This is a genomic window from Bradyrhizobium sp. MI1.7 (genome assembly GCF_055811795.1).
Genome location: NZ_JBVVPO010000070.1, coordinates 1 through 44,153 on the forward strand (window position 1 = coordinate 1; position 44,153 = coordinate 44,153).

The 44,153-nt window shown below is 64.5% G+C and carries 44 protein-coding genes; 27 read left to right on the forward strand and 17 right to left on the reverse strand.

Going from position 1 to position 44,153, the window contains the following annotated elements; all coding sequences use genetic code 11:
- Together AC0L3X_RS38290 and AC0L3X_RS38295 are read left to right on the forward strand one after the other, a co-directional pair.
- The coding region (locus AC0L3X_RS38290) for a UDP-glucose dehydrogenase family protein (protein ID WP_473317265.1) at nt 1-780 on the forward strand (780 nt) is incomplete at its 5' end.
- Between the two features lie 124 nt (nt 781-904).
- A complete protein-coding gene (locus AC0L3X_RS38295; protein ID WP_354131858.1) occupies nt 905-1,789 on the forward strand; it encodes an aldose 1-epimerase family protein in 885 nt (294 codons plus the stop codon).
- A 26-nt stretch (nt 1,790-1,815) separates the two neighbouring features.
- Here the strand turns inward: AC0L3X_RS38295 and AC0L3X_RS38300 are convergent, their stop codons facing one another.
- Nucleotides 1,816-2,664 (reverse strand): MBL fold metallo-hydrolase, encoded by an 849-nt coding sequence (locus tag AC0L3X_RS38300; RefSeq protein ID WP_354131857.1) that lies wholly within the window; start codon nt 2,662-2,664, stop codon nt 1,816-1,818.
- 111 nt (nt 2,665-2,775) lie between these two features.
- Nucleotides 2,776-3,933, reverse strand: coding sequence for an acyltransferase family protein (locus AC0L3X_RS38305; RefSeq protein WP_354131856.1), 1,158 nt, complete (start codon nt 3,931-3,933; stop codon nt 2,776-2,778).
- Nucleotides 3,934-4,231: 298 nt separating this feature from the next.
- Here AC0L3X_RS38305 and AC0L3X_RS38310 point away from each other — a divergent pair, with 298 nt between their 5' ends.
- Nucleotides 4,232-5,047: a response regulator transcription factor gene (locus tag AC0L3X_RS38310; RefSeq protein WP_063979731.1), complete on the forward strand. Its 816-nt coding sequence runs from the start codon at nt 4,232-4,234 to the stop codon at nt 5,045-5,047.
- A 34-nt stretch (nt 5,048-5,081) separates the two neighbouring features.
- Here AC0L3X_RS38310 and AC0L3X_RS38315 read toward each other — a convergent pair whose 3' ends face one another.
- Nucleotides 5,082-6,224, reverse strand: coding sequence for an alpha/beta hydrolase family protein (locus AC0L3X_RS38315; RefSeq protein WP_354131855.1), 1,143 nt, complete (start codon nt 6,222-6,224; stop codon nt 5,082-5,084).
- Nucleotides 6,225-6,370: 146 nt separating this feature from the next.
- Here AC0L3X_RS38315 and pgm point away from each other — a divergent pair, with 146 nt between their 5' ends.
- The 5 genes from pgm (at nt 6,371) to AC0L3X_RS38340 (ending at nt 11,798) form a co-directional block, all read left to right on the forward strand.
- Nucleotides 6,371-8,017 (forward strand): phosphoglucomutase (alpha-D-glucose-1,6-bisphosphate-dependent), encoded by a 1,647-nt coding sequence (gene pgm, locus AC0L3X_RS38320; RefSeq protein ID WP_354131854.1) that lies wholly within the window; start codon nt 6,371-6,373, stop codon nt 8,015-8,017.
- Between the two features lie 288 nt (nt 8,018-8,305).
- Nucleotides 8,306-9,355, forward strand: a complete 1,050-nt coding sequence (locus AC0L3X_RS38325) for an aromatic ring-hydroxylating dioxygenase subunit alpha (RefSeq protein ID WP_354131853.1) — start codon at nt 8,306-8,308, stop codon at nt 9,353-9,355.
- 5 nt (nt 9,356-9,360) lie between these two features.
- Nucleotides 9,361-10,122, forward strand: a complete 762-nt coding sequence (locus AC0L3X_RS38330) for a GntR family transcriptional regulator (RefSeq protein WP_028148569.1) — start codon at nt 9,361-9,363, stop codon at nt 10,120-10,122.
- Nucleotides 10,123-10,132: 10 nt separating this feature from the next.
- Nucleotides 10,133-11,113 (forward strand): PDR/VanB family oxidoreductase, encoded by a 981-nt coding sequence (locus AC0L3X_RS38335; RefSeq protein WP_354131852.1) that lies wholly within the window; start codon nt 10,133-10,135, stop codon nt 11,111-11,113.
- Nucleotides 11,114-11,354: 241 nt separating this feature from the next.
- On the forward strand, nt 11,355-11,798 hold the full coding sequence (locus AC0L3X_RS38340) for a DoxX family protein (protein WP_071917677.1): 444 nt from the start codon (nt 11,355-11,357) through the stop codon (nt 11,796-11,798).
- 6 nt (nt 11,799-11,804) lie between these two features.
- Here AC0L3X_RS38340 and AC0L3X_RS38345 read toward each other — a convergent pair whose 3' ends face one another.
- From AC0L3X_RS38345 to AC0L3X_RS38355, 3 genes are all read right to left on the reverse strand, one after another.
- Entirely contained in the window at nt 11,805-11,954 is a 150-nt protein-coding gene (locus AC0L3X_RS38345; protein ID WP_166084486.1) for a hypothetical protein, read from the reverse strand.
- Nucleotides 11,955-12,247: 293 nt separating this feature from the next.
- The gene (locus AC0L3X_RS38350; protein WP_354131851.1) at nt 12,248-14,209 is read right to left on the reverse strand and encodes a putative bifunctional diguanylate cyclase/phosphodiesterase; all 1,962 of its coding nucleotides are present in this window, start codon (nt 14,207-14,209) and stop codon (nt 12,248-12,250) included.
- Between the two features lie 370 nt (nt 14,210-14,579).
- Nucleotides 14,580-14,945, reverse strand: a complete 366-nt coding sequence (locus AC0L3X_RS38355) for a nuclear transport factor 2 family protein (RefSeq protein WP_085399120.1) — start codon at nt 14,943-14,945, stop codon at nt 14,580-14,582.
- Nucleotides 14,946-15,045: 100 nt separating this feature from the next.
- Here AC0L3X_RS38355 and AC0L3X_RS38360 point away from each other — a divergent pair, with 100 nt between their 5' ends.
- From AC0L3X_RS38360 to hemC, 3 genes are read left to right on the forward strand one after another with little or no spacing between them, the layout of a single operon-like run.
- Nucleotides 15,046-15,636, forward strand: coding sequence for a TetR/AcrR family transcriptional regulator (locus AC0L3X_RS38360; protein WP_085399119.1), 591 nt, complete (start codon nt 15,046-15,048; stop codon nt 15,634-15,636).
- A 51-nt stretch (nt 15,637-15,687) separates the two neighbouring features.
- A complete protein-coding gene (locus AC0L3X_RS38365; RefSeq protein ID WP_354131849.1) occupies nt 15,688-17,313 on the forward strand; it encodes a GMC family oxidoreductase in 1,626 nt (541 codons plus the stop codon).
- A 25-nt stretch (nt 17,314-17,338) separates the two neighbouring features.
- Nucleotides 17,339-18,319, forward strand: coding sequence for a hydroxymethylbilane synthase (gene hemC / locus AC0L3X_RS38370; RefSeq protein WP_166350112.1), 981 nt, complete (start codon nt 17,339-17,341; stop codon nt 18,317-18,319).
- A gap of 202 nt (nt 18,320-18,521) precedes the next feature.
- On the opposite strand, the gene hemE is transcribed toward hemC, so the two are convergent.
- Nucleotides 18,522-19,556, reverse strand: a complete 1,035-nt coding sequence (gene hemE, locus AC0L3X_RS38375; RefSeq protein ID WP_354131848.1) for a uroporphyrinogen decarboxylase — start codon at nt 19,554-19,556, stop codon at nt 18,522-18,524.
- 108 nt (nt 19,557-19,664) lie between these two features.
- Between hemE and AC0L3X_RS38380 the strand changes: the two genes are divergently transcribed.
- Nucleotides 19,665-19,880: a hypothetical protein gene (locus AC0L3X_RS38380; RefSeq protein ID WP_014497480.1), complete on the forward strand. Its 216-nt coding sequence runs from the start codon at nt 19,665-19,667 to the stop codon at nt 19,878-19,880.
- Nucleotides 19,881-20,068: 188 nt separating this feature from the next.
- Complete coding sequence (locus AC0L3X_RS38385) at nt 20,069-21,973, forward strand: diguanylate cyclase domain-containing protein (protein WP_354131847.1); 1,905 nt, start codon at nt 20,069-20,071, stop codon at nt 21,971-21,973.
- 10 nt (nt 21,974-21,983) lie between these two features.
- On the opposite strand, the gene AC0L3X_RS38390 is transcribed toward AC0L3X_RS38385, so the two are convergent.
- Together AC0L3X_RS38390 and trhO are read right to left on the reverse strand one after the other, a co-directional pair.
- Nucleotides 21,984-22,202 (reverse strand): SlyX family protein, encoded by a 219-nt coding sequence (locus AC0L3X_RS38390; protein ID WP_063985210.1) that lies wholly within the window; start codon nt 22,200-22,202, stop codon nt 21,984-21,986.
- Nucleotides 22,192-22,959 (reverse strand): oxygen-dependent tRNA uridine(34) hydroxylase TrhO, encoded by a 768-nt coding sequence (gene trhO / locus AC0L3X_RS38395; protein ID WP_354131846.1) that lies wholly within the window; start codon nt 22,957-22,959, stop codon nt 22,192-22,194. Before trhO ends, AC0L3X_RS38390 begins: the two co-directional genes overlap by 11 nt.
- 221 nt (nt 22,960-23,180) lie before the next feature.
- On the opposite strand from trhO, the gene ggt reads away from it, so the two are divergent.
- Nucleotides 23,181-24,767, forward strand: coding sequence for a gamma-glutamyltransferase (ggt, locus tag AC0L3X_RS38400; protein ID WP_473317272.1), 1,587 nt, complete (start codon nt 23,181-23,183; stop codon nt 24,765-24,767).
- A 33-nt stretch (nt 24,768-24,800) separates the two neighbouring features.
- Here ggt and AC0L3X_RS38405 read toward each other — a convergent pair whose 3' ends face one another.
- A complete protein-coding gene (locus tag AC0L3X_RS38405) occupies nt 24,801-24,953 on the reverse strand; it encodes a hypothetical protein (protein WP_245343969.1) in 153 nt (50 codons plus the stop codon).
- On the opposite strand from AC0L3X_RS38405, the gene AC0L3X_RS38410 reads away from it, so the two are divergent.
- A complete protein-coding gene (locus tag AC0L3X_RS38410) occupies nt 24,901-25,299 on the forward strand; it encodes an FKBP-type peptidyl-prolyl cis-trans isomerase (RefSeq protein ID WP_354113368.1) in 399 nt (132 codons plus the stop codon). The two genes, AC0L3X_RS38405 and AC0L3X_RS38410, sit on opposite strands and share 53 nt — an antisense overlap.
- Before the next feature lie 164 nt (nt 25,300-25,463).
- Here the strand turns inward: AC0L3X_RS38410 and AC0L3X_RS38415 are convergent, their stop codons facing one another.
- On the reverse strand, nt 25,464-25,682 hold the full coding sequence (locus tag AC0L3X_RS38415) for a CsbD family protein (protein ID WP_028148583.1): 219 nt from the start codon (nt 25,680-25,682) through the stop codon (nt 25,464-25,466).
- Between the two features lie 128 nt (nt 25,683-25,810).
- Here AC0L3X_RS38415 and AC0L3X_RS38420 point away from each other — a divergent pair, with 128 nt between their 5' ends.
- The 3 genes from AC0L3X_RS38420 to AC0L3X_RS38430 all read left to right on the forward strand — a co-directional run bounded on the left by AC0L3X_RS38420 (nt 25,811) and on the right by AC0L3X_RS38430 (nt 27,414).
- The gene (locus tag AC0L3X_RS38420) at nt 25,811-26,323 is read left to right on the forward strand and encodes a cupin domain-containing protein (protein WP_028148584.1); all 513 of its coding nucleotides are present in this window, start codon (nt 25,811-25,813) and stop codon (nt 26,321-26,323) included.
- Nucleotides 26,324-26,453: 130 nt separating this feature from the next.
- A complete protein-coding gene (locus AC0L3X_RS38425; RefSeq protein WP_014497472.1) occupies nt 26,454-26,882 on the forward strand; it encodes a VOC family protein in 429 nt (142 codons plus the stop codon).
- Nucleotides 26,883-26,925: 43 nt separating this feature from the next.
- Nucleotides 26,926-27,414, forward strand: a complete 489-nt coding sequence (locus tag AC0L3X_RS38430; RefSeq protein ID WP_014497471.1) for a VOC family protein — start codon at nt 26,926-26,928, stop codon at nt 27,412-27,414.
- Nucleotides 27,415-27,567: 153 nt separating this feature from the next.
- On the opposite strand, the gene AC0L3X_RS38435 is transcribed toward AC0L3X_RS38430, so the two are convergent.
- Together AC0L3X_RS38435 and AC0L3X_RS38440 are read right to left on the reverse strand one after the other, a co-directional pair.
- A complete protein-coding gene (locus AC0L3X_RS38435) occupies nt 27,568-28,719 on the reverse strand; it encodes a hypothetical protein (RefSeq protein ID WP_473317274.1) in 1,152 nt (383 codons plus the stop codon).
- A gap of 2 nt (nt 28,720-28,721) precedes the next feature.
- The gene (locus AC0L3X_RS38440) at nt 28,722-29,423 is read right to left on the reverse strand and encodes a FecR family protein (protein WP_354131843.1); all 702 of its coding nucleotides are present in this window, start codon (nt 29,421-29,423) and stop codon (nt 28,722-28,724) included.
- A 51-nt stretch (nt 29,424-29,474) separates the two neighbouring features.
- Between AC0L3X_RS38440 and AC0L3X_RS38445 the strand changes: the two genes are divergently transcribed.
- Nucleotides 29,475-30,905 (forward strand): phospholipid carrier-dependent glycosyltransferase, encoded by a 1,431-nt coding sequence (locus AC0L3X_RS38445; RefSeq protein ID WP_354131842.1) that lies wholly within the window; start codon nt 29,475-29,477, stop codon nt 30,903-30,905.
- Between the two features lie 83 nt (nt 30,906-30,988).
- Here the strand turns inward: AC0L3X_RS38445 and AC0L3X_RS38450 are convergent, their stop codons facing one another.
- Nucleotides 30,989-31,630 carry an OmpA family protein gene (locus AC0L3X_RS38450; RefSeq protein WP_063985205.1) on the reverse strand — a complete coding sequence of 214 codons (642 nt, stop codon included), beginning with the start codon at nt 31,628-31,630 and terminating at the stop codon, nt 30,989-30,991.
- 468 nt (nt 31,631-32,098) lie between these two features.
- Here AC0L3X_RS38450 and AC0L3X_RS38455 point away from each other — a divergent pair, with 468 nt between their 5' ends.
- From AC0L3X_RS38455 to AC0L3X_RS38465, 3 genes are all read left to right on the forward strand, one after another.
- Nucleotides 32,099-33,511 carry a caspase family protein gene (locus AC0L3X_RS38455; protein ID WP_354131841.1) on the forward strand — a complete coding sequence of 471 codons (1,413 nt, stop codon included), beginning with the start codon at nt 32,099-32,101 and terminating at the stop codon, nt 33,509-33,511.
- A gap of 252 nt (nt 33,512-33,763) precedes the next feature.
- Nucleotides 33,764-34,009: a hypothetical protein gene (locus tag AC0L3X_RS38460; protein WP_063985204.1), complete on the forward strand. Its 246-nt coding sequence runs from the start codon at nt 33,764-33,766 to the stop codon at nt 34,007-34,009.
- A gap of 232 nt (nt 34,010-34,241) precedes the next feature.
- Nucleotides 34,242-35,405, forward strand: coding sequence for a winged helix-turn-helix domain-containing protein (locus AC0L3X_RS38465; RefSeq protein WP_354131840.1), 1,164 nt, complete (start codon nt 34,242-34,244; stop codon nt 35,403-35,405).
- A 101-nt stretch (nt 35,406-35,506) separates the two neighbouring features.
- Here the strand turns inward: AC0L3X_RS38465 and AC0L3X_RS38470 are convergent, their stop codons facing one another.
- The gene (locus AC0L3X_RS38470) at nt 35,507-35,935 is read right to left on the reverse strand and encodes a ribosomal maturation YjgA family protein (protein ID WP_354131839.1); all 429 of its coding nucleotides are present in this window, start codon (nt 35,933-35,935) and stop codon (nt 35,507-35,509) included.
- 80 nt (nt 35,936-36,015) lie between these two features.
- On the opposite strand from AC0L3X_RS38470, the gene AC0L3X_RS38475 reads away from it, so the two are divergent.
- Nucleotides 36,016-37,347 carry an MFS transporter gene (locus tag AC0L3X_RS38475; RefSeq protein WP_071916224.1) on the forward strand — a complete coding sequence of 444 codons (1,332 nt, stop codon included), beginning with the start codon at nt 36,016-36,018 and terminating at the stop codon, nt 37,345-37,347.
- Nucleotides 37,348-37,448: 101 nt separating this feature from the next.
- Here the strand turns inward: AC0L3X_RS38475 and AC0L3X_RS38480 are convergent, their stop codons facing one another.
- Nucleotides 37,449-37,802 (reverse strand): type II toxin-antitoxin system PemK/MazF family toxin, encoded by a 354-nt coding sequence (locus tag AC0L3X_RS38480; protein WP_063985200.1) that lies wholly within the window; start codon nt 37,800-37,802, stop codon nt 37,449-37,451.
- Nucleotides 37,799-38,020, reverse strand: a complete 222-nt coding sequence (locus AC0L3X_RS38485; RefSeq protein WP_063985199.1) for an antitoxin MazE family protein — start codon at nt 38,018-38,020, stop codon at nt 37,799-37,801. Before AC0L3X_RS38485 ends, AC0L3X_RS38480 begins: the two co-directional genes overlap by 4 nt.
- Nucleotides 38,021-38,199: 179 nt before the next feature.
- Here AC0L3X_RS38485 and AC0L3X_RS38490 point away from each other — a divergent pair, with 179 nt between their 5' ends.
- The 4 genes from AC0L3X_RS38490 (at nt 38,200) to AC0L3X_RS38505 (ending at nt 44,019) form a co-directional block, all read left to right on the forward strand.
- Nucleotides 38,200-39,306, forward strand: a complete 1,107-nt coding sequence (locus AC0L3X_RS38490; RefSeq protein ID WP_028148596.1) for an efflux RND transporter periplasmic adaptor subunit — start codon at nt 38,200-38,202, stop codon at nt 39,304-39,306.
- Nucleotides 39,307-39,482: 176 nt separating this feature from the next.
- Complete coding sequence (locus AC0L3X_RS38495; protein ID WP_354131838.1) at nt 39,483-42,620, forward strand: efflux RND transporter permease subunit; 3,138 nt, start codon at nt 39,483-39,485, stop codon at nt 42,618-42,620.
- Nucleotides 42,621-42,653: 33 nt separating this feature from the next.
- Nucleotides 42,654-43,253 (forward strand): TetR/AcrR family transcriptional regulator, encoded by a 600-nt coding sequence (locus AC0L3X_RS38500; protein ID WP_063985197.1) that lies wholly within the window; start codon nt 42,654-42,656, stop codon nt 43,251-43,253.
- 142 nt (nt 43,254-43,395) lie between these two features.
- Nucleotides 43,396-44,019: a flavin reductase family protein gene (locus tag AC0L3X_RS38505; RefSeq protein WP_028148599.1), complete on the forward strand. Its 624-nt coding sequence runs from the start codon at nt 43,396-43,398 to the stop codon at nt 44,017-44,019.
- The last annotated feature ends 134 nt before the right edge of the window (nt 44,020-44,153 follow it).

The window sequence follows — 44,153 nt, forward strand, 5'->3', positions numbered from 1 at the left end:
AAGGTGATGGGCGACGTCTATCGCCCGCTGTCGCTGAACCAGGCCCCGCTGATGTTCACGGCGCGCCGCACCGCCGAAATGATCAAATACGCCGCGAACGCGTTCCTCGCGACCAAGATCACCTTCATCAACGAGATCGCGGATCTCTCGGAAAAGGTCGGCGCCAACGTGCAGGAGGTCGCGCGCGGCATTGGCCTCGACAACCGCATCGGCACCAAGTTCCTGCACGCGGGGCCCGGCTTCGGCGGCTCCTGCTTCCCGAAGGACACCAAGGCGCTGATCAAGATCGCGCAGGACTATGACGTGAGCCTGCGCATCGTCGAATCCGTGCTGGCCGTCAACGAGAACCGCAAGCGCGCGATGGCGCGCAAGGTCAGCCAAGCGCTCGGCGGTAGCTTGCGCGGCAAGACCATCGCCGTGCTCGGCCTCACCTTCAAGCCCGACACCGACGACATGCGCGATGCGCCGTCGATCCCGCTCATCACCGGCCTGATCGACATGGGCGCGACGGTCAAGGCCTTCGATCCCGTCGGCATGGAGCAGGCCAAGGGCGAGCTGCCGAACATCACCTATTGCGAGGACGCCTATTCGTGCGCGCAAGGCGCCGATGCGCTCGTCATCGTCACCGAATGGGTGCAGTTCCGCGCGCTCGATCTCCACCGGCTGAAGGCGGCCATGACCCAGCCCGTCGTCGTCGATCTCCGCAACATCTACCCGCCCGAAGAGATGCAAGCCGCCGGCTTCACCTACGAGAGCATCGGGCGATCGTCCCAGGCCTAAGCTGGTTGTTTGAAGTTCGGCTTCGCCCGCCTCATCCTGGGGCGGGCGAAATCGTTTCTGATGCGATATGATCCGGTCGCATCAGGTCGCCGCGTTTGGCCTCGTTGCCGCGATGGAGATTGTCATGACCGACGACACGCACACGATCCGCAGTGGCGGGCTCACCGCGACCATCAAGGCACACGGCGCCGAGCTGTGCTCGTTGAAGGAAGGCAGCGGTGTCGAATTTGTCTGGCAGGCGGGGCCGGCCTGGCCACGCCACGCGCCGCTGCTGTTTCCGATCGTCGGGCGTCTCGCCAATGACGAAATGCGGCACCGGGGCAAGACCTACCGGATGACCCAGCACGGTTTTGCGCGCGACAGCCGGTTCGCGTGGGTAGAGCGCGGCGAGAACCGTTGCACGCTGGCGCTCGAAGACAGCGAGACAACGCGCGCGCTCTATCCGTTCGCATTTCGCCTGACGGCCACCTATGCGATCGACGACGCTGGTCTCGATCTCTCGCTCACGGTCGTGAACACTGGCAAGGAGACATTGCCGGTGTCGCTCGGTGGCCATCCCGCCTTCAACTGGCCGCTTCAGCCTGGAATGTCGAAGGAGAGCTACGCGCTGACGTTCACGAACGAGGAGCCGTCTCCGGTTCGCCGTGTCGAGGGCGGACTCCTGCTCGCGGCAACGGATCCGAGCCCCGTCAGAGGCACCGTGCTTCCTTTGTCGGAATCCCTGTTCACCAATGACGCCGTCATCCTCGACCCCGTCAACAGTCATGCGGTCCACTATGCGGCCGGGCAGGGGGCCGGGCCCTGGCTCAAAATGTCATGGCGCGGCTTTCGCGAGCTCGGCGTCTGGTCGAAACCGACAGGCGCGCCGTTCCTCTGCATCGAGCCCTGGCGCGGCTATGCCAGTCCCGTCGGTTTCGAAGGCGAGTTTAGCGACAAGCCGGGTCTGATGCACATCGCGGCCGGCGCGAACGAAGAACTGTCGTACCGGATCGAGGTCGGATCGTCCTGAGGCAGGCCTTCGCGCGCCTGTCGCTCTCAGACCTCGATCCGCGTGAGGTCCTCGCCGAGCACGACGGGACCTGCGTAGTCTCGGCGGACGTCCGCGAGAAGCGCGTTCAGCATGGAATCGTCAGTGCGCGGCCGGTGATGGGTCAGCGCGAGCTTCTTGACGCCGGCCTTGGCTGCGATCTTGCCGACCGTATCGCCGCAGGCGAGCGTATATTTCGCGAGCCGGCGGAAGTGGTCGTTGGTGATCTCAGGCGTCGCGAGAAAGCAGCACTGGACCAGCAGGTCGGCTCCCTGTGCCAGCCGCTCGAGACCGGGGCAGGGGACCGTGTCGCCGGAGATCGCTATGACCTTGCCCTCGGCTTCGAAGCGGAAGCCGAGACACATCCAGCGCGCGAGAAACGCCGGCGACATGTCGAGACCGTCGCCATGTGAGACGAGCTCGGCGCTGATCTTCCAGCGACCGGTGTCGAGGACGGGGCCGGGAACGATGTCCGTCGCGACGACCGGCTTCCAGCCACCAAAGGTCGGCTCGCCCTGATCCCGCCAGGCGATGTCCTTGTCGTAGACCTGTGTGATCAGCGTGTTGACGAGCCGTTCGGTATCGGGCGGACCGTAGATGCACAGATCGTCCTTGCGCCCATGCATCCACGAATTCAGCATCACGTCGTAGAGGTCGCCGATGTGGTCGAAGTGGTGATGGGTGAGAAAGACCGTGTTGATGGCGCCGAGCGGCACGCCGGCTTTGTGGAGCTGCACCATGACGCCGCGGCCCGCGTCGAACAGGATATTCTCCTCGCCGAGCCTGACCAGCGTGGTCGTCGCCATGCGGCGCGGGTCCGGGCGTGGGCCGCCGGTGCCGAGCAGTATGACTTCCATGGCGCCTACTCCAGCGTGAAGCCGGTCGATCTGATCACGCCGCCCCAGCGTGTCTGAAGATCGTTCGTGGCGTACTTTAGATTCGAAGGCGTCAGCTAGACAAGTCGCGCGTCAGTGCAGACCGGCCACAGTGGCAGCAATGGTTGGCCGGATCGTTGACCGGTCCGATCCCGCGGACGTCAGGCGATGCGCAAAATCCTGCGCGCGTCGCTCGACCAGATGCCAGGTCGCGCGTGCGACGAGATAGCTCAGCGCGGCGGTGACGGCATAGACGATCAGCAGCGAGACCAGTCCGTCCGCAAGCGGCCAGATCTGGCGCAGGCCGTAGATCACCGCGAAGTGCGACAGGTACATCGAATAGGAGTTGCGGCCGAGCGCCTCGATCGGCCGGCAGCGGATCGCGAGGCGGATGCAACCTGCAACCAGCGCGCCAAGCACGAGGTTGATCATCAGGTAGTTGAATTCATGCGAGCCGGTGGCGCGATCGGCGATGAAGGACAGCGCGATGAAGGCGGCAACGATCGCGGCATCCGACTTGGCAAAGCCGTCGCGCAGCGCGAAGAACAGCGCGCATCCGGTGAGAAAGACCGGCAGCTGGTTCAGGAAGCTGATGTGCAATGCGTTCCACACGAACGCTTCGTGGCCGGGACCATAATAGGCCGAGAACAGTGCGAAGGCCCACGGCTTGAACAGGCAGACATTGACGAGATGCAGCGCGATCGCGAGCGCAAGATAGAGATGGCGGCGCGAACCGAAGGCCGTGATCACGAAGGGGAAGACGAGATAGAACGTCATTTCCGCCGCGATCGACCAGTCGCCCGGCACGACGCTGTTGACGCTGTCCGGCCAGAAGCCGTGCAGGAAGGTCGTGGTTAGGATCACCTGGAGCGGTCCGATGCCGTTGGGCGCGTTGTAGCTGGGACCCGTGCCGTTGACGGCAAGGTAAAGCGGGATCGCGAGCCAGAACAGCGGCGCGATGCGCAGGAAGCGCCGGATGTAGAATTTGCGCGTCGGGTCGGTTTCGGTGCGCTGCGTCCACATCAGGCACATCGTCATGGCGCTGACGAAGTAGAACACGTTGACGCCGGTCCAGCCGCACATGAAGGCGAAGTCGAGGGCGTGGATCTTTGAAGGAAAGGATTGTGAGACGTGGATCGCCATCACGCCGACGATGGCGAGGCCGCGCAGGACGTCGAGCGTGTGAGAACGGCCGAAAGGCGTTGCACCTTGCTCGGTTCGTTCGGCGGCCAACCGGGCCTGCCCCTGCATCACGCCTGCTCCGTGGTTTCGCATCTGCAAGCGGAGACCATAGAGGCGCGGCCGGCTGTTTCGAAGCCGAAGCCTTTCTTTACGTTAACCAGCGGTTGAGTCCGATGCCGAATGTACGGGATCGGCGGTGTCGAGGGCCCCGGTCGGCGCTCGCACGCGCCACGCCGGCATGATGATGCGCGCGATGAGAATTGTGGGGCAATTCATACTTAATACGCCAATACCATGACCAATATTGTTCGGGCAGCACAACACGCCTAGTATTCCAGCAGGCAAATTTCGGGGGCTCGAATAAGTCGTGAATGTTCGTTCACAGGACAGTGCGCTGCGCGACGACTTGAACTTTCAAGCCGCGCCACAAGCACACAGGACATCCAACAACGTGGTTGATTCCGCACGTCAGGAATTGAGGCCTGCCGGCCGCGAGCGGCTGATCGTCGTCGAAGACGATCCCGTGACGCGGACGATGCTGGTCGGCTATTTCAGCGAGAACAATTTCGACGTGGTCGGCGCCGGCTCCTGCGCGGAATGCCGCCAGGCGCTGCGCTCGCGCACCGATCTCGTCTTCCTCGACGTGCAGTTGCCTGACGGCGACGGCTTCGAGCTCGCCAAGGAGATCCAGGCGACCAGCAACGCCGGCATCATCTTCGTGACGCGCCGCGACACCGACGTCGATCGCATCCTCGGCCTCGAGATCGCCGGCGACCATTACGTCACCAAGCCGATCAATCTGCGCGACCTGCTCGCGCGCGCGCGCAGCGTGCTGCGGCGGCGCTCGATCGACCGCAAGGCGGCGCGCAATCACAATTCGATCGCCTTCGGCGACTGGATCATCGACCTGACCCGGCGCGAGCTGCTCGGCAGCGACGGCAAGCCGGTGGCGTTGACGCGCGCCGAATTCGACCTGCTCGCGGCCCTGGTCGGCGCCGACGGCCGGCCGCTCAGCCGCGACTATCTGATCGAGGTCGTCAGCAACCGCCAGGCCGAGGTCGATATCCGCACGGTCGATGCGCTGGTGGCGCGGCTGCGCCGCAAGCTCGTCGGCAGCGGCACGCCCGTGATCGCGACCGTCACCGGCGTCGGCTACAAGCTCGCGCTCAGCGAGCGGCTCTAGCCTCATCCGTCGAAAGCCCCGATCACCCTCGCGCCTATCGCGCGCGGGCGCTCTGATCCGTCGATGTCCTTTGCGTCGCCCCGGCCAGCTGGTCATCGACCGCATACAGCGTGCAGGTCGGCGACCATTTCATGCAGGCGCTAAGCGAATCGCGCCGGGCGTCGTCGGCGGTGGTGCGTCCCGAGCGCCAGCCGTAACCGCCGTTCGGCGACACCGCAAAAGCCTTGTGCGGCATGGTGCTGGCGAGATAGCGCGAGAATTCGGCGCGCGCGGCCTCGTTGAGCTGGCCCGGCGGCGGCAGCGGATCAGGAAGGCTCAGGATGTCATGGCCGAGCCCGCGCTCGCGCAGGAAGGCGTCGAGATAGGGCGTCCATTGCGGGCGGCCCACCACCGAATAGAGATAGTGACCGTCGTCGCCGTAAGGCGGCGCCGCAATGAATTTGGCGTGACCGCCATTGCCGCGAAATCCGTCATAGAGGCGGCGCGCGAGATCGGGACCGAAGAACGAATCATTGGCCGCATAGACCCACAGCATCGGCACGCGCGAGGTCTTGCCGAATGTGGCGAAGGCCCGCTCCAGCCCGTCCTCGTTGCAGACGTCGTCGTCATCGCGCGAGCCGCGGCCGCCGGCAAAGCTGATCGCGGCGATCAGACCCGGCGGTGCCTGCGCGGTCAGCGCGACGGTGGCGAGCCCGCCGGCGGAATGGCCAGCCGCGATCATGCCCGATGTCGTGACGTCGGCCCTGCGACCCATCGCGTCGATCGCCGCGCGCAAATCCGCGACCGCAACCGCCGCCGCCGGCAGATAGGCGGCATTGGCGCAGCCGCCGACGCTGTCGACGCGTCCGCCGGGCGAGGTGCCGTAGCTGCGCCGCATCACGATCAGCGCGGCAAAGCCGCGCCGGGCATATTCGAGCGCGATCCCGTAATATTTGTGCGCCGACATCGTCGCGCGGTCGTCGAAACTGCGCGGCGAGCCGTGGCTGAGCAGCGCGAGCGGATAGCGCTTCGTTCCGGCCGGCCGGACCAGAAAGGCCTCCAGCCCCTGCGGCCCGGCCTCCGTCATCGGGATGCGCAGGTCTTCCGTGTAGAACTCCGCGGCCATCGCATTGGGCACGACGCCAGCCGTCGCAAGCCAGGCCATCAGAACAACCAAGAGCCTGTGAAACAGCGTCATGCCCCGACTCGAAAAAGCCCCGATCTCAAAGACCATAGCATGATCTCAGGAACGGCCAGCCCGCCGCGCGTGTTGTGCCCTTGGCGGGGGGCCGGCCGATGCTATGGTATTCCACAAACTCTGCACGACAGGACGAGGATATTTCAGTGGCTGATGTTGACCCCGCGGCGGGCAAGCTGGTCTCGCCGGACGCGCTCACCAATGTTCCGCGGCTGGTGACGGCCTATTTCGCCGGCAAGCCCGATGTCGGCGATCCCGCGCAGCGGGTGGCGTTCGGAACCTCCGGCCATCGCGGCACGTCGTTCAAGAACAGCTTCAACGAGGGCCATATCCTCGCGACCACGCAGGCAATTTGTGATTACAGAACAGAAAAGGGCCTGACCGGCCCGCTCTTCATCGGCATCGACACCCATGCGCTGGCCGAGCCGGCGCTGGTCAGCGCCGTCGAGGTGTTCGCCGCCAACGGCGTCGACATCATGATCGACAAGGACGGCGGCTACAGCCCGACGCCTGTCATCTCGCACGCGATCCTGACCTACAACAAGGGCCGCACCTCGGGCCTCGCCGACGGCGTCGTCGTCACGCCCTCGCACAATCCCCCCGAAGACGGCGGCTACAAATACAATCCGCTGCATGGCGGGCCGGCCGACACCGACGCGACCTCTGTCATCGAGAAGCGCGCCAACGCCTATCTCGCCGACGGCCTCAAGGGCGTGAAGCGCATCGACTACGCCAAGGCGCGCAAATCCGCGAATGTGCACGCCTACGACTTCATCACGCCCTACGTTGCCGATCTCGGCAATGTCGTCGATCTCGATCTCGTCAAATCCGCCGGCATCAATATCGGCATCGATCCGCTCGGCGGCGCCGCCGTGCATTACTGGCATCCGATCATCGAGCGCTACGGCCTGAAGGCCACCGTTGTGAACGAGGCGATCGATCCGACCTTCCGTTTCATGACCGTCGACTGGGACGGCAAGATCCGCATGGACTGCTCCTCGCCCTACGCGATGGCGAGCCTGATCGCGATGCGCGACCGCTTCGACGTCGCCTTTGCCAACGACACCGATGCCGACCGCCACGGCATCGTGACGCGCACCGGCGGCCTGATGAATCCGAACCATTACCTTGCGACCGCGATCTCCTATCTGTTCGCGAACCGGCCGAACTGGGGCAAGGATGCCGCGATCGGCAAGACCGTGGTGTCGAGCTCGATCATCGACCGCGTCGCCAAGAAGCTCGGCCGCAGGCTGGTCGAAACGCCGGTCGGCTTCAAATGGTTCGTCGACGGCCTCCTCACGGGTGGCTTCGGCTTCGGCGGCGAGGAGAGTGCAGGGGCCTCGTTCCTGCGCCGCGACGGCGGGGTGTGGACCACCGACAAGGACGGCATCATCCTCGGCCTGCTCGCAGCCGAGATCATGGCGAAGACCGGCCGCGATCCCAGCCAGCTCTTCGGCGATCTCACTGCCGAACTTGGCGTGCCCCACTACGCGCGTATCGACGTCGCCGCCACCGCGCCCCAGAAGAACATCCTCAAGTCCGTCACGCCCGAGCAGCTCGGTCTCAAGGACCTCGCCGGCGATCCCGTCCGCGCCACGCTGAGCAAGGCGCCGGGCAACGGCCAGCCGTTCGGCGGCATCAAGGTCGAAACCGATTTCGGCTGGTTCGCCGCAAGGCCGTCAGGGACCGAAGACGTCTACAAGATTTACGCGGAAAGCTTCCGCAGCACCGAGCACCTGAAGCGGATTCAGGAAGAGGCCCAGGCGGGGTTGAAGAAGGTGTTCGGGGCGTAGGGCACCAAGCCCAGTACGGCTCTTCGGTTGCTGCTCCGAGGAAGTGCTTTCCGCATTCTCCGCTGCCATCACCCGCGAAAGCGGGTGATCCAGTACGCCGCGGCCGTGCCGTGATGCGGAGGAGCCGCGGCGTACTGGATTCCCCGCCTTCGCGGGGAAGACATTTCGGTATAATTGTATACATCATCAAGATAATAGGTATTTAAATACGCCAGATTTGCCCTTGAACGATTCTATCCCTCCGCTATTGTATACATAACGCATACATAAGCCTTGGGAGAGCGACCCGTGACGAAACCCTTCCCGATGAACGCCTGGTACGCCGCGGCGTGGGACGCCGACGTCAAGCCGGCGCTGTTGCCGCGGACGATCTGCGGCAAGCATGTCGTGATGTACCGCAAGGCCGATGGCTCGGTGGCCGCGCTGGAGGATGCCTGCTGGCACCGCCTGGTGCCGCTGTCCAAGGGCCGGCTGGAAGGCGACACCGTCGTCTGCGGCTATCACGGCCTGAAATACAATTCGCAGGGGCGCTGCACCTTCATGCCCTCGCAGGAGACCATCAATCCGTCGGCCTGCGTCCGCGCCTATCCCGTGGTCGAGCGTCATCGTTACATCTGGCTCTGGATGGGCGATCCCGCGCTGGCCGATCCCGCGCTGGTGCCGGACATGCACTGGAATCACGATCCGGCCTGGGCCGGCGACGGCAAGACCATCCGCGTCAATTGCGACTACCGCCTCGTGCTCGACAATCTCATGGACCTCACCCACGAGACTTTCGTGCACGGCTCCTCGATCGGCAACGATGCGGTCGCCGAGGCGCCGTTCGACGTCACCCACGGCGAGAAGACGGTGACGGTGACGCGCTGGATGCGCGGCATCGAGGCGCCGCCGTTCTGGGCCAAGCAGCTCGGCAGGCCCGGCCTCGTCGACCGCTGGCAGATCATCCGCTTCGAAGCCCCGTGCACGATCGCGATCGATGTCGGCGTGGCGCCGACGGGCACCGGCGCGCCGGAAGGCGACCGCTCGCAGGGCGTCAACGGCTTCGTGCTCAACACCATTACGCCGGAGACCGAGAAGACCTGCCACTATTTCTGGGCGTTCGTCCGCAACTATCAGATCGGCGAGCAGCGCATCACCACCGAGATCCGCGAGGGTGTCTCCGGCATCTTCCACGAGGACGAGTTGATCCTCGAGGCGCAGCAGCGCGCCATGGACGAGAACCCCGATCGCATCTTCTACAACCTCAACATCGATGCCGGTGCGATGTGGACGCGCAAGCTGATCGACAGGATGGTGGCGAAGGAAAACCCGCCGCAGCAGCTCCAGGCCGCGGAGTAGGCCAGGTGAAAGCAGCGCCCGAGCGAGAGGTCGACCGCTCCGTCTCGCAGACCGTGAAGGCGCAGCTCGCGCTGCGCGACCAGATCCTGTCGGGTCGCTTACGGCCCGGCGAGCGCATCTCCGAGCTGCAGGCGGTGGAGACGACCGGCGCCTCGCGCACGCCGGTGCGCATGGCGCTGGTGCGGCTCGAGGAGGAAGGCCTGCTGGAGGCGATTCCCTCCGGCGGCTTCATGGTGAAGGCGTTTTCCGAACGCGACATCTCCGATTCCATCGAGCTGCGTGGCACGCTCGAAGGGCTCGCCGCCCGCTTCGCCGCCGAGCGCGGCGTTTCCGCACGCGAGCTCGAGCCGCTGAAGGAGTGCCTTGCCGCAATTGACGAATTGCTGCGCCAGGTGCCGATCTCGGTCGACGCGTTCTCATCCTATGTCACGCTGAACGCGCGCTTCCACGCACTGCTCACGGAACTGTCGCGCAGCCCGCCGCTGATCCGGCAGATCGACCGCGCCTCGGCGCTGCCGTTCGCCTCGCCCAGCGGTTTCGTGATGGCGCAATCGGCGCTGCCCGAGGCGCAGCAGATTCTGATCATCGGGCAGGAGCACCATCGCGTCGTGATCGACGCCATCGAGAACCGCGAAGGCGCCCGCGCCGAAGCCGTGATGCGCGAGCACGCGCGCCTCGCAGTGCGAAACCTGCGGCTTGCGCTGCGCAACCGCACCCATCTCGACCTCTTGCCGGCGCTCGCGCTGATCAGGACCGCAACCGACTAGGGCTGTCACCATGCGCTTCATCGAAACCTGGATTCCGGCAACGCTCGTCGCGACGCGCGATCTTGCGCCGGGCATCCGCGAATTCCTGATCCTGCCGGATCAGTTCGACGGCACAGCCTATCCGGTCGGCAGCCACATCAATATCAGCATGACCATCGACGGCCTGCCGGAGACGCGATCCTATTCGCTGGTCGGCGAGGCGTCCTCGCGCGGCTTGCGGATCGCGGTGCGCCGCGTCGAGGATTCCCGCGGCGGCTCGCGCTATATGTGGCAGCTCGCGCCGGGCGCCCGGCTCGACATCACCCGGCCGGCGTCGCTGCTCGCGGTCGACTGGACGCGCGAAAACTATTGCCTGATCGCCGGCGGCATCGGCATCACGCCGATCCTTGGTGCCGCACAGGCGCTGGCGCGTCGCGGCGCTGATGTCACGCTGCATTATGCCGTCCGCTCGCGCACCGATGCCGCCTATCTCGACGATCTCGCCAAAATGCTCGGTGAGTGCCTGGTCGTTCACGCGAGCGACGAGGGCCGGCGGCTCGACCTCGATGCGCTGTTCGGATCATTGCCGCAAGGTGCGCTGGCGCTGTTCTGCGGCCCGATGAGGATGCTGGATGCCGCGCGCCACGCCTGGATCGGCGCCGGCCATCCGCTTCCCGATCTCCGCTACGAGACCTTCGGCTCCAGCGGCACGCTGCCGACCGAGACGTTTCGCGTGCGCCTGAAGGGGACCGATGTCGAGCTCGAAATCCCGCGCGAGCGCTCGATGCTTGATGTGCTCAATGCCAGCGGACACGACGTGATGTACGATTGCAAGCGCGGCGAATGCGGCCTGTGCGCCATCGACGTGGTCGAGGTCGACGGCGAGATCGATCATCGCGACGTCTTCTTCAGCGATCACCAGAAGCAAAGCAATCAGAAGATCTGCGCCTGCGTCTCCCGCGCCCGCGGTACCATCACCGTGGACACGCTGCTCCGGGAAGATGCGGTCTGACCGGAGCTGGAAGGCGTACTCGGAAACCGCGATCAGCCTGAAGGCTCGCGCATCCGCCCTACTTTCGGAGCGGGCGGGTGCAGGTCGTCCTGGCGAGGCAGCTAAGGGCGGTGACGAAGCGGGCTTTGCAGCGTCAATGGGCCGGCAAGAGCGCTTCGTGCGGTCCACCAATCATGATAGGCTTGCTCTCGGCAATAGATGCGTTCAGCCGGTCTTGGACAGCAAGGGTGGAGGTTCTGCCATGAAATCCAATTCTGTCTCGCTGGCAGTCGATGCGTTCGCCACAGGGCGAGCTGACGCGCTGATTTTAATCGGCCGCATTCTCCTCGCGTGGGTATTCGTCGGAAGCGCGTATGGAGCAATATCCAACTTCAGCGGCTCTGTGGGGTATTTCAGGTCCCTGAATCTTCCAGCACCCGAGCTGTTCACGATGACGAACATCGTACTGGAAGTATTGATATCCGTTGGTTTGATATTGGGCGTCGGTACGCGCTACTGCGCAATTCTGACGTTTGTGTTCGTATTGGCGGCAACGGCTATTGCGCACCGCTACTGGGAGTATCCCGCGGGTGCGCAGCAGATCGGTCAATACAACCACTTCCTGAAGAATGTCTCGATCATGGGAGGCGCGATGTTGATCTTCGTCACCGGGGCGGGCCGGTTCAGTTTCGATCGGGCATCGTAGCCGAGATCACTTCAAGTCGGGCTTGAAAGCTTCCTCTATCGCGCGGCGGATGCTCTTTGAGAGCTGTTTCAGGGTCTTGCTCACGAGGGCGAAGAGAAGCATCAACCATGTCGCAAGCGCGGCACACCACAGCACGACTTCAAATATCTCAGGCATGATGATGCCCCTCAAAAATAATTACTTTGAAATGAGGCAAGTGTTGCTTAATGGGGCCGACACGGCAAGCCGTCTTGAGAGTGGTAGCGCGCCGAAACACTCGGAAACGGTCTCAAAACAGCGGACAGCCTTAGGTCAGGGATGCAGACCAACCCTATGACCGCGAAGACTGGCGCGGGATGCAGAACTGCCTGGCAGTGATTCATTTGCAAAGGGTGGCTTGAAGAAATTCTGCCCTGCGCGAGTCTGCTTCACCCCTGGAAGCGGACCGCCTCACATTTGCGAGTATTTCCCTACGCCGCGTAAGTCGCTCGCAGCTTTTTCGTGTTCAACAGCGCCAGAACGCCATCGGCCGACACCGGCCGGCTGATCAGATAGCCCTGCGCTTCGTCGCAACCGAACTGGCGCAGAAACTCGAGCTGGTCGGCGGTCTCGACGCCTTCCGCAACCACGCCGATGCGCAGGTCGCGCGCCAGCGAGATCACAGACTTCACGATCGCGGCGCAGTCGGGCTGCACCAGCATGTCGCGGATGAAGGACTGGTCGATCTTGATACGGCTGAACGGCAGCTTGCGCAGATAGGTGAGCGAGGAGAAGCCGGTGCCGAAATCGTCTAGCGCCACCGTGATGCCAAGCTCGAGCAGCGCGTTCAGGATTGACGCCGCGGAGCCGTATTTCGACAGCAGCATCGATTCCGTGATCTCGACCTCGAGCCGGTGCGGGGCGACCTTCGCGTCCGCGAGCGCCTGCACGATGGTCTGGAGGATGCCGGTGCTGTGAAACTGCGCGGCGGAGAAGTTCACGGCGACCCTGATGTCCTCCGGCCAGTCCGAAAGCGTCGCGCAGGCACGCCGGATCACCCATTCGCCGATCTCGTGGATCAGCCCGGTCTCCTCGGCGATCGGGATGAATTCGCTCGGCGGCACCAGTCCGCGCCGGGGATGCTGCCAGCGCAGCAGCGCCTCGAAGCCGGTGATGCGGTTCTCGCCGAGATCGAGGAACGGCTGGAACACCAGGAACAGCTCGTCTCTGGCGATGGCGCCTTCGAGGTCCGCTTGCAGCGCCTTGCGATCGCGTGACACCCTGTCATCGGCTTCCTCGAAGAAGCAGACCGTGCCGGGACCTGCTTTCTTGGCGCGATACAGCGCCGCGTCGGCATTCTTCATGATGTCGAGCTGCGTGGTGCCGTCGCGCGGCGCCAGCACGATGCCGACGCTGGTCGCGCCGGCGATCTGGCGGCCCTCGATCTGGAACGGTTCGTCGAAGGCCGCGACGAAGCGTTCGGCGATCTCGAGCGCATCCTCCGGCCGTGCCAGATTGGCCATCACCAGCGCGAACTCGTCGCCGCCAATTCGCGCGACGTGCTCGGCCGCGCGCGTGCAGCGTTGCAGCCGGCCTGCGACCTGGATCAGGAATTCGTCGCCGGCGGGGTGGCCGAACTTGTCGTTGACTTCCTTGAAGCGGTCGAGGTCGAGCAGGAGCACCGCGAATTCCTCGCCGGACAGGGCCATCCGCCGGAGCGCGGCTTCGAGCGTCTCGTTGAAGGCGAAGCGGTTGGGCAACAGCGTGAGGGGATCCTGCCGGACCGTGCGCTCGGCCTCGATCTGCCGGATCACGCGCCGCGCGAAAGCGAATGAATTGACGAACACCGCACGCAGCAGCACGCTGCCGTAAACCACCACCAGGACGGCCATCAGCACATAGGCGGGATCGCCGTCGCGGCCGAGGCAGATGGCGATGCCGACGAAGATGGGGCTCGTGAAAGCGATGGCCGCAATCGGGATCGTGGCGAAGGCTAGTGCGCCGCCGGCCAGCATCCCCGAGCAAAGGCAGGTGATGACGAGCTGGCCGCCGGTCGCGGCATTCGCGAAGAAGGCGACCGGGACGATGCCCCAGGCAACGCCGAGCACGAAGGCGTTGCGCACCAGCCGATGCATCGCCCGACGCGAAACGAATTGCGGTTTTGTGATCCGGCGCGAGGCGTGGGATTGCAGGCCGAACGCGATCGCGGCGCCGGCCACGATCGCGGCCCAGGCCAACGCAAACTTCCAGTCCGGCGAATGCCAGAGCGCGATGGCGAGTACGGCCGCGTTGCAGGCATTGGCAAGCATGATGCCGACGGAGTAGCCGAGCACCAGTGACATCTGATCGGCGCGGATATGTCCGGCGACGGCTTCGTCGGTTGCAGGACCGCCAAAGGCCGACAGATCGCCGGCGAACAGCCGCGCGAAATAGCTGGTCGTTTGAGTCCGCATTCCAGGGCCTAGCAGCATGGGCCGTTTGTCCGGCTCGATCAGGAGGATTCGCTGCAAACCTTTGACGAAATATGAATTATCCCCGCTGGCCACGATCGCCATGGCCACTTCTGCGTGTTCAAGCGAGGGTATCGATAACAAATCGATACAAATGCGGCGCCCCGCGTTACGGTTGTAACAGTGGGCCGATCGCAGAACGCGCTCGGCCTTCATGGTTCGAGACGCGCCGCAAGGCTGCGCTCCTCACCATGAGGGTCTAAGATGTTGCCGCGGAGCAGGCCTCATCCTGAGCAGCCCGCTGAAGGCGGGCGTCTCGAAGGATGGCCGCGAGGAGGCTGCCAGCCCGCTCTGTTGCCAAATGTGCCGAACGTCACCGCCCGAGCTGCTTCGGATCATAATAGAACCGTTCTTCGATCAGCTGATCGCCCTGCCAGGTCTGCCACGCGATCTCATCCAGCGTTCGGACGACGCCTTCGGCATTGGTGAAGCTGAACCGCCAGCGTGTCGCGACGTGATCGCCCTCGATCAGGCTCGGCCCGATGCGGACGGCCTTGACCTTCCTGGAGGCCGCGAGCACGCCGCGCTCCTTGGCGACGAGCTTGTCGCGGCCGACTGTCGGGGCGGCGTTGTTCTCATAGGTCGCGGCATCGGACGTGTAGTACTGCTCGATCGCTTCGACAAACTCCCCATCCTCCAACCGCTTCGCAAAAGCTTCGACGACGTCACGGCTCGGCATGGCGCACCTCACGATTAAAACCGACTGATAGTCGGTAAATACCGACCGGTAGTCGAAAAGTCAACTGGCCGGGTGCGACGAATTGGACTAGACGGGAGCGATGGCAAAGCAGGCGGAGCGGCGGGCGGCGACATCCGAGGCGATCCTGACGGAGGCGCGGCGCCTGTTCGGGACGCAGGGCTTTGCCGCGACCACCGTGGACGACATCGCGGCGGCCGCGGGCGTTGCCAAGGGCGCGGTCTATCATCACTTCAAGACCAAGGAGGTGGTGTTCGAAGCGGTGTTCGATTCTGTCTCGCGCGATCTCGTCGCCGAGATCGACCGCACCGCGCGCGCCGAGAAGGACGTGCTCGCCGCGATGGTCGCCGGCACGCAGCATTACTTTGCGGCGACCGCCAAGGGCCCGACAGGTCAGATCATCCTGCGCGACGGCCCGGCCGTGCTCGGCTGGGAGCGCTGGCGGGAGATCGACGCGCAGCATTTTGGCGGTAAGATGCCGCGCGCGCTGTCGGTGGCGATGGAGGCCGGCCTCATCGCAAAGCAACCGGTCGAGCCGCTGGCGCGGCTGCTGCTCGGCGCGGTGACGGAGGCGGCGGTCGCCTGCGCCGGGCGCACGGATATCGCAAGGGCAGGGGCGGAATATGCCCGTGCGTTCAAGTCACTGGTCGAGGCGCTGCGTCTGCGCGCATGATTGTGCTAGTGACGAACCGGAAACGCCCACCAACAAGAAGAACAGTAGCGCATGAACGCAAATTCCTCCCTCGCGCCGTCCGATCCTGAGTTCGACTACATCATCGTCGGCGCCGGCTCTGCCGGCTGCGTGCTCGCCAATCGGCTGTCTGCGAACGGCAAGCACAGCGTGCTGCTGCTCGAGGCGGGACCTAAGGATTCCAACATCTGGATCCACGTGCCGCTCGGCTACGGAAAACTGTTCAAGGAAAAGACCGTCAACTGGATGTACCAGACCGAGCCGGAGCCCGAATTGAAGGGGCGCCAGGTGTTCCAGCCGCGCGGCAAGACGCTGGGCGGATCGAGCTCGATCAACGGCCTGCTTTATGTCCGCGGCCAGCACGAGGATTACGATCGCTGGCGCCAGCACGGCAACACCGGCTGGGGCTATGACGACGTGCTGCCCTATTTCAAGAAGGCCGAGAACCAGGCGCGCGGCGCCGATCAATATCACGGCAGCGGCGGCCCGCTGCCGGTGTCCAACATGGTCGTGACCGATCCGCTGTCGAAGGCCTTCATGGAAGCCGCGGTCGAGACCGGTCTGCCCTACAATCCCGATTTCAACGGCGCCACGCAGGAGGGCGTCGGCCTGTTCCAGACCACGACGCGCAACGGCCGCCGTGCCTCGACGGCGGTGGCCTATCTTGGACCCGCGAAGACGCGCAGCAATCTCAAGGTCGAGACCGAGGCGCTCGGCCAGCGCGTGCTGTTCGAGGGACGCCGCGCGGTCGGCGTCGAATATCGGCAAGGCACAACCGTGCGCCGGGCCCGCGCGCGCAAGGAGGTCGTGCTGTCGAGCGGCGCCTACAACTCGCCGCAGCTCCTTCAGCTCTCCGGCGTCGGGCCTGCCGATCTCCTGCGCAAGCACGGAATCGATGTCGTGCTGGACGCGCCGGGCGTCGGCCACGATCTCCAGGACCACATGCAGGTCCGCATCGTGATGCGTTGCTCGCAGAAGATCACGCTCAACGACACCGTCAATAATCCGTTCCGCCGCACGTTGGCCGGTGCGCGCTATGCGCTGTTCCGGAAGGGTTGGCTGACGATCGCGGCCGGCACGGCCGGCGCCTTCTTCAAGACCAGTCCGCGGCTGGCCTCGCCCGACATCCAGGTGCACTTCCTGCCGTTCTCGACCGACAAGATGGGCGAGAGGCTGCATGATTTTTCCGGGTTCACGGCGTCGGTGTGCCAGCTCCGGCCGGAAAGCCGCGGCTCCTTGCGCATCAAAAGCGCGGACCCGACCGTGCCGCCAGAAATCCGCATCAACTACATGTCCACCGAGACCGACCGCACCACCAATGTCGAAGGTCTGAAGATCCTGCGCAAGATCCTGAATGCGCCGGCGCTGAAGCCGTTCGTGGTCAGCGAGTACGATCCTGGCGCAAAGGTATCCACGGATGGAGAGCTGCTCGATTATTGCCGCGAGCGCGGCAGCACCATCTACCATCCGACCTCGACCTGTCGTATGGGCAATGACGCGCTGGCGGTGGTGGACCAGCGGCTGAAGGTGAGGGGGCTCGAAGGCCTTCGCATCGTCGACGGTTCGATCATGCCGGACCTCGTGTCGGGGAATACCAACGCGCCGATCATCATGATCGCCGAAAAGGCCTCCGACATGATATTGGAGGATGCGCGATAAACATTGCGCTGAAAGGACATTCGACTTGGCTACGCGACTGAAGATCGGCACACGCAAGAGCGCGATGGCGCTGGCGCAGACGGAAGAGATTGCGCGCCGCCTGACCGCCGCCATGCCCGATCTCGACGTCGAGATCGTCAAGTTCGACACCACGGGCGATCTCGACCAGACCAGCAAGCTGCTGCCGCATGGCGGCAAGGGCGGCGCCTTCGTGGCGCAGATCCGCGCTGCCGTGCTCTCCGGCGAATTGCAGGCCGCGATGCATTCGCTGAAGGACATGCCCGGCAACGAGGACACGCCCGGCCTCGTCATCGGCGCTACGCTATCGCGCGATCCCCCGAGTGACGCACTGGTGCTGCGCGATGGCGTGACGCTGGAAGCGCTGCGCCAGTCGCGCGGCAAGGGTTTCAAGATCGGCACCAACGCCGTGCGTCGCGCCGCTTATGCGCGGCGGCTGTTTCCTGATGTCGAAGTGATCCACTTCCGCGGCGCCGCCGACACGCGCGTGCGAAAACTCGACAATGGCGAGAAGCAGAAGTTGCCGGATGGCGGCGCGGTTGGTCCCGCCGACGCGCTGATCATGGCGCGTTCCGGCCTTGACCGCGTCGGCCTCTCTCACCGCATCGCCTATGAATTCTCCGCGGCGGAGATGCTGCCCGCGGCAGGGCAGGGCATCGTCGCCGTGGAATGCGCCGCGCAGGACTGGCAGACGCGGCAGATCCTGGCATCGATCGACGATCCCTCCGCGCACGCTTCTGCCGATGCCGAGCGCGAGGTGCTGTGGGTGCTCAACGGCCATTGCAATTCGCCGGTGGCGGGTTTTTCGACCATCGCAGGCGATCAGATGTCGCTGACGGCGTCCGTGCTCGACCTCTCCGGCAACACCATCATCGAAGCCTCGCACACGGGCCCCGCCAACCGCCCGCGCGAGCTCGGCCGTGCAGTGGGGCTGGAGCTGCTGACGAAGGGCGCCGCCGAGATCATCGAGCGCAGCCGGCCGCGCTAGCTGGCCTGTGAAATCGCAATCGGCGGGATGATGCCATCGTGCTCCTGTTTTGCCCGACGTGTCAAACGTCGGCGCAATCCAGTGCGATGACTGCGCATCTGATTTCAGTGCCCTCTAAGTCATTGATCGGGCGTGGTCTCTCTACTGTGCATGGGGTTGTTTTCGCGGTTTTTGTTTCCGCTCCCCTCCGGGACGCAACAATTTAGCCCCGCACGCGCCTCAACATCTGCTCGACATGGGCGATCGGCGTTTCCGGCTGGATGCCGTGGCCGAGATTGAAGATGAAGCGCCCTTGCGCAAAGTTCGCCAGCACGTTGTCCACCGCGCGGTCGAGCGCCGCGCCGCCCGTGATCAGCACCAGCGGATCGAGATTGCCCTGCACGGCGACGCGGCTCTGCACGCGCTCGCGGATGAAGGCCGGCTCGGCGGTCCAGTCGATGCTGACGGCATTCACGCCGGTCGCTTCGACATAACCCGGCAGTTGCGCGCCGGCGCCGCGCGGAAAACCGATGATCTTCGCATCGGGCACTTTTGCGCGCACGCCTTCGACGATGCGCCGGGTCGGCTCGACCGACCAGCGCGCGAACTCGGCCGGCGGCAGCACGCCGGCCCAGGTGTCGAAGATCTGCAACGCATCGGCACCGGCCGCGAGCTGCGCCAGCAGATATTCGATCGAGTTCTCGACCAGCACGTCGATGATTTTCGCAAACGCCTCCGGATGCCGGTAGGCCATCATCCGCGCCGGCGCCTGGTCGGGCGTGCCTTGGCCTGCGACCATGTAGGTCGCCACCGTCCACGGCGCTCCGCAGAAGCCGATCAGTGCGGTCTTGGGATCGAGCGCACCGCGCACGAGCCTGAGCGCTTCGAACACCGGCTTGAGCTTGCTGAAGTCGGCGTGCGCGGCGAGCGTCGCGACTTTTGCGGGATCATCCAGCGGCTCCAGCCGCGGACCCTCGCCCACCTCGAACCGCACGGAACGGCCGAGCGCATAGGGGATCACCAGGATGTCCGAGAAGATGATCGCCGCATCGAAGCCGAACCTGCGGATCGGCTGCAGCGTGACTTCGGCGGCAAGCTCCGGGTTGAAGCAGAGATCGAGGAAGCCGCCGGCCTTGGCCCGCACCTCGCGATATTCCGGCAGATAGCGCCCGGCCTGCCGCATCATCCACATGGGCGGGGTAGCCTGGCGCTGGCCGGAGAGCACGTCGATGAAGGGCTTTGTCGCAGACTGGGGCACGGACGGTCCTATCAAGATTGAGGTTCCTGATACACTGCCGGAAGCCGGAGCGGAACAGTGGAACCACCGCAAATGCGCCGCGTTGACCTCCCAATCGAGGAGGACTCCATGGCTGAGACATTCAATCCCGCGCCGCACGACAAGCACGCTGATGATCTTGGCAAGGCGCTGGCCGCCGATCGCCATACCAAGCTTGAAGCCGGGCTGGAGGACAGTTTCCCTGCGTCCGATCCGGTCAGCGCTGCGCAGCCGACACCGTCGAAGGCCGATGCGGACGCCGACAGTCCCTCGCTCTGGGACAAGGTTAAGTCGATCTTCAGCTAAGGCCGACGTTCAGCGAGCGCCGGGGCGCTCGGTTTCCGATAGGGTCGCTAACGCATTGTTAGCGATCCAACGACGCTCCAGTCCGTAGGAGTACGGGAAAACCCGCATAACGCTGCGAATGTCCTCAAGCGTTTCAGGGTTCAATAACAGAAGCGGTGGAAGTTCCGGCGATCGGAGATTTCTGCCGCATGACCGTCGCCTCACAAAGAGCCGGATGGAGCCGCCTGCCGTTGCGCGCGGCGGCGTTCGTCGTGCTCACTTGTGCGACCATCCTCGGCGTCAGCGGCTGGCGTGAATGGGCCGCGCGCGATGCCGTGCTCAAGGGCGCCGAGACCGAGATGGCGAATGTTGCGCGCTCGCTGACGCAGCATGCGGAGGACAGCCTCGACCTGCTGGATTCCGGCGTCGTCGGCGTCGTCAGCCGACTGGAGATGGACGGCGCCGAACCCGCCACGATCGCCAAGCTCAGGAATTTGCTGGAGGCACGCAAGAAGGCGATCGCGCGCATTCACAGCCTCGCCATCATCGACGACCATGGCAACTGGCTGACCTCGCCGGGCACGATCGGCTCGACGCTCAGCGACGACGCCTTCTTCCGTCATCACCAGCTCTCCCCGAAACGGGAGCCTCATGTCGGCCATCCGGTGCGGAGCCAGCTCGATGGCGAATGGGTCGTCACCCTGTCGCGCCGCTTCAACAAGCAGGACGGCAGCTTCGGCGGCGTCGTGCTTGCGACCATCAGCGCGAACTATCTCGCGCATTTCTACGAGCAGTTCGAGCTCGGCCGCAACAGCTCCGTGGCGCTCGTGCATGGAGACGGCATGATCATCGCGCGCAATCCAAGCAACGACAGGTTCGTCGGCCGCAGCGTCGCCGACACCCCGCTATTCCGCGACGCGAGCCTGCAGCAGCCGGGCGGCGCATACCATTTCAGGTCGCCGCTGGACGGCGCCGAGCGCGTCAGCTTCTTCAAGCGCTCTGGCCGTTATCCGCTCGTCCTGCTTGCCATGGTCGACAAGGCCGAGCTGCTGGCGCCCTGGCGAGCCGCGGCGATCTCCCGCATGCTCTACGTGCTCGCGCTGGTCGTGCTGATCGCGGTCATCGGCGCGGTGCTGGTGCGGCAGTTGCAGCGGGGCCAGCGCATGGCGGCGGCCCTGGTCGAGAAAGAGGCGCATTTCCGCCTGCTCGCGGAAGGCTCCAGCGACATGGTGACCCGCATCGGGCTCGACGAGCGGCTGCGCTATGTCTCGCCCTCGTCGGTCCGCGTCGTCGGCTGGCGGCCCAATCAGCTGATCGGAACGCCGGCGCTCGCCGGCATCCATGCGGATGATCGGCCGCAGGTCCAGGCGCTCGTCGATGCCATGAAGCGTGGCGAAAAGGACGAGGCGCGCGTCACCTATCGCAACGCGCATCGGCAAAACTCGGAAGTCTGGCTCGAATCGACCATGCGGGTGACGCGCAAGGAAAACGGCAACGTCGACGGGGTGGTCGCGATCTCGCGCGACATCACCGAGCAGAAGAAGCTTGAGACCAGGCTCGAGACGCTCGCGATCGAGGACAGCCTCACCGGGCTCGCCAACCGCCGCCGCTTCGACGAACGGTTGAAGGAGGAATGGGCGCGCGCCTATCGCGACCGCTCCAGCCTCGCTTTGCTGATGATCGACGTCGATCACTTCAAGGCCTACAACGACGAATACGGCCACCCCGCAGGCGATGCCTGTCTGCGCGTGGTGGCGAAGGTCATCGCGGCCGAGATGCAGCGCGCCGGAGATCTGGCTGCGCGCTACGGCGGTGAGGAATTCGCCATGCTGCTGCCGAACACCGATGCCGCCGGCTGCGCGCGGATCGGCGAGCGGATCCGCCGGGCGATCCGCGAGGCCGGCCTCGTCCACAGCACCAATCACGCGTCGGGCTGCGTCACCGCTTCGCTCGGCGGCGCGGCCTGCCGGCCCGCGCTGGAACGCACCGCCGGCGTGGGCTCGCTCGTCGAGGCTGCCGATCAGGCGCTCTATGCGGCGAAGCAGGGTGGGCGCGACCGCCTGATGATGTCGGTCGAGGTGGCGAGCCTGCTGCCGAAGGCGTCAGGGCTGTAGCTCATCATCCTCAATAATGCGGCGGGGGCTCGTTGGCGGGGCCCGGCGCATTCGTCTCGGCTTCCTGAAGTCGCTCGCCGAGCTCCGCGATCTTCCGCGTCAGCGCGTCGATCTGCTTCCATTGCGCGGTGATCGTCTGGTTGAGCGTCTCGATCGTATCGTCCTGATAGGCGATGCGCGTCTCCAGCGTGTCGATGCGCTCGCCCAGCGTCTTGATGTCACTCGTCACGGTCGTGCCCCAATTCCTGTTCGCGGAGGCCCCGTTCGCGCAAGCCATGACTGAGTGCGACGCGCTCGTCGAATACAAAACATTCGCCGCGCCAGCGGCTCTGCGCCTCCGGCACCTCTTCGAGATATTTGAGGATACCGCCCTTGAGGTGATAGACCTCAGCAAAGCCGCGCGCGAGCAGATGCGCGCTCGCCTTCTCGCAGCGGATGCCGCCGGTGCAGAACATCGCGATCCTGCGGTGCTTTGCCGGATCGAGCTGCTCGGCGGCAAAATCCTTGAACTGGCCAAAGCTCTTGATCTCGGGATCGACCGCACCCTCGAACGTGCCCATCGCCACCTCGAAGGCGTTGCGGGTGTCGAGCACCAGCGTGTCGGGCGCGGCGATCAGTGCGTTCCATTCGGCGGCCTCGACGTAAGTGCCGACCTGCTGCGTCGGATCGGCGGCCTCGTCGCCGAGCGTAACGATCTCCTTCTTCAGCCGCACCTTGAGCCGGCCGAACGGCATCGCTTCGGCGGTCGAGAATTTCAGCTCGAGATTGTTCAGCCGGCCGCCGAGCAGGGCGCCGTGGGCGAGCTCGTGGACGAAGGCGTCGATCGCCTCGGGCGCACCCGCAATCGTGCCGTTGATGCCTTCCTGGGCGAGCAGCACGCTGCCCTTGAGCGCGAGGCCTGCGCAGAACGCGCGCAACGGCTCGCGTAGCTCGCGATAATCGGGCAGGGCGGCGAATTGGTAAAAGGCGGCGACCTTGTGGATCATGGCGGCTCGTTTAGCAGGCGGCCGCCGCCCAGAAAACCCGCATGGCCCCGGACGGCAAAAGGTCTATACGCCCAGCGGATGGCAGCTATTTCGCTGGTATGCCAGCATTGCCCCGGCGGGCTGGAATGTGTCATGTAGGCCCGGTTTTTCCGAGACGGCGCGCCCTCCGCGCCGACGGCCCAAGAGAGCCCCCAAGAGAGCCCTGAGAGAGCAAAACTTCGATGAGAAACTTCCATTTCCCCGGCAGATCCACGGTCCACGCCACCAACGCGATGGTCGCGACCTCGCATCCGCAGGCCTCCCTGGCCGCGATCGAGGTGCTGCGCGAGGGCGGCACGGCGGTGGACGCGGCGGTGGCGGGTTCGGCGCTGCTCGGCGTGATCGAGCCGCAATCGACCGGCATCGGCGGCGACTGCTTTGCGCTGATCCAGCCGCGCGGCGAGGGCAAGATCATCGCCTATAACGGCTCCGGCCGGGCCCCGAAGGCGGCGAACGCCGACTGGTATCTCGAGCGCAAGATCAATTCCGTGCCGCTGACCTCGGCGCATGCGGTCTCGATCCCCGGCGTGATCGACGCCTTCGCGACCGTGCTGCGCGATCACGGCAAGTTCGGCTTCGACCGCCTGCTGCAGCCCGCGATCAAGGCGGCGGAAGAGGGTTACGTCGTCGCCCCGCGCATCGCCTTCGACTGGAAGAACCAGTTCGAGAAGCTGAAGGGTGGCACCAACACCGTGCGTTACCTGTTGCCGGGCGGCAAGCCGCCGGTCGCCGGCGACGTCATCCGCCAGGCCGAGCTCGGCAAGACGCTGCGCGCGATCGCCAAGGACGGCCGCGACGCCTTCTACAAGGGCGCGATCGCGGAGGATATGGTCGAGACCCTCAGGGAGATCGGCGGCCTGCACACGCTCGACGATTTCGCCGCCCACACCACCGAGACGACGACGCCGATCGGTACCAACTACAAGGGTTACGACGTCTGGCAGTGCCCGCCGAACGGCCCGGGCGTCACCGCGCTCTTGATGCTCAACATCCTGTCGCGGTTCGACCTGACCAAGTACGCGCCGCTCAGCATCGAGCGCTTCCATCTCGAAGCCGAAGCCGCGCGCATCGCCTATATGAATCGCGAGATGCATGTCGCCGATCCCGAGCATATGAAGATCGACGTCGCCGAAATGCTCGCGAAGGGCTTTGCCGACGAGTACATCAGCAGGATCCGCATGGACGGCATGCTCGACCTGCCGAACGTCGCGCCACCGATGAATCCCTCGACCATCTACATCACGGTCGTGGACAAGGACCGCAACGTCTGCTCGTTCATCAATTCGATCGCGCATTCCTTCGGCTCGGCGATCGTCTCGAACAAGACCGGCGTGCTGTTCCAGAACCGCGCCGGCGGCTTCCGCATCCAGCCCGGCCATCCCAACTGCATCGCCGGGGGCAAGCGCCCGCTGCACACGATCATGCCGAGCCTCCTCACCAAGGGCGGCCGCTCCGTAATGCCGTTCGCGGTGATGGGCGGACAATATCAGCCGGTCGGCCAGACTCACGTGGTGACCAACATCCTCGACTATGGCTGCGACGTGCAGGAGGCGATCGACATGCCGCGCGGTCTGCACTACGAGGGCCAGTACCAGCTCGAGGACAGCGTGCCTGCCGATATCGTCGAAGGCCTGAAGAAGCTCGGCCACAAGACCACCAGCGTGGTCGGCCCGCTCGGCGGCGCCCAGGCGATCTGGATCGACTGGGACAAGGGCACGCTCACCGGCGGTTCCGATCCGCGCAAGGACGGCTGCGCGCTGGGCTATTAAGGGCCGAGGGCTGGAAACGATTGCTTCGTTGCGCTAGACACCTTCCGCCTCAAACGGAAGGTCTCTTATGCAGCGTTTCCAGCGCGCACTCTTCGCCATCATGTCGGCACTTGCGATCACCGTGATCGGCAGCGTGTCGACATTCGTTTCCACCACGGCCTCGGCCCAGACCGCAGGAAAACCCATGACCACAGCCTCAGGCTTGCAGACCATTGATAACGTTGTCGGCACCGGTGCCTCGCCGAAACCCGGCCAGATCTGCGTGATGCATTACACCGGCTGGCTCTACGAGAACGGCCAGAAGGGCAAGAAATTCGACTCGTCGGTCGACCGTAACGAGCCGTTCGAGTTTCCGATCGGCAAGGGCCGCGTCATCGCCGGCTGGGACGAGGGCGTTGCCACGATGAAGGTCGGCGGCAAGCGCACGCTGATCATCCCGCCGCAGCTCGGCTATGGCGCGCGCGGCGCCGGTGGCGTGATCCCGCCGAACGCGACATTGATGTTCGACGTGGAATTGCTCGCGGTGAAGTGAACCTACGTCGTCATGCCCGGGCTTGTCCCGGGCATCCACGTTCTTTCCTTCGTGCAGCCAAGACGTGGATGGCCGGGACAGGCCCGGCCATGACGGATAGAGATCAGCGCAAAACAAAAAGACCGGCCTCGCGGCCGGTCTTTTCGCTTTCAGATTGACGCCGGTCACTCCGCCGCGCGCTTTGCCGCAGCCGCGGCGCGATCGATTGCTTCCTTCGCGGCGTCCTTGGCGTCGCCCATGGCCTGCTGGCCCTTGCCCTTCACTTCCTGGACCACGCCTTCGCCCTTCAGGCGATCGGAACCGGTGGCTTCACCGATGCCCTGCTTGGCCTTGCCGATGGCCTCGTTGGCGGTGCCCTTGATCTTGTCGCTCGTGCTACCCATGAAACTCTCCTTCCAGTTGGCTCGCGAAAACAACGCCTGCCGACTACGAGAGTTCCGATTTTGGGTATGGCTTGATAGGCCCGCTTTGGTTAGCTTGCCGCGCACGGAACCAACAGAAAGCAAGTCCCATGACCGGCCATGACCACACGCATTCCCACCATGACCACGATCATGACGATCGCTGGAAACATGACGGTGTGCGCGTCATTCCCGGCAATCAGCTCGATACCAACGTGCCGTCGACGGCTGGCATGGACCGCGCGGCCGCGATCAATTTCGCACGCGTCGGCGCGCAGAAATTGTGGGCGGGCACGGTCAGCATCAAGCCGGACGCCAAGACCGGTGCGCATCACCACGGCCATCTCGAAAGCGTCATCTACGTGGTGAAGGGCAAGGCGCGGATGCGCTGGGGCGAGAGCCTGCAATTCACCGCGGAGGCCGGCCCCGGCGATTTCATTTTCGTCCCGCCTTACGTGCCGCATCAGGAGATCAACGCCAGCCGGGACGAGGTGCTGGAATGCGTGCTGGTGCGCAGCGACGGCGAGGCGGTCGCGATCAACCTCGACATCGAGCCGGTCGAGAAGCCCGAGACCGTGCTGTGGATCGACCCCGTCCACCGGGATCCCAACGAGAAGAAGTAAGGGCCTGAAAGCCTGCTGGTTCTGTGCGACAGAACCACGCAGGTACAGCCTTCAAAAAATATTCGGAAGCCGTGTCGGATGACCGCTGGGCCATCCGTCCTTGGGCAGAACCCCGCCCAAGGAGCCTCCGATGCCCAAAATGATCTTCGTCAATCTGCCAGTGACCGACCTCAAGCGCGCGACGGCCTTTTACGAGGCGGTCGGTGCGGTCAGGAACCCGCAATTCAGCGACGAGACGGCGAGCTGCATGGTCTTCTCCGAGACCATCTTCGCCATGCTCCTGACCCACGACAAATTCCGCAAGTTCACGCCGAAGCCGATCGCGGATGCCAAGACCTCCAACCAGGTGCTGCTCTGCCTCTCGGCCGACAGCCGCGACGAGGTCGATGACGTCGTAGGCAAGGCCGAGGCCGCGGGCGGTGTGGCCGATCCAAGCCCGAAGGACGAGTACAGCTTCATGTACGGCCGCAGCTTCGAGGATCCGGATGGTCATATGTGGGGCGTGAACTGGATGGACATGGCAGCCTTCGCCGCGCAGTCCGACATGGCGAACGCCTGACCGAAGCCAACGAACATCGACCATCTCAAGAGGAGCATTCACGATGTCCAAGCTCGTGCCCTGCATGTGGTTCAACGGCGATGCCGAGGAAGCCGCGAAGTTCTACGTGTCGCTCGTTCCGAACTCGGAAATCACGCACGTCCAGCGCAACGTTTCGGACGGCCCGTCCGGCAAGACAGGCTCCGTGCTCGTCGTCGAGTTCACGGTGGCCGGGCAGCCCCTGGTCGCGCTCAACGGCGGCATGAAGGTGGAATATACCCACGCAATCTCCCTGATGATCCATTGCGACGACCAGGCTCAGGTCGACAGCGTCTGGAGCGCGTTCCTTGCTCATGGCGGCAAGGAGCAGCAGTGCGGCTGGATCAGCGATCGCTGGGGCGTATCCTGGCAGGTGGTGCCGAAGGTGATGTTCGAATTCCTGTCGAGCCCAGACAAGGCTGCGGCTGCGCGCGCGATGCAAGCCATGATGAAGATGGTGAAGCTCGATGTGGATGTCTTGCGTCGCGCGTTCGAGGGCAAGTCGGCAGCGTGAGGCCTATGGCCTTGCCACATACTCGCGATCATCGCCCGGCTTGACCGGGCGATCGAGTATTCCGAGACGCTAGTGGTCAATCGATAGGCCGCGGCGTACTGGATGCCCCGCCTTCGCGGGGCATGACAGCGGAATTTGGGGCGAGATCCCGCCCTAGTAATTGATCCTTAGCCCCACGCCGCCATGGATGGTGTTCCCCACCGGCTGCGGGCCCAGCGTGCCGTTGGCGAACAGGTCCACGATCCAGCCCTTCTGCACGCGGAAGCCGAGGCGGCTGCCATATTCGAACCAGCCCTGGTTGCCCATCGTCGGCACCACCAGGCCGTCGCCGGTCACGGTGGCGACGATGCCGCCATGGCTGGCGAAGGACTGCACCCAGCCGCCATTGACGTTGGTCTCGATGTTGCTGCCGAAGAGGTGCGTCCACTGGCCGCCGATCTTGACCAGGCTGGTGCGGTCGGTGCCGGTCGCAATGGAGGCGTCGAACGGATTGAACGCCACGGCGCTGTCCGAATAGCCGGAGACGCGCTGCCAGAGCTGCCAGACTTCGATCGAGGCCGCGAATTCGTCGCGCGGGGACACGCGGCTCATCCAGCCGGCACGGCCATAGACGGCGTAGTTCGACGCGTTGGTCGAGCCCGTGACGCTCACCGGCCCGAGGCTGGTGTTGTAGCTGCGGGTGTAGCGCGCCTTCTCCCACGGCGTCAGGATGGTGCCGACGTCGAAGAACGGGCGCGACGAGCCCCAGTCGGTGAAATCATAGCGCAGAGCGAAGGCGCCGATCGGCGCGCTGGTGATATTGTAGCCGCCCTCGCTGTATTGCGTGTAGGCGATGCCGGCGAGCAGCGACAGGTTGTTGGTGAGCTCCTTGCGGCCGTGGATGCCGGCCGAGAAAGAGCCGGCGGAGCCGAATGCGCTGATGCAGTCGCTGCAATTGACCTGCTCGTTGACGCCGAGCAGCACCGTGCCGAGCACCCGGTTGGTGATCATCTGGTTGAAGCGCTGGTTGGCGAGGCCGCCGATCGAATTGCCGCTGGAGTCCGCGCCGGTCGGGCCCGAAGGTGGAGGCGGTGGATACGGGCTCGGCGAGGACGACGGATAGGGGCTTGGCGAAGGCGAGGGGGTCGGTGTGGGTGTCGGCGACGGTGAATAGGTCGGCGACGGTGAGGGCGTCGGCCCACCGCATTGGGACTCGCAAGCCGCCTGCGCTGCCGCCGGTCGCGCATTGAACGCGAAGAACGCAAACGCAGCGGTTGCGGTCAGCGCGGCGGCGAGGACGAGGCGTCTGACGTCGAGTTTCGCCATCATCACCGCCCGCACAGCATGCCGTCGTCGTGGACGGCAGGCGTGATGGTCGGCGAGGCGTCCGCATACTGGTTGACCGAGCACAGCCCGGCGCTTGCGGCGCAATTGGCGGCAAAGGTCCAGGGCGGCGTGTTGGTCTTGGTGATGCTGACCTTGCCGCCGGCCGAGGTGATGATTGCAGTGTCGCCGGGCTGGGTGAGCTGCACGCACTGGGAGTTCGTCGTGCAGACGCTGGCGGCTCCGTCCTGGAGCACGACGACGGAGCGGCCGCGCTGGGAGAGGATGTCGAGCGTGGTGCCGCGCACGCCGATGGTCGCGAGCGGGGTGGTGATCTTGTAAGCGGTCTTCTCCGAATGGCCGGTGACGAAACGGAATGCGCCTGTGGTCATGCGGATCGCGACGTCGCGATAGCTGTGCTCGTCGTTGAAGACGGTGCGGTCGAGCTTCAGCGTGGCGCTCGGGCCCAGCGAGAGGTTGGTGCTGTCGGCCATGACGAAGCGCGCGGCGCTGTCGGCACCGGTGCGCACGGTCTCGTCGCGCAGCATGCTGTCGCCGACACTAATCGGCGTCGTGGTCGTGGCCACGCGCACCACGTCGTTCTGGATCACGACGGCTTCGCCGACGCGCGTCTGCGCCTGCGCGCAAGGCGCCGCGCAGACGAGTGCCGACAACAGAGTTGGGAAAAGCCAGAAACGCAAATTCATTTCGCAACCGATCGATATGTCCCTGATCGTACCGGATCGCGCGCGCTTCTGATGTGGCGAAATTATCACAAGCGGCGCTGGACGTGCGTTATGCTTAGTGACAGTTGCGGCAGAATGCGTTCAATGAAAAGTGCCGTCTTTGTTTTTCTCCGCGGTGAAGCAGATTTGCCACGCAAAATAGCCCCACAGCAGCCGTTCGAATTGCCCGCGGTTCCGAAGGTGTCGCAGAGCGCAGTGATCGCTGTCGCGATTTTCCTGGTCGCGCATCTCGCGCTGCTGATCGGCCTGACGGCGCCGGAGAAGTTCGTCTTCGACGAGGTGCATTACGTGCCGGCGGCACGGCAGATGCTGGCACCCACGATCTCGCAACCAACGCTCAATCCGATGCATCCGCCGCTGGCCAAGGAGCTGATCGCGGCATCGATCGCAGCCTTCGGCGACAATGCGCTGGGCTGGCGCTATCCGTCGACCTTGTTCGGCGCGCTCGCGATCGTCGCGATCTATCTGTGCGGGCTCGCGCTGTTCTCCGCGCAGGGGCCCGCGATCGCCGCCGCGGCGATCGCGGGCTTCAACCAGATGCTTTACGTGCAGGCGCGTATCGCCATGCTCGACATTTACGCGCTCGGATTCGGCCTGCTCGCGATTGCCGCCTTCATGCACGGCTTTCGAAGAGAGCGCCCGCATGCGTTGTTCGCGCTCGCGGGCGCGTTGTTTGGCCTTGCCGCGGCTTGCAAATGGAGCGGCCTGTTTCCGCTCGGCATCTGCATCGTTGTGGTTGCGGTGATCCGGCTGATGCAGGGCTGGCGCACGCTGTTCGCCGACGCGAAGCCGAGCGACTGGTATCGGCCCGATCTCTGGCCCGATCTTCGCGCGCAGCATGTCGCGCTCTGCTTCGCCGTGCTGCCGGCGCTGACATATCTTGCCGCTTTCGTGCCGCTCTACGGAGCGTCGCTGCCGGATCTGATCGAGGCGCAGCGCCGGATATTCGCCGACAACACCACGACCGCGATCGCCGGTCATACCTATATGAGCGCGTGGCCATCCTGGCCGCTGCTCGCGCGCCCGGTGTGGTTCCTGTTCGACAAGACCTCGGAGAACAATGTCTCCGCGATCGTCTTCCTCGGCAATCCGCTGGTCGCGTGGCCGGCGCTGCTCGCGCTCGCCGTCGTGCTGCGCGACTTCATCGTCGCGCGGCGCTGGGATGCGTTCCTGATCGCGGCGTTCTATTTCGGCTCCTGGCTCGCCTGGGCTTTGCTGCCGCGCACGCTCGGCTTCCTCTACTATTATCTGCCGGCCGCAACCGTGGCGTCGCTTGCGCTGGTCTATGTGCTGCGACGAGCGGGGCTGCCGCGCTGGCTGCTGTGGGCCTATGTCGGGGTCGCGGCGATCGGCTTTGCGGTGATGCTGCCGATCTCGGCGGCCTTCATCGGCACGTCCATGCAGACGTTCAACCGGTTGATGCTGTTCCAGAGCTGGATATGAAATCGCCGCCTGTCACGATCGTGGCAGGCGGCGTGTTTCGCGCGGCGATGATTTGAAGTTCACTTGAAGTTCACTTGGACAATCTACTTGGACGCCGTCGTCTTGGCTTCCATGTTGACGACCTGGACGCGGCGGTTGATCGGGTCGGCGCCATTGGCGGTGTCCTTCAGCTTGGTTTTGCCATAGCCGACGGTGACGAGCTCTGTGCCGTTGAGACCATAGTTCTGCACCAGGTACTTCTTGATGGTGTCGGCGCGCCGTTCGGAGAGGCCTTGATTGTACTCCTCGCCGCCGATCGCATCGGTGTGGCCGGCGACCACGAAGGTCGAGCCCTTCAGCGACGGATCGGACAGCGCCTTGCCGAGCGCCTGCACCGACGGCACCGACGTCTTGGCGATGTCGGCCGAGTTGTAGTCGAACTGGATCTCCAGATCGATCTTCGGCTTGGTCGCGGCGAGCTCGGCGATCTGCTCGCGCTCGCCCATCGAGAGCGACCGGGTCGAGCGGTTGCGCACCGTGTTCAGGAACGTCGCTTCCTTGGCCTGCGCGGTCGGATCGGCCTGCGGACCGACGGACAGGCCGCGGGTCGCCGGCTTCGGCTTCAGCGCATCCAGAATCTGGTTGGCGGAGACGTTATCGCCGGCGAAAGCCAGGCCCGCCGTCATCGACAGCGCGGCCGTGAGGGTAATCGCCTTCAGTCCAAAAAACTTATCAAAACGGGTCATTGTCGTATCCTCGCTGTTACGCCTGATAGCGATTTGATGTTGCGAGCGTAGGGAAGGTTCAACAGCCTCGATGTGATGCGGGTCACATTCCAGACGACCGAAATGACCCGTGCATCCTAGCGCCGGCGCCGATCGGCATCCATGGCATGTCGAGCCAGCGGCGGTGCCCTGCCACCGGGAAGAACCGCTGTCTCGTTCGGCGTCGACAGCGGATCGCTGAACCGGCTGGACTCGCCGCCCGCGCAGGTACAATCTTTCGGTCATTGTTCGTCACCAGCCGTATTGCCCGCTGCGTCAGCAGCCCGAAAAGCGACCGTCGCAGCGACTCTCAGCTCGGTTCGAGCAGCAGAAATCCCCGAGTGATCCAGATCACAGTGCGTCGTTGTGAACTGGATCAGATTGCTCTCATCGGATCGGCTCAGGCCGAACCGAGAGCAGCGAGGAAGTTTGGATCAGGGGAGAATGATCATGCGCTTCTTGATCGCAGCAATTTCAATCGCAGTATTTCTCGTCAGCGGCAACGCGGCCTTCGCGGACAAGCGCGTCGCCTTCGTGGTCGGCAACGCCGCCTACAAGAATGTCCCGCAGCTTCCCAACCCCGCGATCGATTCCAAGGCGATGGCCAGGGTGCTGCGCAATGTCGGCTTCGACGTCGTCGAGGGCGCCAACCTCACCCGCGATGCCATGACCGCGAAGCTTCTGGAGTTCGGCAAGAAGAGTGAAGGCGCCGACGTCGCGGTGTTCTTCTATGCCGGCCACGGGATTGCCGTGAACGGCGTCAACTATCTGTTGCCGGTCGACGCCGACCTGAAATCCGAGATGGACGTCAAACTGGGCGCGGCGATCAATGTCGACCTCACGCTCGATCAGACCATGTCGGACGCGAAGGTGAAGCTCGTGTTCCTGGACGCCTGCCGCGACAATCCGTTCGCGGCAAAGATCCGCTCGGCCAAGGCCACCCGCTCCGTCAACGTCCAGACCGGTCTTGCCGAGATGAAGTCGGGCGAGGGCACGCTGATTGCCTTTGCCACCGGCCCCGGTCAGACCGCGCTCGACGGCGAGGCCGGCACCAACAGCCCGTTCACCCGCGCGCTCGTCGCCAACATTGCCCAGCCCGGGATCGAGATCCAGCAGGCGATGACCAAGGTGCGTGCCCAGGTCAGTGACGAGACCAGCAAGGGGCAATTGCCCTGGGGGCACACCAACCTCACGGGCAACGTCTATCTCAATCCGGTTGGCGTGCCGGCTGCGGCCACGACCGACCCGTCGAACGCGCCGGTGTTGGCCGCGAGCAAGCAAGGCTCCGACGTCGAGCTCGAGTTCTGGCGCTCGATCAGAGACTCCAACAAGGTCGAGGAGCTCAACGCCTATCTCACCAGCTATCCCAACGGCACGTTCAAATCGATCGCACTCGCCCGCATCGCGGCGTTGCAGGATGGTCCATCCATCACCACCCGCAACCTCTCGGCCGGGATCGATCCCGCGACCTTTACGGAAGAAGCCAACCAGGTGTCTGAAGACCAGATCGGTCTGGACAAGAACCAGCGCCGCGACGTGCAGCGCCGCCTCACCGGGCTCGGCTTCGACGTCAAGGCGACGGGCAAGTTCGACGATGAGACCCGTTCCGTGATGAGGCGGTGGCAGGCTGCCCGTGGCTATCCTGCGACTGGTTATCTCAACAAGCTCCAGCACAAGGCGCTGCTGTCGGAGATCGTCTCGACCCGCGCGGCCTCCTCCGAACAGGCAGACGACGAGCCGGCGCGTCGCCGGTCCTCCGGCGGTGGCGGCCGGCGCCATTACGGCGGTGGCGGTGCCGGTCCGCCAGGCGGCCCCGGCGGTCTGTTCGGCGGTATGATGGGCGGGTTGTTCGGCCGCCGCTGAGCCGGCAGGCAAGCAACAGGCGGCCCGGTTCGGGCCGCCAATTTTGTTCCGGAAACCCTTGCTCACCGATCGTCGCAAAGCCGTCGCGTGATGGCCTGCGTGCGAACAAGAATTCGGCCAGTTGGGCGCCTAGCAGGACTCCGCGTCCAATAACCGCCGAGGAACGGAGCCGAGTTCAGTCCAGTGCCCAGGCCGAGTGATTACCAGTTCTATCGTGGCGGGCCGCCGGATCGGACAGTCTTTCTGAGCTCAATGCCCATCTATGTCGGTGCGGCGATGATCGCGGTGGCGATCCTGCTGTCCACGCTGATCACCGGGCTGAGCAGCCGTTATGTCGGCCTCGACGGTCCGAACGACGAGAACATGTGGCTGGTCGACCGCCTCACCGGCAGCGTCTATCGCTGCCAGGCGGAGGTGCGTGGCAAAGCGTCCTGCGAGCCTGACGTTGCCACCGGCAGCCTCGGTGACCGGCCCAAGGTGCAAAAGAACGGCAATTGAGGCCTTTCACCCTCGCAGCGCAGCCATGGCCAACACCGTTGCGAGCAACGGCAAGATGAAGAGCGCCTGCATGCATTAAATGAAGGCGCAGAAGGCCATGTCGATGAAGTAAGGCGCGAGGCGCGCACGGTTCGGCCGCGCTGTCAGCAGTTGGCAGCGCGGCTTTTTTTGGGATAGCTTCTTTGGCGTCTCTCTTTTTCCTGGCGCGAATCCGGCTACATTGCCTCCTGCAATGTCACGCGCGCCCAAACCCTTTCCGATCCCCGCGACACAGGCCCGGCAGATCTGGCTGCATGCCCAGCGGCTGGACGAGCGCGCGCCGTTCGGCGAGGGCGCGCGCGCGGTGGCGGATGCGATCGACCATCTCGGTTATGTGCAGATCGACACTATCAACGTGATCGAGCGCAGCCACCACCACATCCTGTTCAGCCGCATCCCGTCCTACCGGCGTGCCGATCTGCGCCAGGCCCAGAGCGTCGACAGGAGCGTGTTCGAATACTGGACCCATGCGCTGTCCTATGTGCCGGCGAACGATTTTCGCTTCTTCCTGCCGGCGATGCGCGAGCACCGGCGCGAGGGGCACAAATGGTACGCCTCGGTCAAGCCGGCCGATACGCGCAAGGTGATGCGGCTCCTGCGCGCCGGTCCGCTGACGATCCGCGACATCGAGGACGACGTGCTCACCGAGAAGGAGCATCTCTGGCAGAGCCGAAAGCCCTCGAAGCGGGCTTTGCAGCTGGCCTTCTACACCGGCGTCGCGACCGTCAGCGCGCGCCAGGGCATGCTCAAGACCTATGAGCTGATGACGCGGCACTTCGGCTGGGACAAGCTGCCGAAGCCGGCGTCGGCGAGAGACATCACGGCCTATCTGCTCGACCGCGCGCTGCGGTCGCAGGGCGTGGTCAGTCTGGATTCGATCTGCCACCTCGATGCGCCGAGCAAGAAGGCGATCGCTCAGCTGGTCGCCTCACGCGTCCGCCGTGGTGAGCTCGTGCCCGTTGCGATCGAGGGCGCCGGCAAGCAGGAGCATTGGGCCGCGCCTGCGGCGCTGGAGCCGGGTGAGGGCGCCGCGCCCGATCTCGTTCACATCCTCTCGCCGTTCGATCCCCTGATCATCCAGCGCAAGCGCACCAATCTGTTCTTCGGCTACAACCACCTGTTCGAAGCCTATGTGCCGAAGGCCAAGCGCAAGCTCGGCTATTTCGCGTTGCCCGTGCTGGTGGGCGACGAGATCGTCGCGGCGCTTGACCTCAAGACCGACCGTCAGGCGAAGAAGCTCTTGATGCAGAAATGGACCTGGGTCGGGCAGGGGAAGAAGACGGCGGGGCGCAAGGAGCTGAAGCGCCTGATCGAGGAGGAGCTCGATCGCTTCGAGCGGTTTCAATTGGCGGAGTGAGGGGCGCTCGCCACGGCGTCGGTCCCGTAGGGTGGATTAGCGAAGCGTAATCCACCACGTCTCTTGCCGCGGACGCAAACAGTGGTGGGTTACGCCTTCGGCTAACCCACCCTACGCAGTTGGACGAGCCGATCGATCCAAACGCCGAACGCAATCCCGACGGCATACGCCACGAGATTCCACAGCGAGAATATCCGTCCGAGCAGCAGCGCGCCCGCGGTGGCGAGCCGAAACGCATCGAGCCAGGGCGCATGCACCAGCCGGGAGAACTCGACGGCGATCGCGATCGCCATGGCGATGGCTGCAAGTCGGCTCCGTGACATCCCCGGCAGCAAAGCCCCGACCAGCAGAAACACCATCGTCGCCCACAGCAGCGAGCCGCCATACTTCACCACGAAGGCGGGAAGCCCGAGCGGAAAGCCGTACCAGCGCAACGACAGCCCGCAGGCGATCACGACCAGCGCGAGGGCGGCGCGGGTCAGCGACCTCCGTCGCAGCGCAACAGGTTTATCCGGCTGCGCCCCGTGCATTGCTTGCTCCATTGACTCTTTCGCGGTGATGCTGAAAACCCCGGATCAGCCCATAAGAGCAACAACCCCGGGGGGAAGCCATGAGCCAGACCACGACCTATGCCGGTTCCGCCGGCTCAGCCAAGTCGGAAATCGAGACCTCGACGATCCGCGCCATCTCCTGGCGCCTGATTCCGTTCCTGGTGCTGGCCTACTTCTTCTCCTATCTCGACCGCGTCAATCTCGGCTTCGCCGCGCTGACCATGAACGCCGAGCTCAAGTTCACGCCGCTGATCTTCTCCTGGGGCGCCGGCATCTTCTTCATCGGCTATTTCATTTTCGAGGTGCCGAGCAATCTGGCGCTGGAGAAGTTCGGCGCGAGCCGCTGGATCGCCCGCATCATGGTGACCTGGGGCATCATCTCGGCGCTGATGGCGCTGGTCAGCGGCGTGACGAGCTTCTACGTGCTGCGCTTCCTGCTTGGCGTCGCCGAGGCCGGCTTCTTCCCCGGCATCATCCTCTATCTCACCTACTGGTACCCGGCCGAGTATCGCGCCCGCTTCCTCGCCGCCTTCGCCATCGCCGTGCCGGTCTCCACCGTGATCGGCGCGCCGGTCTCGGGCCTGCTGCTCGGGCTCGACGGCGCGATGGGGCTGAAGGGCTGGCAGTGGCTGTTCATCATCGAGGGCATCCCCTCGGTGCTGCTGGGCATCGTCACCTGGTTCTATCTCACCGACAAGCCGGAGAAGGCGGACTGGCTCTCGGCCGATCAGAAGGCCTGGCTCAAGTCCAGGCTCGATTCGGAAATCGCGGCCAAGCAGGCGGTGAAGCATCTGTCGCTCGGCGAAGCGCTGTCGTCGCCGAAGGTGATCATGCTGAGCCTGGTCTATTTCGGCTTCGTTGGTGCGCTCTATGGCATGCAGTTCTGGCTGCCGCAGATCGTCAAGGCGTTCGGCCTCACCAACGCGCAGACCGGCTTTGTCACCGCGATCCCGTATCTGTTCGGCACCATCGCCATGATCCTGTGGGCGCGGCATTCCGATGCGACGCGCGAGCGCGTGATGCATGTCGGCGCGCCGCTGCTGCTCACCGCCGTTGCGCTTGCCGTCTCCTCCTATCTCACCGATCCCACCATGACGATGGTGGTGCTCACCGTCGCGGCGATCGGCGTGTTCTGCTGCTTCGGCGTGTTCTGGACCCTGCCGACCGCCTGGCTCTCCGGCACGGCGGCGGCCGGCGCCATCGCGCTGATCAACTCGATCGGCAACCTCGCCGGCTTCGGCGGGCCCTACCTGATCGGCTGGGTCAAGGAAGCCACCGGCCAGACCTCGACCGGCTTGCTGGTGCTGGCCGTCCTGCCCCTGATCGCCGGCATCCTTGTGTTTGTCGGCGGCCACGAGAGCAAGCACGAGTTCGCCGGGCAGGGGCGGTAGAGCAGCACTCACCGCTGCGTAGCCCGGATAGAGCGAAGCGAAATCCGGGACTGCTCGTGCTACAGCCTGCAGGCCGCGGATTGAGCTGCGCTCCATCCGGGCTAATCTGCACTGGCGCTTCTCTGCGAACCAGCCAGTCCGAGAAACACCAGAATAGCGCGATTGAGACGCAGCAGGTCGTCATCGTCTAGGCGTCCCACTAACGTTCCTACCTTGGCTTTTGGCACTGTAGTAATCTTGTCGACCATAAGTCGAGACGGAGCTCGAAGGCCGTTGCCGTCGTTCGGCTCGACCTTGAGCCGGAAAAGTGGCGCCTCGGTTTCGTCGGTCGTGAAGGCGCAGACAGTGATGGAGTTCGTCGCGTCAAAGCTGTCGTCCTGCACGATGACGACGGGGCGCGGCTTGCCCGCATAGTCCTTGCCGCCTGCCACCGTCCAGACCTCACCTCGCTTCATTCATCGGTCCAATCGGATACGGCATCAATGAAGCCTTGGTCTTCGGATTCATGTGAGCTCGTTGCGACCGCAAGCGATTGGCGATGGGCTTCCGATTGGAAGGAGGGCGAGCGGATATCCGGCACCCAGATCTGGATCGGCCGCAGGCCTTGTGCACGCAATCGATCACGGTGGGCCTGCACCTTCATACGAGACGGCTTGGGCTTTGAAGGGCTCATATGTATTTCCGTTGGTTACATGTAACCCTATCAAGAAATGGTGCGCGTTGCCAGCGGCACAAGGCTCACCAATCCTTACCGCCCCTTAACGATCACGCTTTCCTGATGACTGACGATTATTGACTTTCATCAGTGATTAGTCGACATTCCTCTCATTGCAGTCGCGGGAGTGTCCTCCGATGTTCGTTCGGTCAGTTTTGTCCAGCTATTCCAAGCTCTTGGCGGGTGTCTCGCTGGCCCTGATGGCCGCGGCGCTGGCCGGGTGCAATGACACCGTCGCTGAAAAGGCCGAGCCGCCGCGGCCGGTTCTGGTCGCGACCGCCCATTATGATGCCGAGACGCCGGAGCGCAGCTTCGTCGGCACCGTCAGGCCCCGGATCGAGAGCGATCTCGGTTTCCGTGTGGCGGGCAAGGTTGCCAAGCGCCTGGTCGAGGTCGGCCAGACCGTCGAAATCGGCCAGCCGCTCGCGACCCTCGACGAGGTCGATCTGAAGCTCCAGGCCGAGCAGTCCGTCGCCGAGCAGACCGCTGCAACCGGCGTGCTGGCCCAGGCCGCCGCGGCCGAGCAGCGCGCCAAGGATTTGAAGGCCAAGGGCTGGACTACGGATGCGGCGATGGATTCGAGCCGCGCCGCCGCCGATGAGGCCCGCGCGCGTCTGGACCGGGCTGTGCGCTCAGTCGAGCTGACCAAGAATTCTCTTTCCTACGCGACGCTCAACGCCGACGCCCGTGGCGTCGTCACCGCAACGCTGATCGAGCCCGGCCAGGTGGTTGCCGCAGGCCAGACTTCGATCCGTGTCGCCCGCTTTGCCGAGAAGGAAGCGGTCGTCGCGATCCCTGAGACGCTGGTTGGACGTGCCAAGTCGGGCGCCGCCAGCGTCACTCTTTGGTCGGAGCCGGACAAGAAATATGCGGCCAAGCTGCGCGAGATCGCGCCGACGGCCGATCCGTCGACGCGCACCTATCTTGCAAAGTTCTCGCTGCCTGAGGCCGACGACAAGGTGTCGCTCGGCATGACCGCGACGTTGACGCTGTCGGATGCCGCCACCGAGCGCGTCGCGCGGCTGCCGCTGTCGGCGCTGTTCAACGAAGGCGGCAAACCCTCCTTCTACGTCGTCGACGACAATGGCGCCGTCACGCTCAAGCCGGTCGTGGTGAAGTCCTACGAGAGCAACGACGTCATCATCACCAGCGGTGTCGAAGAGGGCGCCAAGATCGTGGCGCTCGGCGTGCAGAAGCTCGATCCGAGCCAGCGGGTGCGGATCGTCTCGTCGCTGTCTTTCTAGAGTTTACGAGTCACGTCGTGTGAGGTGAGTTTCGGCCCAAGCGCAAATGCCGGGGCTGAAGCGGCGAAGCGATCCAGAACCTGCCCAGCCCCCTGGATTGCTTCGCTGCCTCGCGACGACGGTTTGAACAGAGTGGCTGTGGCTTTTTTGCAATTGGACCATCTTTGGAGAGTGCGATGAAGCGCTTCAACCTTTCGGCCTGGGCCGTCAGCCATCCGACGCTGGTCCTGTTCCTGATGATCATACTCGGCGTCGCCGGCTTCTTCTCCTATCAGAAGCTCGGGCGAGCCGAGGATCCGTTCTTCACGGTGAAGGTGGTCAACGTCTCCGTGATCTGGCCGGGCGCGACCGCGCAGGAAATGCAGACGCAGGTCGCCGATCCCATCGAGAAGAAGATCCAGGAGCTGCCCTATTTCGAGAAGGTGCAGACCTATTCCAAGCCGGCCTTCACCGCGCTCCAGGTGACCTTCCGCGATTCCACGCCGCCGAAGGACGTGCCGTATCTGTTTTATCTGCTGCGCAAGAAGCTCGCCGACGTGCAGGGCCAGTTGCCTTCGGGCATTCTGGGACCCGTCGTCAACGACGAGTTCTCCGACGTCGATTCCATCCTCTACATGATGACCGGCGACGGCGCCGACTATGCCCAGCTCAAGAAGGTCTCGGAAGGCTTCCGCCAGCGCCTGCTGAAGGTGTCGGGCGTGACCAAGGTCGACGTCTACGGCAACCAGGACGAGCGCATCTTCGTCGAATTCTCGCACGCCAAGCTCGCCACTCTCGGCATCACGCCGCAGGCCCTGTTCGATTCGCTCGCCAAGCAGAACAACGTCGTGCCCGCCGGCACGGTCGAGACCTCGTCGCAGCGCGTGCCGCTGCGCGTCACCGGCGCGCTCGATGGCGCCAAGGCCGTCGCCGAGACGCCGGTCGAGAGCAACGGCCGTGTGTTCCGTTTAGGTGATATCGCCACCGTCACCCACGGCTATGTCGACCCGCCGAGCTTCATCGTGCGCCAGGAAGGCAAGGCCGCGATCGGCATCGGTGTCGTCACCGCCAAGGGCGCCAACATCCTCGATCTCGGCAAGGAGGTCGAGAAGGCCACTGCCGAGTTCATGAAGGCGGTACCGCAGGGCATCGACGTCAAGCTCATCGCCGACCAGCCCAAGGTGGTCGAGCACGCCGTCGGCGAGTTCGTGCATTCCTTCATGGAAGCTCTCGTCATCGTGCTGTTCGTGTCGTTCCTGGCGCTCGGCTGGCGCACCGGCATCGTGGTCGCGCTGTCTGTGCCGCTGGTGCTCGGCATCGTCTTCGTCGTCATGAACACGATGTCGCTCGATCTGCACCGCATCACGCTCGGCGCGCTGATCATCGCGCTCGGCCTGCTGGTGGATGACGCCATTATCGCGGTCGAGATGATGGTGGTGAAGATGGAGCAGGGCTGGGACCGTTATCGCGCGGCTTCCTTTGCCTGGGAATCCACTGCGTTTCCGATGCTCACGGGAACGCTGGTCACGGCCGCTGGCTTCCTCCCCATCGGCTTTGCCAATTCCGCGGTCGGCGAATATGCCGGCAGCATCTTCTGGATCGTGGCGATCGCGCTGGTCGCCTCCTGGTTCGTGGCGGTGATCTTCACGCCCTATATCGGCGTCATGCTGCTGCCCAACATCAAGGTGCACCACAATCACGATCCGCACGCGGTCTACGAGACCCGCATGTACCGCGGCCTGCGCGCCATCGTGCAATGGTGCGTCAACCACCGCATCACCGTGGTGGCCGCGACCGTCGGCGTCTTTATCGCCTCGATCGTCGGCTTCGGCCATGTCCAGCAGCAGTTCTTCCCGCTGTCGGAGCGGCCCGAGCTGTTCCTCCAGCTCCGCCTGCCCGAGGGCACCGCCTTCAACGTCACCGAGAAGGCGGTGAAGAAGGCCGAGACGCTGCTCAAGGACGACAAGGACATCGAGACCTATACGTCCTATGTCGGCCAGGGCTCGCCGCGCTTCTGGCTCGGCCTCAATCCGCAGCTTCCGAACGAGGCGTTTGCCGAGATCGTCATCGTCGCCAAGGGCGTCGAGGCGCGCGAGCGCATCAAGGCCAAGATCGAGAACGCGGCTGCGGAGGGCATGCTGACCGAGGCGCGCGTGCGCGTCGACCGCTTCAACTTCGGTCCGCCGGTCGGCTTCCCCGTCCAGTTCCGCGTGATCGGCCCCGACGCCAACAAGGTGCGCGAGATCGCCTATCAGGTCCGCGACGTCATGCGGCAGAACAAGAGCGTCAAGGACGTCCAGCTCGACTGGAACGAGCAGTCGCCCTACCTCAAGCTCGTCGTCGACCAGGATCGTGCCCGCGCCATGGGCCTGACGCCGCAGGACGTCTCGCAGGCGCTGTCGATGCTGATCTCGGGTGCGCAGGTCACCACCATTCGCGACGGCATCGAGAAGGTGGCCGTGGTCGCTCGTGCGGTCCCGTCCGAACGTCTCGATCTCGGCGGCGTCGGCGATCTGACCATCACCTCGAAGAACGGCGTCGCCGTGCCGCTCCAGCAGATCGCCAAGATCGAGTATGCCCACGAGGAGCCGATCATGTGGCGGCGTAACCGCGACATGGCGATCACCGTGCGCTCCGACGTCGTCGACGGCGTGCAGGCGCCCGACGTCACGAGCCAGATCACGCCGAAGCTGAAGGCGATCAAGGACAATCTCGAGCCGGCCTACCGCATCGAGCCGGGTGGGGCGTTCGAGGAATCCGCCAAGGGCAACGCCTCGATCTTCATCCTCTTCCCGCTGATGGTCATGGTGATGCTGACGCTGCTGATGTTCCAGCTGCAGAGCTTCTCGCGCCTGATCCTGGTGTTCCTCACCGCGCCGCTCGGCATCGTCGGTGCCTCGTTCGGCCTCAACGTCGCCAACGCCCCGTTCGGCTTCGTGGCGCTGCTCGGCCTGATCGCGCTCGCCGGCATGATCATGCGCAACGCGGTCATCCTGGTCGACCAGATCGAGACCGACGTCTCCCACGGCCTGACCCGCCGTGAGGCGATCGTGGAGGCAACCGTCCGCCGCGCCCGGCCGGTGGTGCTGACGGCGCTCGCCGCGATCCTGGCCATGATCCCGTTGTCGCGCTCGGCCTTCTGGGGCCCGATGGCGATCACGATCATGGGAGGCCTGTTCGTCGCGACCTTCCTGACGCTGCTGTACCTGCCGGGCCTCTACGCCCTGTGGTTCAGGAAGAGCCTGGACGAGGCGGGCACCCCCGAGCAGCCTGCCGCGCCGCAGCATGGGAGCGATGACCAGCACGCAATTCCGCTTGCTGAAGCGGCTGAATAAATGAGAAGACTGCTGATGGACGAGTCCTGACACATGACACTGGTTGCGGAACATATCGAAGGCGACACCCGGGATCGTATCCTCGAGGTGGCTGAGCGGCTGTTCCGCCAGATCGGTTACCAGAAGACCACGGTCGGGGACATCGCCAAGGAGCTCAGGATGAGCCCCGCCAATGTCTATCGCTTCTTCGAATCGAAGAAGGCGATTCACCAGTCGGTGGCGCGGGCCTTGATGGGCGAGGTCGAGATCGAAGCGCAGCGGATCGTGGCGAGGCCTGGTCCGGTGCTCCCGCGCTTCCGCGAACTGCTCACCACCATCCATCGCATGAACACCGAGCGCTATGTCGGCGATAACAAGCTGCATGAGATGGTCGAGATCGCGATGCAGGAGGACTGGGACGTCTGCGTCGCCCATATGGAGTGCATTGCCGGCGTCATCGGTCAGGTGATCGCGCAGGGTACCGCGTCCGGCGAGTTCGAGGCGCCGGACCTGCAACTGGCCTCGATGTGCGCCTGCACCGCGATGATGCGCTTCTTCCACCCCCAGATGATCGCCCAGTGCGCCACCAAACCGGGCCCGACGATCGACCAGATGATCGATTTCGTCATCGCGGGTCTGTCGCCGCGCCACTGACGGGCGCTGGAATTTCCCCTATAAGCAGGCCGACGTAGCCCGGATGGAGCGAAGCGCAATCCGGGATGGTTCAGCGTCGCGCTAGCGGACCCGGATTACGCTTCGCTCCATCCGGGCTACCAGGATCAGGGAAGACCTCGCCGTGACCGACAAAGACCTCTATTTCTACGAGCCTTCCAAGGGCCACGGCCTCAAACACGATCCCTTCAACGCCATCATCGCGCCGCGGCCGATCGGCTGGATCTCCTCCCGCGACACCAAGGGCCACGTCAACCTCGCGCCCTACAGCTTCTTCAACGCCTTTTGCTACGTGCCGCCGATCATCGGCTTCTCCTCCACCAACTGGAAGGACACGGTCTCGAACATGGAGCAGACCCGGGAGTTCGTCTGGAATCTGACGACCATGGATCTCGCCAAGCACATGAACGCGACCGCCGCGCATGTCGGCCCCGAGGTCGACGAGTTCAAGCTCGCAGGGCTGACCGCCGTCCCCGGCAAGCTCGTCAACGTGCCGCGCGTGGCCGAGAGCCCGGTTGCCTTCGAGTGCAAGGTCTCGGACATCGTCCGCCTCAAGGGTGCCGACGGCAAGGAGGCCGATGCCTGGCTGACGCTGGGCGAGGTCGTCGCCGTCCATATCGACAAGGCCATGATCAAGGACGGCGTCTACCAGACCGCCGCCGCCCGCCCCATCGTCCGCGCCGGCCGTCGCGGCGACTACTTCGAGATCAAGCCGGAAAACATGTTCGAGATGGTCCGGCCGGATTGATCTGATCCAGGTTGAGCCACTCTCTCCGCATCGTCATTCCGGGGCGCGCCGTCAGGTGCGAGCCCGGAATCCATACTCCCGATGGTGGTTATTGATTACGGGCTCGGCCCGTTGGGGGGGGCCCCGGATGGCCG

Bases quoted from the DNA above. Each gene is read 5' to 3' on its own strand.
- AC0L3X_RS38315 (WP_354131855.1), bottom strand. From the start codon at position 6,224: ATGACGCTGTTTCACAGGCTCTTGGTTGTTCTGATGGCCTGGCTTGCG.
- AC0L3X_RS38335 (WP_354131852.1), top strand. From the start codon at position 10,133: ATGCGCTTCATCGAAACCTGGATTCCGGCAACGCTCGTCGCGACGCGC.
- ggt (WP_473317272.1), top strand. From the start codon at position 23,181: ATGAGAAACTTCCATTTCCCCGGCAGATCCACGGTCCACGCCACCAAC.
- AC0L3X_RS38430 (WP_014497471.1), top strand. From the start codon at position 26,926: ATGTCCAAGCTCGTGCCCTGCATGTGGTTCAACGGCGATGCCGAGGAA.
- AC0L3X_RS38345 (WP_166084486.1), bottom strand. From the start codon at position 11,954: ATGCCTGAGATATTTGAAGTCGTGCTGTGGTGTGCCGCGCTTGCGACA.
- AC0L3X_RS38490 (WP_028148596.1), top strand. From the start codon at position 38,200: ATGTTCGTTCGGTCAGTTTTGTCCAGCTATTCCAAGCTCTTGGCGGGT.
- AC0L3X_RS38405 (WP_245343969.1), bottom strand. From the start codon at position 24,953: ATGGGTTTTCCTGCGGTCTGGGCCGAGGCCGTGGTGGAAACGAATGTC.
- AC0L3X_RS38445 (WP_354131842.1), top strand. From the start codon at position 29,475: ATGTGGCGAAATTATCACAAGCGGCGCTGGACGTGCGTTATGCTTAGT.
- AC0L3X_RS38470 (WP_354131839.1), bottom strand. From the start codon at position 35,935: ATGCACGGGGCGCAGCCGGATAAACCTGTTGCGCTGCGACGGAGGTCG.
- AC0L3X_RS38460 (WP_063985204.1), top strand. From the start codon at position 33,764: ATGCCCATCTATGTCGGTGCGGCGATGATCGCGGTGGCGATCCTGCTG.
- trhO (WP_354131846.1), bottom strand. From the start codon at position 22,959: ATGATCCACAAGGTCGCCGCCTTTTACCAATTCGCCGCCCTGCCCGAT.
- AC0L3X_RS38365 (WP_354131849.1), top strand. From the start codon at position 15,688: ATGAACGCAAATTCCTCCCTCGCGCCGTCCGATCCTGAGTTCGACTAC.
- AC0L3X_RS38475 (WP_071916224.1), top strand. From the start codon at position 36,016: ATGAGCCAGACCACGACCTATGCCGGTTCCGCCGGCTCAGCCAAGTCG.
- AC0L3X_RS38300 (WP_354131857.1), bottom strand. From the start codon at position 2,664: ATGGAAGTCATACTGCTCGGCACCGGCGGCCCACGCCCGGACCCGCGC.
- AC0L3X_RS38485 (WP_063985199.1), bottom strand. From the start codon at position 38,020: ATGAGCCCTTCAAAGCCCAAGCCGTCTCGTATGAAGGTGCAGGCCCAC.
- AC0L3X_RS38295 (WP_354131858.1), top strand. From the start codon at position 905: ATGACCGACGACACGCACACGATCCGCAGTGGCGGGCTCACCGCGACC.
- AC0L3X_RS38385 (WP_354131847.1), top strand. From the start codon at position 20,069: ATGACCGTCGCCTCACAAAGAGCCGGATGGAGCCGCCTGCCGTTGCGC.
- AC0L3X_RS38360 (WP_085399119.1), top strand. From the start codon at position 15,046: ATGGCAAAGCAGGCGGAGCGGCGGGCGGCGACATCCGAGGCGATCCTG.
- AC0L3X_RS38350 (WP_354131851.1), bottom strand. From the start codon at position 14,209: ATGCGGACTCAAACGACCAGCTATTTCGCGCGGCTGTTCGCCGGCGAT.
- AC0L3X_RS38450 (WP_063985205.1), bottom strand. From the start codon at position 31,630: ATGACCCGTTTTGATAAGTTTTTTGGACTGAAGGCGATTACCCTCACG.
- AC0L3X_RS38340 (WP_071917677.1), top strand. From the start codon at position 11,355: ATGAAATCCAATTCTGTCTCGCTGGCAGTCGATGCGTTCGCCACAGGG.
- AC0L3X_RS38440 (WP_354131843.1), bottom strand. From the start codon at position 29,423: ATGAATTTGCGTTTCTGGCTTTTCCCAACTCTGTTGTCGGCACTCGTC.
- AC0L3X_RS38465 (WP_354131840.1), top strand. From the start codon at position 34,242: ATGTCACGCGCGCCCAAACCCTTTCCGATCCCCGCGACACAGGCCCGG.
- AC0L3X_RS38380 (WP_014497480.1), top strand. From the start codon at position 19,665: ATGGCTGAGACATTCAATCCCGCGCCGCACGACAAGCACGCTGATGAT.
- AC0L3X_RS38495 (WP_354131838.1), top strand. From the start codon at position 39,483: ATGAAGCGCTTCAACCTTTCGGCCTGGGCCGTCAGCCATCCGACGCTG.
- AC0L3X_RS38420 (WP_028148584.1), top strand. From the start codon at position 25,811: ATGACCGGCCATGACCACACGCATTCCCACCATGACCACGATCATGAC.
- AC0L3X_RS38480 (WP_063985200.1), bottom strand. From the start codon at position 37,802: ATGAAGCGAGGTGAGGTCTGGACGGTGGCAGGCGGCAAGGACTATGCG.
- AC0L3X_RS38355 (WP_085399120.1), bottom strand. From the start codon at position 14,945: ATGCCGAGCCGTGACGTCGTCGAAGCTTTTGCGAAGCGGTTGGAGGAT.
- AC0L3X_RS38415 (WP_028148583.1), bottom strand. From the start codon at position 25,682: ATGGGTAGCACGAGCGACAAGATCAAGGGCACCGCCAACGAGGCCATC.
- AC0L3X_RS38435 (WP_473317274.1), bottom strand. From the start codon at position 28,719: ATGGCGAAACTCGACGTCAGACGCCTCGTCCTCGCCGCCGCGCTGACC.
- AC0L3X_RS38455 (WP_354131841.1), top strand. From the start codon at position 32,099: ATGCGCTTCTTGATCGCAGCAATTTCAATCGCAGTATTTCTCGTCAGC.
- AC0L3X_RS38425 (WP_014497472.1), top strand. From the start codon at position 26,454: ATGCCCAAAATGATCTTCGTCAATCTGCCAGTGACCGACCTCAAGCGC.
- AC0L3X_RS38500 (WP_063985197.1), top strand. From the start codon at position 42,654: ATGACACTGGTTGCGGAACATATCGAAGGCGACACCCGGGATCGTATC.
- AC0L3X_RS38305 (WP_354131856.1), bottom strand. From the start codon at position 3,933: ATGCAGGGGCAGGCCCGGTTGGCCGCCGAACGAACCGAGCAAGGTGCA.